This window comes from Deefgea rivuli DSM 18356 (genome assembly GCF_000620145.1).
Lineage (GTDB): Bacteria > Pseudomonadota > Gammaproteobacteria > Burkholderiales > Chitinibacteraceae > Deefgea > Deefgea rivuli.
Map to the genome: position 1 here is coordinate 288,011 of NZ_JHVM01000009.1, position 41,635 is coordinate 329,645.

At 49.4% G+C, this 41,635-nt stretch carries 28 protein-coding genes (1 of these 28 only partly in view); 12 read left to right on the forward strand and 16 right to left on the reverse strand.

Annotation, left to right across the window (positions count from 1 at the left end; translation table 11 throughout):
• Both Q320_RS0105525 and Q320_RS18605 read left to right on the forward strand, forming a co-directional pair.
• Window positions 1-1,825, forward strand: partial view of a non-ribosomal peptide synthetase gene (locus Q320_RS0105525; protein ID WP_027468179.1) — the final stretch only. The gene continues 5,987 nt to the left of window position 1, outside the view; only the last 1,825 of its 7,812 coding nucleotides appear in the window; its start codon lies off the left edge, out of view; the stop codon is at window positions 1,823-1,825.
• A gap of 1 nt (window position 1,826) precedes the next feature.
• Window positions 1,827-5,894, forward strand: a complete 4,068-nt coding sequence (locus Q320_RS18605; RefSeq protein WP_051534497.1) for a non-ribosomal peptide synthetase — start codon at window positions 1,827-1,829, stop codon at window positions 5,892-5,894.
• A 189-nt stretch (window positions 5,895-6,083) separates the two neighbouring features.
• Here the strand turns inward: Q320_RS18605 and Q320_RS0105535 are convergent, their stop codons facing one another.
• The 5 genes from Q320_RS0105535 to Q320_RS0105560 all read right to left on the reverse strand — a co-directional run bounded on the left by Q320_RS0105535 (window position 6,084) and on the right by Q320_RS0105560 (window position 12,547).
• Complete coding sequence (locus Q320_RS0105535) at window positions 6,084-7,970, reverse strand: TonB-dependent siderophore receptor (protein WP_169734433.1); 1,887 nt, start codon at window positions 7,968-7,970, stop codon at window positions 6,084-6,086.
• A gap of 576 nt (window positions 7,971-8,546) precedes the next feature.
• Window positions 8,547-9,779, reverse strand: coding sequence for a lysine N(6)-hydroxylase/L-ornithine N(5)-oxygenase family protein (locus Q320_RS18610; protein ID WP_051534498.1), 1,233 nt, complete (start codon window positions 9,777-9,779; stop codon window positions 8,547-8,549).
• A gap of 9 nt (window positions 9,780-9,788) precedes the next feature.
• A complete protein-coding gene (locus Q320_RS0105550) occupies window positions 9,789-10,730 on the reverse strand; it encodes a GNAT family N-acetyltransferase (RefSeq protein ID WP_084282379.1) in 942 nt (313 codons plus the stop codon).
• Window positions 10,731-10,850: 120 nt separating this feature from the next.
• Complete coding sequence (locus Q320_RS0105555) at window positions 10,851-11,603, reverse strand: transporter (protein ID WP_027468183.1); 753 nt, start codon at window positions 11,601-11,603, stop codon at window positions 10,851-10,853.
• Window positions 11,600-12,547: an alpha/beta hydrolase gene (locus tag Q320_RS0105560; RefSeq protein WP_027468184.1), complete on the reverse strand. Its 948-nt coding sequence runs from the start codon at window positions 12,545-12,547 to the stop codon at window positions 11,600-11,602. The genes Q320_RS0105555 and Q320_RS0105560 overlap by 4 nt, the downstream gene beginning before the upstream one ends.
• 119 nt (window positions 12,548-12,666) lie before the next feature.
• Between Q320_RS0105560 and Q320_RS18615 the strand changes: the two genes are divergently transcribed.
• The 3 genes from Q320_RS18615 (at window position 12,667) to Q320_RS0105575 (ending at window position 18,280) form a co-directional block, all read left to right on the forward strand.
• Window positions 12,667-15,036: a penicillin acylase family protein gene (locus Q320_RS18615; RefSeq protein WP_051534499.1), complete on the forward strand. Its 2,370-nt coding sequence runs from the start codon at window positions 12,667-12,669 to the stop codon at window positions 15,034-15,036.
• 110 nt (window positions 15,037-15,146) lie between these two features.
• A complete protein-coding gene (locus tag Q320_RS18620) occupies window positions 15,147-16,778 on the forward strand; it encodes a cyclic peptide export ABC transporter (protein WP_035852366.1) in 1,632 nt (543 codons plus the stop codon).
• Between the two features lie 287 nt (window positions 16,779-17,065).
• Complete coding sequence (locus Q320_RS0105575) at window positions 17,066-18,280, forward strand: PepSY-associated TM helix domain-containing protein (RefSeq protein WP_027468185.1); 1,215 nt, start codon at window positions 17,066-17,068, stop codon at window positions 18,278-18,280.
• 557 nt (window positions 18,281-18,837) lie between these two features.
• Here Q320_RS0105575 and Q320_RS0105585 read toward each other — a convergent pair.
• From Q320_RS0105585 to Q320_RS0105600, 6 genes are all read right to left on the reverse strand, one after another.
• Window positions 18,838-19,827 carry a hypothetical protein gene (locus Q320_RS0105585; RefSeq protein WP_027468187.1) on the reverse strand — a complete coding sequence of 330 codons (990 nt, stop codon included), beginning with the start codon at window positions 19,825-19,827 and terminating at the stop codon, window positions 18,838-18,840.
• 84 nt (window positions 19,828-19,911) lie between these two features.
• A complete protein-coding gene (locus Q320_RS0105590) occupies window positions 19,912-24,174 on the reverse strand; it encodes an NACHT domain-containing protein (protein WP_156938989.1) in 4,263 nt (1,420 codons plus the stop codon).
• Between the two features lie 63 nt (window positions 24,175-24,237).
• The gene (locus Q320_RS22200; protein ID WP_084282381.1) at window positions 24,238-24,378 is read right to left on the reverse strand and encodes a transposase domain-containing protein; all 141 of its coding nucleotides are present in this window, start codon (window positions 24,376-24,378) and stop codon (window positions 24,238-24,240) included.
• Between the two features lie 42 nt (window positions 24,379-24,420).
• Window positions 24,421-24,531 (reverse strand): IS66 family transposase, encoded by a 111-nt coding sequence (locus Q320_RS22205; protein ID WP_084282395.1) that lies wholly within the window; start codon window positions 24,529-24,531, stop codon window positions 24,421-24,423.
• Between the two features lie 70 nt (window positions 24,532-24,601).
• A complete protein-coding gene (locus tag Q320_RS22210; protein WP_156938993.1) occupies window positions 24,602-24,853 on the reverse strand; it encodes an IS66 family transposase in 252 nt (83 codons plus the stop codon).
• A 111-nt stretch (window positions 24,854-24,964) separates the two neighbouring features.
• Window positions 24,965-25,636 carry an FMN-dependent NADH-azoreductase gene (locus Q320_RS0105600; protein ID WP_027468190.1) on the reverse strand — a complete coding sequence of 224 codons (672 nt, stop codon included), beginning with the start codon at window positions 25,634-25,636 and terminating at the stop codon, window positions 24,965-24,967.
• Between the two features lie 129 nt (window positions 25,637-25,765).
• On the opposite strand from Q320_RS0105600, the gene Q320_RS0105605 reads away from it, so the two are divergent.
• Entirely contained in the window at window positions 25,766-26,650 is an 885-nt protein-coding gene (locus tag Q320_RS0105605) for a LysR substrate-binding domain-containing protein (RefSeq protein ID WP_027468191.1), read from the forward strand.
• Between the two features lie 388 nt (window positions 26,651-27,038).
• Here Q320_RS0105605 and Q320_RS18625 read toward each other — a convergent pair whose 3' ends face one another.
• The 4 genes from Q320_RS18625 to Q320_RS18630 form a co-directional block, all read right to left on the reverse strand.
• Window positions 27,039-27,986 (reverse strand): serine hydrolase domain-containing protein, encoded by a 948-nt coding sequence (locus tag Q320_RS18625; RefSeq protein WP_211251175.1) that lies wholly within the window; start codon window positions 27,984-27,986, stop codon window positions 27,039-27,041.
• 87 nt (window positions 27,987-28,073) lie between these two features.
• Entirely contained in the window at window positions 28,074-28,337 is a 264-nt protein-coding gene (locus Q320_RS21805) for a hypothetical protein (RefSeq protein ID WP_211251176.1), read from the reverse strand.
• Window positions 28,338-28,621: 284 nt separating this feature from the next.
• Window positions 28,622-29,725 (reverse strand): agmatine deiminase family protein, encoded by a 1,104-nt coding sequence (locus Q320_RS0105615; protein WP_027468192.1) that lies wholly within the window; start codon window positions 29,723-29,725, stop codon window positions 28,622-28,624.
• A gap of 19 nt (window positions 29,726-29,744) precedes the next feature.
• Entirely contained in the window at window positions 29,745-30,920 is a 1,176-nt protein-coding gene (locus Q320_RS18630; RefSeq protein WP_245590969.1) for an agmatine deiminase family protein, read from the reverse strand.
• A gap of 100 nt (window positions 30,921-31,020) precedes the next feature.
• Here Q320_RS18630 and Q320_RS0105625 point away from each other — a divergent pair, with 100 nt between their 5' ends.
• On the forward strand, window positions 31,021-31,926 hold the full coding sequence (locus Q320_RS0105625) for a LysR family transcriptional regulator (protein ID WP_027468193.1): 906 nt from the start codon (window positions 31,021-31,023) through the stop codon (window positions 31,924-31,926).
• Window positions 31,927-32,438: 512 nt separating this feature from the next.
• Complete coding sequence (locus Q320_RS0105630) at window positions 32,439-32,894, forward strand: glycine zipper 2TM domain-containing protein (RefSeq protein ID WP_051534500.1); 456 nt, start codon at window positions 32,439-32,441, stop codon at window positions 32,892-32,894.
• A 387-nt stretch (window positions 32,895-33,281) separates the two neighbouring features.
• Here the strand turns inward: Q320_RS0105630 and Q320_RS18635 are convergent, their stop codons facing one another.
• Window positions 33,282-34,745 (reverse strand): Na+/H+ antiporter NhaC family protein, encoded by a 1,464-nt coding sequence (locus Q320_RS18635; protein ID WP_035852370.1) that lies wholly within the window; start codon window positions 34,743-34,745, stop codon window positions 33,282-33,284.
• A gap of 390 nt (window positions 34,746-35,135) precedes the next feature.
• Between Q320_RS18635 and Q320_RS0105640 the strand changes: the two genes are divergently transcribed.
• The 4 genes from Q320_RS0105640 to Q320_RS0105655 all read left to right on the forward strand — a co-directional run.
• Entirely contained in the window at window positions 35,136-37,232 is a 2,097-nt protein-coding gene (locus Q320_RS0105640) for an alkyl/aryl-sulfatase (RefSeq protein ID WP_035852381.1), read from the forward strand.
• Between the two features lie 228 nt (window positions 37,233-37,460).
• The gene (locus tag Q320_RS18640) at window positions 37,461-38,768 is read left to right on the forward strand and encodes an OmpP1/FadL family transporter (RefSeq protein ID WP_084282383.1); all 1,308 of its coding nucleotides are present in this window, start codon (window positions 37,461-37,463) and stop codon (window positions 38,766-38,768) included.
• A 207-nt stretch (window positions 38,769-38,975) separates the two neighbouring features.
• Complete coding sequence (locus Q320_RS0105650) at window positions 38,976-39,464, forward strand: nucleoside deaminase (RefSeq protein ID WP_027468196.1); 489 nt, start codon at window positions 38,976-38,978, stop codon at window positions 39,462-39,464.
• Between the two features lie 429 nt (window positions 39,465-39,893).
• Window positions 39,894-41,635 (forward strand): type VI secretion system Vgr family protein (locus tag Q320_RS0105655; protein ID WP_035852384.1); only part of this gene is annotated, 1,742 nt, incomplete at its 3' end.

The following is a 41,635-nucleotide window of genomic DNA, read 5'->3' on the forward strand; positions in this document are numbered from 1 at the left end:
GCTGGGCACAAATCCGCAACGTTTCGATGCCAGTCAGCTCGTCCATCGCCTGATCGAAACCCAAGTCGCGCAGCGGCCTGGTGCGACGGCGTTGATCTTTGGTGAGGTTGAGCTGAACTATGCCGAGCTGAATCAACGTGCCAATCAACTTGCGCATTACTTGATCGCGAATGGTGTTGGCCTAGAAAGCAAAGTTGGCATCGCGCTGGAGCGCAGCGTCGAGATGGTCGTCGCCTTGCTGGCGGTGCTGAAAGCAGGTGGCGCTTACGTGCCGCTGGATCCTGAATATCCACAGGATAGACTTGGGTATATGGTTGCAGACAGCGGAATTAATGCACTAATGACACATACGTCGCTCATTCAGCGCATCCCAAGCGCCAACAGCCAAGTCATCACGCTGGATACATTAGATCTATCAACGCAATCGACGCAAAACCCTGACGTCGCCATCCACGGCAACAATCTGGCCTACGTGATTTACACCTCGGGCTCGACCGGCAAGCCGAAGGGCGCAGCCAATCGGCATTGCGCTTTGTATAACCGTTTGGCGTGGATGCAGGGGGCGTATCAACTCGATCGCAGCGATACCGTGCTGCAAAAGACACCGTTCAGCTTTGACGTGTCGGTATGGGAGTTCTTCTGGCCGCTGATGTTTGGCGCACGTTTGGTACTCGCCCAACCGGGCGATCACCGAGATCCGGCGCGGCTTAGCGCCTTGATTCAAGCCGTGCAAGTGACGACCTTGCACTTTGTGCCTTCGATGTTGCAAGCCTTCGTTGCGCATGCAGGCGTAAATGAATGCACCTCCATCCGCCGCGTGATTTGCAGCGGCGAAGCGCTGGCGGCCGAAGTGCAGGCCGAGTTGTTGACGCTGCTGCCGCACACGCAGCTATACAACTTGTACGGCCCGACGGAAGCGGCGATCGACGTGACGCACTTTACGTGCGACGGCGACTCCACGCGCAGCGTCGCGATTGGCCGACCGATTGCCGACACGCAAACGCACGTGCTCGACGCCGAATTCAATCTTGTCCCGCAAGGCACTGCGGGTGAGTTGTATCTGGGCGGAATCGGGCTAGCACGCGGTTATCTGAATCGCGCCGAGTTAACGTCGGAGCGTTTCGTCGCCGATCCATTCGATCAAAACGGCGGTCGCTTATATCGCACTGGTGACCTAGTGCGCTGGCGTGCCGATGGGCAACTGGAATATCTCGGCCGTCTCGATCATCAAGTGAAGATTCGTGGTTTTAGGATTGAACTCGGTGAAATCGAAGCACAATTGCTGGCGCAAGAGGCGGTACGCGAAGCGGTGGTTGTCGCGCAAGAAGGTTCTGGTGGTGTGCGCTTGGTCGGCTACGTCTCGCCGCAAGCAGGCGTCAAGCTAGACACCGCGCAACTCAAAGCGGCCATCGCGGCTGTACTGCCCGACTATATGGTGCCAAGCATCTTGGTAGCGCTGGAAGCCTTGCCACTGAACCCGAACGGCAAAGTTGACCGCAAAGCGCTGCCGAAGCCTGAGCTGGCGAGTCAGTCTTATGAGGCGCCGCAAGGTGAGATTGAAATGACCTTGGCGCAGATCTGGGCTGGGGTGTTGGGTATTGAGCAAGTCGGTCGTAGCGATAATTTCTTTGAACTGGGTGGGCATTCCTTACTGGCGATGCAGCTCACTGCGCGCGTGCAAAAAGAATTTAAAATTTCTGCCAATGTGCTTGATATTTTCCAAGCGTCAAACGTCATGTTATATGCACAGCGCGTTTTGGAGCGGCAGCCCGCTACACAATCGATGGATTCGCTGGAGGCGTTTATAGACTCTTTGGAAGTGTGAAATGCAAGGGACAATTGAGCAACGTATCGCAGAGAAATTTGCCGTTTTAAACAATGAACAGCGCATCGCGGTGTATCAGCATATGCAGCAGCAAGGCATTATTTTTGCGCAAATCCCAATTGTCCCCAGCAACAAGTCGCGGCAAACGCCACTGTCCTTCGCGCAATTGCGTCAATGGTTCCTATGGCATCTCGACCCATTGGGTACCGCTTACCATATTTCTGGCGCTTTGCAGTTGAGCGGAGCACTGGATGTTGTGGCGCTGCAGTCCAGTTTTGTGGCGCTATTGGCGCGGCATGAAGCGTTGCGGACTGTGTTTCAGGACGACGAGCAGGGCAATGCTTGGCAGCAGGTTTTGCCGGAAGGGCAGCTTGATTTCCGTCAGCTTGATCTGAGCGAACTGGCCGATGCCGAGCAGGACGCGGCTGTATTGGCGGCGGCTGATGCGATCAATCAGCAGCCGTTCGACTTGCGCGGCGGGCCGTTATTGCGCGTCGGCTTGCTGCGCCGCTCAGATGAGCAACATGTGTTGGTGGTGGTGATGCACCACATTATTTCCGACGGCTGGTCGATGAATGTGATCATCAACGAGTTTGTTGCGCTGTATCGGCAGCAGGTGCTGGGCGATGCTTTGCACTTACCCGAGCTGCCGATTCAGTACGCTGATTATGCACAGTGGCAGCGCAGTTGGCTGGCGGCGGGCGAGCAGGAACGGCAACTGGCGTATTGGCAGACACAGCTCGGCGGCGATCAGCCGGTGCTGCAATTAAACACCGACTTCCCGCGCCGCGCTGACGGCCAATATCGTGCGGCGCGCCTTAGTCTTGATTTGCCTGCACAGCTTGCGCAGTCGCTGAACCAAATCGCGCGCACACACAGCGCCACCCTGTTTATGGCGTTGCTGGCGAGTTGGCAAGTGCTGCTGCAACGTTATACCGGCCTCGGCGATATTCGCGTTGGCGTGCCGATTGCTAATCGACACCGCGCTGAAACCGCTAATTTGGTCGGCTTTTTTGTTAACACGCAAGTGCTGAATAACCGTCTGCATGGCGAACTGACTCTAGAACAAGCGCTGCTGCAAGCCAAAGCGGCTGCTTTGGGCGCGCAGGAACATCAGGACTTACCGTTCGAGCAACTAGTCGAGGCGCTGCAAATTGAGCGCAGCTTAGGCCAAAATCCGCTGTTTCAAGTGATGTTCAACCATCAACGCGCGGGTAATGACGCGCTACAACAGCTACCCAGTTTGCAGCTCAGTGACTACGCTTTGGGCGAAAAAACGGCGCAATTTGAACTGACGCTGGATACCATCGAGCAGCGCGACGGGCAAATCAGTTTCACACTGACTTACGCCGCTGAGCTATTTCACATTCAAACGATCGAACGCATGGCGCAGCATTACGTTAGCATCCTCGAGCAACTAGCCGCCACACCACAGCAAAGCCTCGCCAGCTTGAACTTCCTTTGCGCCGATGAAATCGCGCAACTCAACGCTTGGGGAACGAACCCGCAGCGCTGCGATGCCAGTCAGCCGGTACATCGCCTGATTGAAGCCCAAGTCGCGCAGCGGCCTGATGCGACGGCGTTGATCTTTGGTGAGGTCGAGCTGACTTATGCCGAGCTGAATCAGCGCGCCAATCAACTGGCGCATTATTTGATCGAGCAAGGCATCGGGCTAGAAAGCAAAGTCGGCATCGCGCTGGAGCGCAGTGTCGAGATGGTCGTCGCCTTGCTGGCGGTGCTGAAAGCCGGTGGCGCTTACGTGCCGCTGGACCCTGAGTATCCACAAGATAGACTTGGGTATATGGTTGCAGACAGCGGAATCAATGCTCTACTGACAAATACATCGCTCATTCATCGCATCCCAAGCGCCAGCAGCCAAGTCATCGTACTCGATACATTAGATCTATCCGTGCAATCAACACAAAACCCCGACGTGGCGATCCACGGTGACAATCTGGCGTATGTGATTTACACCTCGGGTTCGACCGGTAAGCCGAAGGGTGTGGCGGTGACGCATGCGCCGTTGGCGATGCATGTTCTGAGTATTGGTGAGCGCTATGGCATGACGCCGGCGGATCGAGAGCTGCAATTTGCTTCGATTAATTTTGATGGCGCGCACGAACGATGGCTGGTGCCGCTGGCCTTCGGTGCGGCCTTGCTGCCACGAGATAATGAGCTGTGGGATGTGCAACGCACTTGCGATGAAATTCAACGGCACGGCATTACAATTGCATGTTTCACACCGAGTTACCTGCATCAACTGGCCGAAATCGTCGGCGAAGCGGCCAGCCAGTTGCCGATTCGCTCGTATACCGTTGGCGGCGAAGCGATGTCGCGCGCGAGTTTTGATTTAGTGCAACGCGTTTTAAAACCGCCGCGCATGATTAATGGCTATGGTCCGACGGAAACGGTGATTACGCCGATGATCGCCACGATGTATCCAGGCGATACGTTTGATTCTGCGTATATGCCGATTGGTACTTTGGTCGGTGATCGCACTGGCTACGTGCTCGACGCTGAACTCAACCTAGTCCCGCAAGGTACGGCGGGGGAGTTGTATCTGGGTGGAATCGGGCTGGCGCGCGGCTATTTAAACCGCGCCGAACTCAGCGCGGAGCGCTTTGTCTCCGACCTATTTGATACAAACGGGGGGCGCTTATATCGCACTGGCGATCTGGTGCGCTGGCGTGCCGATGGTCAACTCGAATACCTCGGTCGCCTCGACCATCAAGTGAAGATTCGTGGTTTTAGGATTGAACTCGGTGAAATCGAAGCGCAATTGTTGGCGCAAGAATCGGTGCGCGAAGCGGTCGTGGTCGCGCAAGATGGCTCCGGTGGCGTGCGTCTGGTTGGCTACGTGTCGCCGCACTCAGGTATCACGCTCGACACTGCGCAACTCAAATCAGCTATTGCTACTGTGCTGCCCGATTATATGATGCCGAGCATTTTGGTGGCGCTGGAATTCTTGCCACTGAATCCGAACGGTAAAATCGATCGCAAAGCACTACCGAAACCCGAGCGGGCAAGCCAGTTCTACGAAGCACCACAAAACGAAGTCGAAACTACGCTGGCGCAGATTTGGGCAGAAGTCTTAGAATTAGAGCGAGTTGGGCGGAGTGATAATTTCTTTGAGTTGGGTGGAAATTCAATCTTGTCGCTTAAATGCATTGCAATAGCAAAAAATAGGCATAATTTATTGTTGACAGTAATGGACATGATGAAGGCACCAACTCCTTTTCAGCTTGCTTTGTTGTTGAGTAAGACCATTGATGCATTGATTGAGGATGGAAAACCCCCAGTGTTTTTGTTTCATGATGGATGGGGGGGGTTTACTGATTATAAGGAATTAATTAACGCACTAAGTAGTCAATATTCTGTAATTTGTGTTTCTACTGATTTTTCTAATTTGAGCAGTTCATCTGTCAATGATCTTATCGATATTTATTGTAAAAAAATCATTAAAACTCACTCTGCTGGTGGGTATAAACTGATTGGTTGGTCACTTGGTGGATTGATTTCAATTTTAGTTGCTGAGAAATTGGAAGAGCTTGGTTGTGATGTTTGTTTTGTTGGAATGGTTGACTCATTTCTGCCTATAAAAAATAAAGAGCCAACGACATGGGTAGAGGAGTTCCTTAATTTCATGTCGATAATAATACCAAAGAAATACCACCTGATATTGTTAAATAATGATGATTTTGCTGATTGTTTGCGAAGCAGTGACATCAATTTTAACAAAATTAGCTCGCTTGTCAATTTTGCAATAGATTTTGTTTCTCATGATTTAAACGATGAGTATATTGGTTTGGATTGCGACTCTATTGTTTATTTATTTGAATCATTGCTTTTATTGAAAAAAATTTTTTCTAAAGTTAAAACCATTCCTAAAGTTAACGCCAAAGTGAAGTGCTGGTGGTCTGTGGAGCGCAATGAGGATGAGTATATGTTTTTGTACGACGAAAAAATAGTTACTGGTTATGATTATGATGCTTGCACGGTTAATAAAAGTCATCTTGAAATTATTAAGGATTCAGAGTTGGTTATAGAGATTGTTAGCAAAGTAGGGTGACTTTTAAATTTTACGGTCTGTGAAATTAGTTGTTTTGTAGAATTTTTTTTGGGCATTTAGGAGCTTATTTACCCAGTAATGTTGGCATTTTCGGGTAAATAAGCTTTAATTATAAATTTAAATTTTTAGTGCGGATGGAAAGTAACTTCAGTCCTGTGTGTATTGTTATTTTGTTGTAGAGCGAATGATCTACCAAATGTAATTAATAGACGCTTTGATTGTTCTCGCCTGTCCAAAGAAATTACCACGGTTCGTTATGATTCTTTCATTTCCCAAGTTAGTGCCATTGATAACAAGATTGTACGAATTATATCGATAGCCAATTAAGCCATCAAAGATGGTGCTGCTTGGATTAAAGTATTCATTCGCATCATTGCCAGGTGTTTCTGCAATATATCGCACGCCAGCACCGAGATACCAACCTGCCAAACTAGCATTATCGAATCGATAGTTGGCCCATAAGGAAGCGGTTTGTTTTGCTGTGTGAACAGGTTGTTTGCCGAGCTCAGCCAGATTGTTTGTGGCCGTAATTTCAGGGTCGAGTAATGCCAAACTTGCAGTTAAATCTAGGCCTCGCATTAAGCTTGCAACAGCTTCAAATTCAAGGCCGCGTGTGCGAATCTCACCCGTTTGCACATTAAAGTTTGGATTTACAGGGTCGCTGGTCGTTACGTTCTGTTTGCGTAAATCAAACGCCGAAAAAGTTAACATTAGATTTTCAGTTAGTGGTTGCCACTTAACGCCCAACTCTATTTGACGACCAGTTTCTGGTACAAATGCTTGTTCATCTGCCCCGCGACCTAATACAGGCTTAAATGAGGTTGAGTAACTTAAGTAAGGATTGAATCCATTGTCAAAAGCGTAAAGAAGGCCTGCGCTATAGGTAGGTTCACTGTCTTTTTGCTCTGAAATACTTCCCCAGGATTCATCGTAAGTCTTTGTTTTATCAAATCGAGTACTCAAATTGAGCCGCCAATTTTCTAATCTAAGTTGATCTTGAGCATAAACACCCCATTGATCTAGTCGCTCTTTAGCAACTGACATTTCTGGATCGATGACCTCGCTACCATAAACAGGGTTAAATAAATCCAAGTCTGGTGCACCACCGCTGCCCATAAAGCCAGAACTGCGGAAGCGTTGATAATCAAGACCGAGCAAAAGCCGATGCTCTACATTACCGGTTTTAAATTTCGTTTCAGCTTGGGTATCCACGACTGCTGCTTGACTGGTGTTATCGACTGCCCAGGTCCAACGATCAACGGTACGTTGGTCTGTCATAAAGTCGCCGGTACCAATGCCGCGATAATCTAGGTCGACGCGCGAAACGCGTGCATTTTGGCGCAACGTCCAATGATCAAATTGATGTTCAAAGAAGTAGGCCAATGAAGCCATGTCTTTTTCGTATTTATCCCAATCCGGCTCTCCGGTAAAACGATTGATTGGGATTTCTCCATTTGGATTGTCTTGAGTTAGTGATTGCCATGGAAACCAACTTTTTTGTTTAGTCGATTGCCTAGCCACATCAGCCAGCACCGTTAAGCTTGTCCGTTCATCTAATTTCCAAGTCAGTGAAGGCGCAATCATCATTCGATCATCATTAATAAAATCGGTTTGTGTATCACTATTACGTGCCATTGCATTTAAACGAAATAACACTGATTTATCTTCATTGAGCGCTCGGCCAACGTCGATATTTGCTTGATAATGCTCAAAATTACCAAAGACTAATTCAGCTTCGCTAATAGGCTCGGCTACGGGCCGTTTAGATACTAAGTTGACTACGCCACCAGGCCCACCTCGACCATAAATACTCGCTGGACCTTTGAGTATTTCGACTCGCTCTAGCTCGGTAGTTTCTGGGCGATACTCAGCCCAACTACTGGCAATATTAATTAAACCATCTCGATAAACTGTACTTTCAAAACCACGAATATTAATAAATGACGCTCGTAAATCAGAACCAGTAACTTCCGTCATCGCGCCAGCGGTGTAACGCAAGGCTTGATCGAACGATTGCATTCCTTGGTTTTGCATTCTTTGATTAGTTACCACCGAAATCGACTGCGGTGTTTCCATAATCGGTGTGTCGGTCTTGGTTGCCGTCGCGCTGCGTGTTGCGACGAAACCTCGAACTGGGCTGGTCGCGGTTTCGGGAGATGTTTCTGCGGTGACTTCAATCGGGGCGAGGATGGTTTCGTTGGCGTGACTGTATGAGCTGAGCAGGGTGAGATGGATGGCGACGCTGAGCACCTTGGGACGGGAAAGCATATGTATACCTTAGAATAAGTAAAAAAAACGCAAAGCTACAGAAAAGCGTGCAGCAAATATGCGCCCATACTTTAGAAGACGAAATAGAATGATAATTGTTTATGTTTTTGCAAAATCCAAGGGCGTTAGTTCTGCATGCAATCCAAATTGACAGTGCTGATGGCTTAGGACCTTAGATATGGAGTTGCAAAGCACCAGGAAATGCATCGCTTCGCCATTCCGGCTACTCAGTCGTACCAACAGGCAAGACTGGAAATCTACGGCAATGGTGATACAACTGCTTTGGATACCGATTTATGCCGCTACGACGACCCTTTTGGAGGCTTTTCAACTTGCGCAGATAGTGCAGCCCGCTTCTGCGATGCAATACATCAATAGCCCGGATTAATTGCTTGAGGTGAGCGCTTGGCTGATTTCTTGGCTGCGGATTGCGGTGATAGAGAGTAGCGTGTCAGAGAGTCCGTGCGAGGCTTCGCAACTGCCTTGTAGGAAAATTTTCGGGGCAAAATCAGCGCTGCTGATGAGTTGATAATTGCGGTCGACTTCGTGCGTACCCAACCAAGGCGCGAGTGGGGCAAGCAATTGTTGGTGCGCTTGCCGCTGATAACCGGTGGCTAGTACAACGGCGTCATAGTGGGCGCCCAATTCGCTGCCCAGATCCAAATCCGCCAGTTGCAATTGAATGCCTTGCGCGGTGGCTTGCGCTGCGCGAATGTCGTGGCGACGCAAGAATTGATGGCGTTGATCGCCAACAACTTTTTGCTGATACAGCAACGCATAAATTTGTTCAATTAAGGCGCGGTCGGCGACGGCGTAATTGGTATTTAAAAATTCACCAATTAAGCTTGCTCTATCTTGTGGAGCGTGATTAAAAACGTAATCGGTATAATCGGCATTAAAAATTTCATTGATAAACGGGCTATCGTCGGCGGGTTTCATCGCTCTGGCGCGCGTAATTAAATCTACTTGGTAGCCTTTGCCGTGCAAATCGACAAAGATTTCCGCCGCGCTTTGGCCTGCGCCAATGATGGCAATGCGTTTGGCGTGTTTGACTTTCTCTAAACTGCTTAAATACGTACTCGAATGAAATACGCGCGCGTCATTTTTAAATTGCGCAAATGCATCTGGAATATTCGGGCTGCCGCCAACACTAACAATGATATTGCGGGCTAGGCGCTGTTGGACGCCTGCCTTTGAGGTTGAACTAATCCGTAAATGGCTGACTTTATCGTCAAGGATGACGGGTTCAATGGCTGTGACTTCTTCGCCGAAATGGCATTGCCCAGCAAATTGCCGCGCCGCCCACGTTAGATAATTGTTAAATTCGTAGCGGCTGGGGTAGAAGGTTTTTAAATTAATAAAATCTTGTAGCCTTTGTTGCTGGTGCAAATAATTCAAAAATGAAAATGCACTGCTGGGATTACGCAGCGTAACCAAATCTTTTAAGAACGAGATTTGCATCTGCGTGCCGTCGAGCAACATATTCGGATGCCAAGCAAATTGGCTTTGTTTTTCAAGATAAACAGCGTCCAGCGCTGAGTTTTGTTCTGTGAGCGCAATCGCGAGTGCAAGGTTCGATGGGCCAAAGCCGATGCCGATCAGGTCGTGGATATGCATACAATGTCCTTAAAGTGTGGGTAGCCAGAGCTGCTCGGCAAAAAAGCGCTCTCTGAGCAGCGAACCCAAGACGGCGCGTTTATGCGGAAAATCAAATTCTTTAATCAAGGCGTAGCCCGAGCGTTGCAGATTGCTGCGCATTTTTTGATTGTCGGTGCGTGGTTCAATTACGATGCGCTGCGTGCGGCAATCATCAAGAAACAGATAATGAGAAATCGAGGGTAGCCAAGCTGAAACAAAATCCTTGCCGCGATACGCCGCTTCGCCAATCAGAACATGCCAGCCGCGATCAAAATCGGCGACGTCATAAAACGGTGCTATGCGGTCTTCTTTGGCCCAATACACTTCGAAATAGCCAAATGGTACGTCGTCTAAGCAAGCAATTAGCGGAGTGCTATGCGCATCTAAAGTTACTTTTTCGAGGTAGCGGTGATGATCGTCTTCGCTGCCACTTTCTTGCCAAAACTCGGCGACGTGCGGGTCGTTCATCCAGCGATGGAAGTGCGGCAAGTCGATGTCGATGTCGGCCACACGAAAACTTAAAGATTGCTGTAGCCACGGGATATGGCGTTGATACACGACGCCATGGCCTTGTGCGCGCCGCAGCGGATGGCGGCGTCCATCGCTAATCTGATAGTGCAGCGGTAAGGGTGGTAAAGCTTGCGGGAGCCAGTTGTTTGGGTATTGCCAAAATAAATATGGTGGTATGTCAATGCAGGTATTATTAATGCTAATTTGTAGCGCTATACCTAAATTAGCGAGCGACTGTATGAAGGGTGCTGGCGCTTGTAATGTCAGCGGCGTGGCGTCGTTTTCAAATGCCATACTGAGCGCATGAAGTGCGCTGGCAAGGCTGGGCGAGCTCTCGGCCTGCCATTGTAAATATCGCGCAGAGCAGTGCCATTGCGGCGCGAGTGACATTAAATCAGCATGCAGTGGGTTGGTGGTCATGGGATCTTCATTATCGTGTTGTTGATAGCATGACGAGCCAGCGTGTCGAATGTTTAAGCGTCGTTGACATGTCGCGTGCTGTTTTTTACTCGCTTATGCTTTGCTGGCTAAGGCTCGAGCCTAAAAGTGCTTGCCCAGCGTGATGTAGCTACTGTAGTTTCGGCTGGCGGGCTCCATTTCATAGCCCAACTCGATGTCGTAAGACTCGCTTGGGCTGAACGTCAGTGATATTTCGGTTTGATCGATGGATTGGGTTGTCAGCCCTCTGGTGTAACTCAAGCTCAAATCAATCTGATCGATGAAGCTCGCATCAAGGCTGAAGATGAGCGCTTGTTCGTTCGGCGAGGATGCGCTTGAGTGTGTGTGGGCATATTCTGTAGTGACTGAAATCATTGGCGAGACTTCGTACTCTGCGGCCAAAATACCGCCCCAGCGCGACTCATTGTCTTGATACTCATAAGCTAGGTTCGCATAGAGACTGAGGGCGTTGAGGTCCCACTGGGCTGCGCCGCCCACGTCAGCCGATGTAATGTCTGGCCGTCGAGATTGGTTCGGTATATTGACGCCTGCCGCCAGCGCCAAACTCATGTCATCTTGTTGATAAAAGCGCCACTTGAACGCGGCTGCGATGTCGAGCCAGCCTGACGGCGCAGGGCTGAGCTGGTAAGGAAATTCGAGGTAGAGATCGAGCGTATCCAGCGCGCCGTAAGTGAGCTGAAGATCCGCCGTTGTTCGCTTGTCACCGTGATCGACTTGCCGCTCGGCGCTCATTTCAGCGTCGAGTTTGCCTTGCCCCAAGGTTTCTGTGTCTTCAAATGCGTGCGTTGGGGTAGCACTTAAGGCGAAGCAGAATGTCAACGCGTGCCACTTCATGCTTCGTTGAATGCGAGTCGCAATCGCAGTGCCAGTTCGTCGCGTAGCGTGTCGGCATCGGCGACGATATTTCCGAGGCGAGCGAAGTCATGCACCATGCCGGCGTAGATTTTGAGCGTGGTGGCGACGCCCGCTGCTTGCAGGCGCTCGGCGTAGGTGCGCCCTTCGTCGAGCAAAGGATCAAATTCGGCCAAGACCATATGCGCGGGCGCAAGCTGCCTGAGATCGTCACTCAATAGCGGGGCAAAGCGCCAGTCATTGCGCTCGAAATTGTGATTCAGATAATGCGCAAACATCCACTGCAAGGTTTGGCTTTCGAGTAAATAGCCCGTCGCCAAACGCTGATGCGAGGCGCTGTTTTGGATGCTACTGGTGCAAGGATAAAGCAGCAATTGTAGTAACGGCTGCGGCAAAGCGGCATCACGCAAGGCGAGGCACAACACCGTAGCCAGCGTGCCGCCCGCGCTATCGCCGCCCACGGCTATGCGTGCCGCGTCAATGCCGTAATCGGCAGCGTGTTGCTGGAGCCAATGCCAAGCGTCGTTGGCGTCATGCACCGCCGTTGGGAATTTAAACTCGGGCGCGAGTCGGTAATCGACCGCCAACACCTTGCACTCGGCGCGGTGCGCCAGATCGCGGCATAGCGCGTCGTGTGAATCGAGTCCGCCGATGCAGTAGCCACCACCGTGAAAAAATACCAGCGCTGGCAAGGCGGCAGCTGTGTTGATTGCTGGCGAATACAGCCGCGCTTTCAGTGGCGCGCCATCACGACTCGTGAAACTGATTTCTTGTGTAGTGACAGATTCTTCGCCGGGCGTATCCAGCAAGGGCGTTGCCGCGTCATAGCTGGCGCGCGCTGCGGCTGGCGTTTGTAAATGCATGGGCTGATGATCGCCCAAGGCAACTAATTCTAAAAAGGACTCAAGGTCTGGATGAAGTGGCATGGTTCGCAGTGTGCAATGTAATTCTAGTGTGACGATTTGGGCTGCGGCTTGTTTACTGGATTAAACAAATCTGGCCTGAATTCGTCATCAGTGCAATACGCGAACACTTTGGAAATACGATGCTGCTTAGTAAAAAAATACTGATTCTGCTGATGTCTTGTATCGGTATGGCTTATGCCGATGAGATTGAAATTCGCCGTACCAGTGATGGTATTCCACATATCAAAGCCAGTAATTGGCAGGACTTAGGGCAGGGTTATGGTTATGTGCAGGCGCAAGATGCGCTGTGCACTTTAAGCGAAGCTTTTCTGACTTTTGAGGGGCAACGCAGCCTACATTTTGGCGCCAAGCAGCGGCCCGAGCATGACTCGACTTTCGGTAAACCGAGCAATTTGGAGTTGGATATTTTCTTCAAAGCATTTGCGACACCCGAGATGGTTGCTGCTTATCACGCCGAGCAGCCCGCCGATTTACAGGCGATGATTAGTGGCTTTGCTGTGGGTTTTAATCGCTATCTGGCTGAGGCGAGAATCACGGGTAAGGAGGCGTGCTTAAAGCAAGCATGGGTCAGAAATATTAGCGCCGATGATATTTATCGCCGCATGTATGCGGCGAATATTGGTGCAGGCTATGCCAAATTCATCCCGCAAATTGTGAATGCGCAACCGCCTAAGGGGGCGAAAAAACGGGCCGCCACATCATCCAAATTGGCGCAGCCGCTTTCACAACTTTCACAACAGTTGGCGCAAACCATAGGTAGTCGCCCCGGGATTGGCAGTAATGCTTTGGCGCTGGGTGGTGAAGTCACCGGCAGTAAAGAGGCGGTATTGTTTGGCAATCCACATTGGTATTGGAGCGGGCCGGATCGGTTTTACCAAGCACATTTAACGATTCCGGGAAAAGTGAACGTCGCTGGCGTGTCTTTTCTGGGGATTCCGGTGACTATGATCGGCTTTAACGAGCAAGTGGCGTGGAGCCACACGGTGTCGGAGGCGCGGCGCTTTGGCCTGTTTGACTTAAAATTGGCGACACCGACTCAGTATCAAGTGGACGGCGCAAGCAAAAACATGCAGGCCAAAACGGTGCAAATACCATTGCGCGGCGGCAAAGTGGCAAGCCGCACGCTGTATCGCAGCGACTTAGGGCCGCTGCTTGATTTGGGCGCAGAGTCTCCGCTATTGGCGTGGGGCCAGCAAAAAGCTTTAGCAGTGAAAGACATTAATGCCGAGAATTTCAGGATTTTCCGTACTTTCTTTTATTGGAACCAAGCCCAGTCGCTGGACGATTTTGTCGCCATTCAAAAGCGTGAAGCGGCGGTGCCGTGGGTGAATACCATTGCGATAGGTCGCAACGACGATAGAGTCTGGTACGGCGATATTGGCGCGATGCCCAATGCGCCGGATGATTTACGCCAGCGCTGCACCACGCCCGTTGCGCAAGCATTTGCGACATTAGATGCGAAAACGCCGGTACTCGACGGTAGTCGAGCGGCGTGCCAATGGCAAAACGACGCGAGCGCGGTGCAGACTGGCGCAGTGCCCGCCGCGCAACAGCCGGGCTTATTTCGCCGCGATTATGTCGCCAATATGAACGACAGTTATTGGCTGAGTAATCCGCATCAGCCATTAGAGGGCTTCCCCGCGCTGATGGGCGGTGAGCGTGAAGTGGTATCTTGGCGCAGCAAATTAGGCAATAAAATTGCCGAGTCCTTGGTGCAGCAAGCGCCGTTGCCCGCCAGCCAAGTGCAGCTGGCCTTACAGCAACAGGTGCTGGATTCTCGCGTGTGGTCGGCCGAGCAATTTAAAGCGCCAGTGTTGGTAGCTGTTTGCCAGACAAAATCAGTAAAAGTGCAGGCAGATCCTCTGGGTGGTAAAAAAATAGCCCGTACGGTCTCGCTCCAGCAAGCGTGCCAAGTCTTAAGCGATTGGCGTAATACCGGCAATGCCGATGATAGGGGTGCGCATTTATGGGAGCAATTTTGGGCGCGCATTGAAAGCTTGCCGGTGCAAGAAATCTACGCCCAGCCATTCGATTATCAGCAGCCGCTGGTGACGCCGAATGCACTCCGCGTTGCCGATCCACGCATTGCGCAAAGTTTGGGTGCGGCCGTTTTGGCGGTGCAAGCAAGTGGTTTGGCGCTTGATGCGCCACGGCGTGCATATCTCTATGCGGGGCAAGGTGCATCGCGAGTGCCACTGTTTGGCGGCTGCCACGAGGCGGGTTATTTTACCGTTGCGTGCGGCGAGTTAGGGAAAAAGGGCGTCAATGGTGATTTCTTTGGCAATAGTTATTTACAATTGGTGCGCTTTACCCCTGAGGGGGTCGCTGCGTACACCCTACTGGCGCATGGGCAGCTAGATCATGGTCTGCTTAGCGTAGAGAGCAATACTGCCTTGTTACGCTATGCAAAAAAAGACTGGTTGACGTTTCCATTTAGCGATGCGGCAATTATGGCCGACCTGAAAAGCCAGCAACATTGGGCGCCTTAAACGTGGCGGCCAGATGGATGACTGCCCGCATCTCGCGGGCGGTTAGGCTAAACATTGAGCCAGCCATTTCGTCATTGCTATAAAGCCCCTCCAAAACTTGGAAACCATTCATGTTTAAATTTTTATTAAGCCAATCGCGCGGGTTGCTGTTTTTTACGGCTCTGGCGAGCGTGATTCACGGCGCTTGTAGTGTCTTGCTCGTCACGCAAATTAGCGGCGCGCTAACCGCTGATGCGCTTGCTCGCGATCGTATGGCGCTGACTTTTGGCCTTACCGCCTTGGTGGTGATGCTCAGCCAAATGGCTGCATCCATTTTATCCGAGCGCTTAAGTCATCACGCCGACGCCCAATTGCGGCTATACGTCAGCCAGCGCGTGATGGATACCGATTACCGCCATCTGGAAGCGATAGGAGCCGCCAAAGTGCAATCAGCCTTGGCCGAGCACACCGCCAAAGTGGCCGAGTTTTTTGTCAGTTTCCCCGCGATTTTGACCAATGCCGTCGTCGTGCTGGGCTGCTTGACTTATATGTTGATGCTATCGTGGCAAGTTTTTTTGTTTGCCGTGTTGGTATTAGCTTTAGGCTCCTTGGCGTATCACTTGGTGCATTTGCGTGCCATTGTGCATTTGGACGCCGCCGCCGATGAGCAAGACCGATTATTTGGTCATTTTCGCTCGCTGACTGATGGAGCAAAAGAGCTGCGCTTACATCGCAATAAACGTACGGTATTTGCCAATAAGGTCTTGGGTGAGTCGATTGAAATCGTACGTCGCGAGCGCACCAAGGGCATGTCGATTTTTCTGCTGTCGGCCAGCTGGAGCAATTTTCTGATTTACGCGTTTATTGGTCTGGTGTTGTTTGTGCTAATTCGTGATGTGCCCAATCAAGCCAAAATTATGACCGGCTTTGCGCTGGTGTTTGTGTATATGGTGACGCCACTGGAAGTGTTATTGCTTAATTTGCCGCGCGCCAACCTCGCCAAAGCATCGGCTGACCGCATTGATGACGTGACGCAAGGCATGCAAGTCAACGAAAACCCCGCGAATCCCTTACAACTGCCGGTGCTGAAATCGCTGGAGTTAGATGGCGTAGCGCATCGTTATTACCACGAACAGAGCGACGATTTTTTTGCTTTGGGACCCATGAGTTTGAGTTTTAAAGCCGGTGAAGTGGTGTTTTTGGTCGGCGGCAACGGCAGCGGCAAAACCACTTTAGCCAAATTATTGGTCGGTTTATATCCGCCGGAGCAGGGTAGTGTGAAACTCAATGGCGAATTGATTGACGACGCCAATCGCGATCAATACCGCCAAATATTCAGCACGGTATTTTCGGATTTCCATTTATTTGATCGCTTATTGCAGGTCGGCAATACCGACACCAGTGCACTCGACCAACGCGGCAATCAATTGCTGGCGCGTTTGCACTTACAGCACAAAGTACAAGTAAAAAACGGCGCGTTTACCACGCAAGCCTTGTCACAAGGGCAGCGAAAACGACTGGCTTTGGTCGTCGCCTATTTAGAAGATCGTCCATTTATGGTGTTTGACGAGTGGGCCGCCGATCAAGATCCGGTATTTAAAAATGTGTTCTATCACGACGTGCTCAGCGAACTGAAAGCGCAAGGCAAAACCATTTTGGTGATTTCACACGACGACCGTTATTTCCATTTGGCCGATCGAATGCTGCGAATGGAGAACGGTCAGCTACAAATCGTCGAGCAGCAAGAACTCATCCCCGCCTAAATAGGCTGATGACGTTGACTATTAGATGTTTTTATTCAGAACTCATGTGACTTTAAAAATAAAATTAGATTTAAATCAATGGTTTATTAAATAATAACTCTGCGAGTACTGTGATTTTTCGTCGCAAGATCGTCATATCACTGAACAATGAGTTAAGCGTTTTGAGCTTCCCCGTAAAGGGCGCGTGAGACATTGTTTGATTTATGTATTTGCTACTCGCATGGCGAACGCATTGATACAGCCCTTCGGGGCTGTTTTTTCATCTGGTGGCTGTGGAGTTTGCTGTAATGCGTTTCTTTAATCGTCAGTCGGTCGTTGTGTTGCATCGCTGGATCGGCTTGACGATGACTTTATTTTTACTAAGCGCGGGTTTGACGGGGGCGCTGCTGGCCTTTAATGAAGAGCTGGATCAGTGGCTGGCGAGCGATTTGTATCAGATTCGCATTCCGCATGCGGCACAGCCGCTGTCGGCATTGGTACTGCATCAGCACGTCAACGCACAATTAGCACCACGTGCCGAGCTGAATGTCTTGCAACTGGCGATCCCAAGCGAGCATGCGCTGGCGTTATGGGTGACGGCCAAAACCAATCCCGCGACCAAGCTGCCTTACGAGCTGGGCTTCAGTCAAATTTTTATCGATCCGTACAGCGGGCGCATCCAAGGGCAGCGAGAATGGGGCGAGTTTCGCTGGTCATCCCATGCGCTGATGCCATTTTTGTATCGCTTGCATTACACCTTTGCGATACCGGATTGGGGAGTGGTCATTATGGGGATTGTGGCTTTATTGTGGGTGATCGATTGCTTTGCGGGCGCGTATTTGACCTTCCCCAAAGGTCGTCCTTTTGTCGAAAAATGGCGACCGGCGTGGAAAATCAAAACGGGCGCGAGTTTTCACCGCATCAACCTTGATCTGCATCGGGCGAGTGGCTTGTGGTTGTGGGCGGTGCTGCTGATTTTTGCGTGGTCGAGCGTGGCGTTTAATTTGCGCGAGCAAGTGTATTATCCCGTGATGAAAAGCCTATTGGTCTTTCAAAAAGACTTATGGAACTTCCCCGCACAGCCGTTGGCAAAAGGCCAAGTGATTCTAAATTGGGGGCAGGCCTTAGGTCACTCAGAGCAAGCAATGCAAGGCTTGGCACAAGAGAGAGGCTTTACTGTCGGCCAAGCCGAGCGCTTGTTTTATCTTAAAGAGCAAAATATGTACGCTTACAGCGTAAAAACCAGCTTGGATGTGGGCGAGATGGGAATGAGCTATGTCGGGATTAACGCCGTGAGCGGCGCGCGCATTGGCTACAATTTGCCCAGCAGCATTGCCGCAGGCGATACGATCACCAGTTGGCTTTACGCGCTGCATATGGGCAAAGTTTGGGGCTTGCTGTATCGAATTTTTGTCTGTTTTTTTGGACTGACTATTGCGGGGCTCACCATCACCGGATTTATTCTGTGGTGGAAAAAACGTCAGGCACGAAATTTTTTAGCCAAGGGACGTAAGGTGAATTGAGCTGCTTGCTTTCAAGCGCATTGAACTTGATTTAAGGGCGCAGGTACTCTCAGGCACAGAAGGAGACAGCGATTGAGCATTACCTCCAACATGGTCGATGCATTGCTGCCGCCATCAGCGCGCTGTGTTAACCAAGGCGGTAGACTAGATCGATGACCGCTTAGGCCGAACTGCCGTCATAAAGGTGGAGTAGCTGAACATACGTTCGCCAAAATAATAAGCTCCCCAGCATTTTTAGCTAAGGAGCTTTGTTTCAAAATGCTTTTTGTTCAATATCAGGAAAGTTACCCACAGAAACTGTGGATTAACCGAAACGATAAAGCATGCCCCCTGATCATTAAAGGCCGCAACCTGAAGGTTAGCGGCCTCTCATTTTTTACTTTCGGCATCGACACTTCGGCCTTAGCAGTCATTCGCGCTAACAGATCGAAGCGAAGGGGATGGATGAGGGCTTTAGTTTTTTAGCCTTGGGCATTGACAGATCGGCCAAAGCCAACGCTCGCTAAAAAGTCTATTTACGGAATGTCTGAATTGGAACTCGCCCCCCAATGGAATATCTAATCGGAAAATTCTGCGCCCAACAGCACGAATAGTCGATCCAATTCAATTCGACTTTTCTCGTCTTTGGGTTCGCGATCTGCCCCAAAGAGAACAGGGTAAAGACTTGGAGCATCGACGGATACCGTAAAATTGTGAGTTGCCCCATCTGACATCTCAGTTGTGCTCACAGATTGCACGGTGAAATAGCGCAACATATTGTGAAGCGGAGAGTCTCCAGTCTTGAATTTGCAGTTCTTGAACGCTCCGCCAGCACGTTGGATGAAGTTCGTCATTGTACCTGCGACACGAGATATCGACTGAATATCACCCAAGGCATTGCCGGGATTAAAATTCTCAGGCTTCCCTGCGAATTTCATCACCAGTCGGGCGTCCTCGCACCCATACACGACCGCGACCGGCACCAGCACCACTGGGTGACTCGTACTGATCCCGAGCTCTTGCGCTTTGGCGCAAAGTATTTCAGCCATCTTGAGGCGTTGTTTCCCTCCGGTGATCTTGTTGTGTAGTCCTTGGGCGCTCGCGAACTGAAGGAATGCTAGATACTCTGGCATTGACTGCTCAGGATGGGCTCCAAACAGTTCGGTCGAATAGGCTTTGACGAAGTCCCAAGGCTCTAGGACAAGTGCGTTTTTAAAGAAGGCGCCCATGGCATCCCAGTCCCGTTGTGCCTCGAGGACAAAATCCTCAGCAGAAAACTTGCTGCGCAGGTCACTGGCTTTCTCCATCAGAGCAGGGAGGTAGGACACGCTGTTATGGCGGAGGTCGATATCGCGAAGCGCATGGATCGATTCCTTATGCTTCTCGTCCTTGAAGCTCTTGGACTCACGGTAAGTCTTGATATGTGCGATTGCACAAATGTCCAGAAAGTAGATTGTGGGCACCATCTGCTCCCATTGCAACATAGTGGCAATGAATTCATCGTCTTGACCCTGAGAGATTTTGACGTTAATTGTAATCTGACTGTGCTGCGACGCAAGCGAAACCATTGAATCCTCCCCTATTTATTGAGCGCCCCTTACAGATTGCTCTTGTGCGGTTGGTTTAATCAGAAATCCGGACATGTTCATACATCAGATCGTACAACGGATGCTGAAAACGAGCAGTTCGGCGACTGATGGCATATTTTCCTTGATCTTGTTAGCTTCTAATTGAACGTGCTTAACCAATTCATCGAAGCTCTGTTTCATTGCGCCCGGGAGATCCCACCCCTTTTTTTCGAGTTCCATCAATACGAGAATCCCGTGTGAGCTGTTTCGACCAATCAGGTACTGACCAACTATTTGCCGCGTGAGTGTGTCGTCGACGAGGGATTTCGCTGAATAATTTCTAGTGCTGTCGAGAGGTTTGATCTCGATGCATACATTTCCTCTAGCACAGGCACATTGGATATCTGTGCGCTTGTCGTCATCAACCTCTTCTTCTCGATGAATACTGAAGCGCAGGTTCTGCGTGTCTTGGAGTTTCGCTGCTAGCCAGAGCTGTAGATGTTTCTCGGGCATTCCTTGTTTGAACAACGGGCGTTCGCTGAACGGTCCTTCCTCGAGCGACGTACGGATCTCCTCCAGCCTTGCCAGCACCTGCTCGTAGAGTTGCGCTTCGCTTGCGGGCGCCGAGTCGAAGACTTTGTGAAGATCGCGCAACTGATCTGGACGCCAACGCGCGCCCACCTCGGCCTCGCGTTCGGCGTGTTCGACTAAGCAGGCTTTCAAGTGCCTCTGGAGTCCAGCATCAAGCACGACACTAACCAGCCGCTGGAGCGCTTGGCGTCCGGCCTTCCCACGTATGCCAATCAACTGCTGAGTGATATCAGAATACATGCGCTCGGTCATCCCACCCCCGGACGCGCTAGACGGGCTGTCCAAGGAAGTCCCGCTAAGCTCAGAGCCAAACAAAACCTCGCAGATATCAGTTAACAGATCGGCAGCTGTCGAGGTCCAAGATTCCCAAACCCACTTCGAGTCCCACATAGCGGTAGCAAATTCGTCGATCTGCCGAGCTCGTTGGTGGCCAGGCGCAAGCGTAGCAAGATGCTGGGAGAACCAATTCCAAGCGGAACAGTTGCTGGCAGCCATCCACAGCCGGAGCCACGTCAAGTCCGAAATGTAACCCGACGCATCTTTATACCGTTCGAGTGCATCCCGGCACAGGGAGTCGAACTCCTCTTGCTGGATAAGTTGTGCCTCATTTAGGAGTACCACCAACTGTTTCAAGGTTGCTTCGTCGCCTACTCTGCCACCATGTACCAGTGGAATCAGCGTCATCAGTAATTTGTGCCGGACGCTGCATGGGCTCTGCAAAACCATCGCCAACGTGGCTTGTCGGATGCCATCGGAACGCAGCGAGCCGACATCCTCTAGCAACCATGGCGTCAATGCGGCGATGACATCGCTGGATCTCATTTGGCACAAAGTGTGGAACCATTCTGGCAGCTTGGCGTTTGACCACACTGCTACCTGAGCGGCCACCGCCACCTCGGCTCCAGACAATCCCACGCAATCTACCCCGTCGGTGATCCATAAGTTGATACTCGCCTCTGCAATCCTAACTGGCATGGGCTTTTGCGGCCTGCCTGACTGATAATGAAAAAGCGGGCTGCTCAACACGGCCTTGCCTCGGTAGGCCAATAAGCCCAGGCGAAATGCAGTCGCGATGTGCTCCCCGAACTCCATATCGACGGCACCAAGATCGATGACGCGACCATTCGAAATAAGCTCACCAGGGTTGGTGAAGTTTACAAGACGAAGCAGGCTGGGTAGGTCCTCGCCGTCGGCAATCTGTGCGCGTCGGGCGTCTAATTCGGATTTGATCTGTTCCCATTTTGCGTATGGGGCTGACGTTATGGTTGGCGTCGCCAGCTTTGCCGCCTTAGCAGGCTTATTGACCGTGATAGCACGAAGACTCCTTAGTTGTCGGTATCTGTCGCAGACCAGTGCTGCACGCTGATCCGATCGAGGGAACAGCCCTCGCAAGGCACATTTTCGTTCGAATCGGCTGCGCAGCCTTAGAACGGTTTCGACACACAACTCGAACCAGATCGCCTGCTCAGTGGGCTGCGTCGTCACATCATGTGCCCATTTAATGAGTTCAGGTATATCCGCTGGCTCCAGAGTGACGATGCAAGGTGCCCCTCCAGCCAAGCGTCCCTTGGAAAAACCAATCGGCTCTGAGCAGGCAATAGCCAGCGTAACCTGCCAGCGAAACGCCGGCATGGTCTTGATAGTTGCACATAGCCTAGTGACCTCGTCTCGGTGGATTAGGCCAGCGAGACGCAAATCGTCGATCAACACAGCGGCGTCGACACAGGCTTGAGGTAGCGGACTGTCGTTCTGCCGAGCCAGATAGAAAACCTGCTCGAGACAGCCGACCAGCGCATAGATGCGCCAATCCCGTTCGGATTGGAATGGGGCAGAAGGCTGTATGAGGGGCATTCCTGATACCTTGGAAGCGCAACTGTCGTGAACAGCCTTCAGCAAAAGTTCGGCATCCACAAGAGTGGCGTTTGATAGCAGCATTTCCTTGAGCGTCATGGCCATAAAGCCGCAGCCCTCATCTTCCGCTTCGCTCTCTGTCTGATTGAATATGGTTGTAAGGGTCAAAGAAGAAAGCTCGTGCCAATTGATGACCACTAGGGCCTCAGATACCGCGCGATTGCCGAGAAATTTATGCAACTCAAGGTCGTAAAGCACTTTGGCACGGTGCTCTGGGGCACCAACTGCCCCTAGGGCACTCAATGCCGCAGTCCTCTCCCATAGCGTGCAGTCAATCTTCCCGTAGTTGGCGAATGCCGGGTCGGCACAGGACTTCAGTTTGCCGCATCGCACTAGCCTGTAAGCAAAGGCTCTGGCTTCATGTGATGCCTCGTTATCCTTCAGAATGGCGGCGACACTGGCCGGTGCAACGACGCGTGCAACCCTAGTGCAGGTATTGTCGCTAACATACCATCTGGCCTTGCTTGCGAACTTGCTTGCGTCCGCGAAAATTTTCAAAGCCTCGTTGGTCGAACGCTTGTCCCACGACTCAATGTCTCCGCCGTAAAACAATAGCTCAGAAAAGTTGTACACGACCCAACTTCGCACCTTGATATTGATTGCGGCAAGCCAGCTCAACGCCGCACGCCGAGCGGGAATGAGCACAAGTTCATCGAATGGCTGACTAGTAAACAAGGGGCGGATCCGGTGCAGCGGTACACCCTTGTGCAATTCATGATCTACCCAGCACGCCGACAAATACTCGCGCAGCGAGCGATGATGAAACCTGAGTCTGCCGAAGCTGGCCTCGTCGAAAATTCCGCTGGACAGCAACAATTGCACGTCGGTCGATACCCAGTCGTGTAGCACCAAATGGGCCTGAAGCCCCTCTTCTGCAAGAACCGATGGTTGGACGGCGATAAACGCGTGGCGACCGAACTCGGCCGCAGCCGCAAGCCGGGTGGCGCCAATCCGTAACTGATCCTTAGAAAGAACCTTGCCTGCTTGCTGGTAGGAGGGGTTGACCTCATTGAGTCGAGCATCAATATGTACTTCGAGCATCTCGATATAGGTGCCCAGGCGCCCTTGTGCATTCCACAAGTCGACCATCCAGCGCAAGTCGAGGGGGCGATTGGTCATAAAATCGTAGCCGCTACTGTCAACCACATCCCAGAATGCAGCATCGTTGCGCAGCCCAAAGTGCAGAGCACACCGCTGGGCTTCCGCCCGAGCGAGGGGTTCCAACGTTACAACCAGCAAGGGGTCGGACTCATCCTGCGAAGTCGTTCGCGTGCAAGCTTCACTTACATCCAGCGATGCAAACTTAACCTTCGAGTTAGCTTCTATGATCGGGGCGACGAGTTCGGCCGCGACCGCGGCGGCAACCTCAGGGACCATCCAGTCCGTTACCCTAGATGAAAGCACGAACTGGATACGGGTCATGTACGCAGAGAGTGTCGCTTGTACGATCCGCAGTGCCCGAATGAAATCACTGTGTGACAGCAATCGAGCCTCATCGATCGCATCTAGGAAAAAGAAACCTTTTTCGCGACTTCCTTCCCATGCAGAGAATGCCCCAAACTCACTGCCGAGTGCTAGTTTCCAGTCGTCAATAGTCTTGAGCAGGTTTAGGGGAATGAAAAATGTCGAGTGCCCTGAGCCCTTCAGCCGTTTTACTTCGAGCTGGAATGCGACCGTCTTCCCGATACCGGCTTCGCCAAGAACAACGGCAACTTGCTTGCAATGAATATCGGGCCACTTCAGGTATGCCTGCATCGGTTGATTGCCATCGTCCAAGTGACCTTCGATACCGGTTGATCGAGACGACGAATAATGAATAAAAGTACGCTGTAGTTCGATATGCATAATGACATATTACTACAAACATCGAATCACTGTAAGCACCCAGCCACTCCATTACCGCAGCGCTTATTTTTCTGCTAGTGTGCGCAGCAGCAGGAGTTCGTCGATTCGACTGTTGGGCCAGGTAGGCAGTTTTTCTAGTGTGTTGCTCAACCAGGCTTGTGGGTCGAGGCCGTTCAGTTTGACAGTCCCAAGTAGCGCTTGAATCGCCGCAGCGCGCTGGCCTGCGCGCTCGCTGCCTGTAAATAACTAGTTCTTCTTTCCTATCGCAATCGGCCGAACGCAGTTTTCGACTGGATTGTTGTCAATAGGTGCGATGCTGCTGTCGGCGTAGCGTTCAAGCGCATCCCAGCACCGCAGGCTGACATGATCGCTTTCGCGATCGCGCCATTGGGGGCGGCTCTCGGTAGCGTTTCATTGAGCCAAATTTTTAACTCGACCAATTTGGGCTTGGCTTCTTTTTGCCGCAGCACATGCCGTTCTTCAACGCGACCGGACTTTGGCTGGGTTTGTGTAGATCAACGAATTTGCGCCACGCATGCGCCCAGCATGCCAGCTCGGTGACTCCCACTTTGAGCAGCGCCTTGTAACCGCAGTTTGTAGTGGCCCACTGATTTTGTCCGTCGATAAAGGGGTTTAAACTGTCAGCTAAGGCCGAGGTGTTGATGCAGAAGCTGGAAATATGAAAGGCCGCAAACCATCAGGTTGCGGCCTTCATTATTTTGGGTCAAGCAAGTTCTGCTCGGCCCAAGCAAAATTTGAAATAAAATCAGAGGCGATTCAATTCAAACGTTCACTGACCTGCCATTTGTGCCACCAAACGATCCACTTCGATCTCTGCATGCAAAATAGACTGAGCTAAGCGATCTCCCGCAAATTCATCGTACTCAACTGCAATCTGCCAGGTTTGAGTGATGCCAATGTAGGCAAATGCAGTAAAAACTGAAGATTCAACATGATTACTCGCCGCCATATGTCCATCTGCGTCATAGCCAAAATCACCTCTGGATGACAATAGTACTAGCTGCTTGCCGAGCTGACTTAATAATGGCCAATAAGGGGCTCCACTGCGGGTACGATCAAAACCGAAGGTCATTCCTACTCGTACGATATTATCGATATACGCCTTAAATTGCGCGGGTGGGCCAAAGTTATACATCGGCACACCCGCAATAATCAGATCGGCCTCTAGCAATTCATGAATAAGCAAGTCACTTTCAGCGAGGACTTCATTCATCCACAGTTCACGTGCTGCTGCCGGAGTAAATGCTGCATGCACCCATTTCCCCGTAATATGAGACGGCGGTGTGACACCAACGTCTCGATATATCACTTTGCCAGTTGGATTTTTATCCAGCCAGTTTTTCACAAAACGCGCGCTGAGACGGCGAGTGTGTGAACCATAAGGATCGGTTCCAGAAATTCCAGTTCGAGCACTCGAATCAAGATGTAATAAAGTAGCCATATTTAAAACTCCAATCATGATGGTAGTGAATTAAATTCATTCATGAGTCAGTTTGTTTTAATTTAAACTTAATTACAAACGAGAACTTCTACTGCTATAGATGAGTAAAATTCAGGTATATTTAATCAAATGAGACCTAAACTTGCCTCCCTTTCTGCTTTGCGTGCTTTTGAAGCCGCTGCGCGCTTAAGCAGTTTTAAACTCGCAGCAAATGAATTATCTGTTAGCCCCACAGCGGTTAGTCATCAAATTCGAGCATTAGAAGAAAGCTTGTCTTGTTTGCTGTTTGTGCGCAAAACGCGCGGTGTTGACTTAAGCGTCGAGGGCAAGTTGCTCTACACTGCAACACGGCAAGGTTTTGACTGTATTGCGGAGGGCATTGAGCGCATAAGAACAAGAAAACGTAGCACAGTCGTTCTTTCTGCTACGCCCGCGTTTACTGCAAAATGGTTGGTGCCGCGCATGGCGGCATTTCAAGAAGTTCATCCTGAAATTGATCTGCATATTCACGCATCGAATCAATTAGCCGATTTGCAATCAGGTACAATTGATTTAGCTATTCGTTATGGTCATGGAAGCTACAGTGATCTACATTCGGCATGGTTACTTCAAGCTCACTTCGCCCCTGTAGCCAGCCCACAACTTAAAGTCCGAAAACATTCAGACTTGATTCAACATCCATTGATTCACTTTGATTGGCATAAAGCGCCTCCGGAATGCTTAACGTGGGCAGGATGGGCGCGTAATGCAGGGATTTCCGAGCTGGATAGTAGCGCGGGAATTCGCTATTCAGATGAAAGCCACGCCATTCAAGCCACTATTGCTGGTCAGGGTATTGCACTGCTTAGTCTGGAACTGATCAAAGATGAAATAGCGATGGGTTTATTGGAGGCTAACGTAACGCCAATTATTGAAGGATTGAGCTACTACCTTGTACGCTCAGCACTGAAACCTACTTCTGCCGCTGTGGCGGCAGTTGAAGTATGGCTCATTCAGGCAGCCAGTCACGATTAGATATTCGTTTATATGCAGCCTAAAACTGAGTACACCATAAATAGTATGGGCACTAAACGTCGAGTGACCGCTTGGGCCGAGCAGCACAAGCATGCTCCCCCAATACTTAAGGCCGCAACCTGATGGTTAGCGGCCTCTCAATTTGCAACTGTCGGCATCGACACATCGGCCAAAGCGGTCGGACAATAATTACTCGGCTCACGTAAATCAGATGATGATCATCCGCAGCAATGGATCCTGTTCTAGTTAATAGAATTGAAAGACGAGGAGCCACCAGAAACCTGCATGTTGGCGAGTATTTTGACTTCGCTGTGAAGCGAATACTGCCAGCCGATCTGCAACTGATCGGCTGCGTTGATAATGCCAATGATTCCGCTGTGATTTACACCTACGGTTTTAGATATTTGGCGATTTCACGCGCAAAAGTCTCTTCTTTGTTTTTTCCTGTGCCAGTACTAAACCAAACGATGACCGTATCGCGAGCTGGTGAAACATACAAGCCCTGACCGCCAACACCGCCCTTGAACATATCCCCATCTTCAAAGATGGCATCCCATTGATAAGCATTACGCAGTTTTTCTACTGGAAATGATTCATTCATCAATTTGCCAAGATAAGCCTGAGCAAAAATCTCTGGCTTGCCTGCGGTTTGTATTTTGGTCACCACTTTTTTCGGCACGAGGTAGCCACCACTAGGGGTAAACGCCATTCCGAAGCGCGCCATATCCTGCAAATTTGAGTTGGTCGAGAAAAAATGCAGCGCATAACCCTGTGGCGAGGTCGCTACATAGCCATCGGCTTGTGCGCCCATCTTGCGCCAAATGCGTTGAGAGAAATATTCATTTAATGGCAGGCTCGTGATTTGCTCAACAATCCGATTAATCACAAACGTATTCATCGAGTTATATTCAAATGATTGATTACCCGGCTGCTTGCGCTGCATCGTACGCAGCACCTCCAGCGGCGTAGCATCACTCCCTCCGGGAGCCAGTCCCAAGCTGGCAGCCCACTTGTACCAAGCCTGATCTGGATTGGTGCGCGAATCATGATTGGGTTCATCATGCTCAGTTGAATTAAGCCCAGTCGCCATATCAACCGTTTGCTGCACGGTCACCGTATCCCAGACCGAGTCTTTCAATTCTTCAAGATAAAAGCTCTCCGGCCGACTCAACTCAACTTGCCCCTCCGCTTCCAGCATCGCCAGCAACGTAGCACCAATGACTTTTCCGCTAGAAAACCAATTGTGTTTATCGATGGGGCGCATGGTGTTATAGCGTTCAAACACCACTTTACCCCGCTGAACTACCATAAATGCATCGACTGGGTATTGATCCAAATGCTGATTCAGCGTTAACGTTTCACCGTTAACCGGCGCAGAAACGTCACCAATTGTAGGTTTGATCGACCGAGGCAGTGGTTTGATTTATCCATCGCGCAAGATCGGCGCGGTGGTATAAAAACGCGACATATTCTGCCAAACATAACGCGTTTCATTGCTAGGAAACTGGATTTTGACTTTATTTTCCGCTTTCGAAAAAAAGTCGCTAATAGAGTTCACCGTATTCATCGGCGTTTGTGCAACCAGCTTCGGAACTACATATGGCGGTGATGCTGACTCGCTTGCCAAGACTGGTTGAATTGAAGCGAGCAGCAAAGCAAATAGTGTGTAATTAGTAAATTTACTCATTGGATTTCCTTCATTAAACGGTCATAAGCTAATGGTGTGCGGCCTTTTTTTAAGCCTCAGAATCAACATTTTGATCATTATAATAGAGCTGGTCGGCCGATTAGCCTGCAACAGGCGAATGTCTACTTGGTGCGATGTGTCAGCTTGAAAAATGAAAGTCCGCAAACCATCAGGTCGCGGCCTTCATTATTTCGAGCCCAGGCCATGACTGTTCGGCCAAAACAGACCTTGTCAGCTTATTTATTTGGCTTGATTCTGCAATGATAGAATCACAAATTTAGCACCTAAGCCGAAGCAGGCTGTTGCTGGGCCGTGCAGTGAATTCCACCGCCACCTGCCGCAATGCCATCAATATTCAGCTGAATGATTTCTCGTTTAGGAAATAAATCACGCAATTTGTCTCGGGTATCACGATCAGTTTTACGGTCGCCAAATTCAGGGCTTAACACCGCGCCATTGCAGGCATAGAAATTGATATAACCAGCTGCAAATTCTTTCGTCTCATATTTAGAGCGCACGGTTTTCGGAGTAGTCAGGGTCATGATTTCTAATGGTCTCCCTTTCGCATCGGTCGCTCTTTTCAAAATCGCGAGGTGGCGGCGAGTGACATAGTATTCCTCTGAATTGCTATCATTATCCAGACCTGCAACAACAACCCCTGGGCTAGTAAAACGGGCATAAAAATCGGTATGCCCATCAGTAATATCTCGCCCAGCAATTCCAGGTAACCAGATGATTTTTTCTAAGCCGAGCAGGCGCTTTAGCTCACTTTCGCATTGCGCTTTGCTCAGATTAGGATTTCGATTGGGATTGAGTACGCAACTTTCGGTAATAATGGCAGTGCCTTCACCATCGACCTCAATTCCACCACCTTCAAGAATCAACCGAGTATGAAGCACATTTGCGCCGGTTTTATTGCCAACGAATTCTGCAATCAGGCGATCATTGTCATGCTCTTGTTTGTTGCCCCAGCCATTGAAATTAAAGTTAACCGCTCCTAACGCTCCTGAATTACTGCGAACAAATACAGGCCCTGTATCGCGCATCCATAAATCGTCAATTTCTTTGGCGAGCAGTTTAATGTTAGGGCTTACTTTTTTACTCAATTGATCATATTCATGCGGTCGAACCAACATCTGTACTGGTTCATAAGCCGCGATTGCGGTTGCGATATTGAGCAAATTGTCTTGCGCCACACGCATTAAGCGAGTCCCCCATACGTCTTCTGTTGCTCCGTATGCCATCCAAGTGCCTGAGTGTGGGTTAGCTTCATCTGGCATGCGCCACTGCTCGGTTGGCGCTGCCGACACAGATCGATTCAGCAAGCCGCCAATGCTGCCGACTAAAGCCGCTGCCACACTCGTTTTAATAAAATCGCGTCGTTGCATATTGCGCTCCTGCCCAAGTTCAAATGCGCGGTTCTTGCTGAGTGGTGCAGTGAATCCCACCACCACCAGCGGCAATCGGATCGATATCAAGCTGGATAATGGCGCGACCAGGGAATAATTCGCCCAAGCGTGCTTTGGCATTTGCATCGGCAACCGCATCGCCAAATTGAGGCGCAATCACCGCGCCATTAACGACATAAAAGTTAATATAGCCCGCAGCAAAATCTTTGTCGGAATACGTTTTTCTGATTATTGTCGGCGCTTCAAGCACGATGACTTGCAGTGGCCGGTTATCCGCATCCCTCGCTGCGCGCAAAATTTCTAAGTGTTTTCTCGTGACGGCGTAATCATAGGAGTCGGGGTCAGAATCTAAGTGTGCCACGACGACGCCAGGGCGCACAAAGCGGGCATAAAAATCAACATGGCCATCGGTGATGTCCTGTCCTGCGATACCTGGCAGCCAAATAATTTTGCGTAGCCCTAATTTAGTTTTCAATTCAGCTTCGATCTCGGATTTACTCATGCCTGGATTACGATTGGCATTGATCACGCTACTTTCAGTCAGGATTGCAGTTCCTTTGCCATCGACCTCGATACTACCGCCTTCAAGTACCAGTTTGGATTGAATCAGTTTTACATTCGCTCGCTGGGCAATTGCGGCCGCGATTTTGGCATCGTTACTGTAAGACTGCTTTTTACCCCAGCCATTAAAGTTAAAATTGACGGCGGCTTTTTGCCCCTTTTGATCGATGACAAATACAGGCCCCGTATCACGCAGCCATAGATCATCGAGCTCCTGCACGATCAAGTTGACTCGTGGATCTAGTTTTTGGCGTGCGATTGCAAAATCTTGCTCACGCACCAGCATATTGACCGGTTCATAAGCCACTATCGTATTCGCAATCCGCGCCAGCGTATCTTGGACAGGCGTCGACAAGGTACGACCCCAGATTTCCTCTTTGGCAACAAAAGCCATCCAAGTTGCGGCATGAGGATTTTGCTCATCAGGCATTTTCCACTGCAACTCGCTACTCGCAGGGCTGGGCTCAATGCTGGGTGATGGGATTGGCGTAGTCATAATGGGATTGCTAGTCGAGTCGCTACCCCCACCACCACAGGCGCATAAACTGAGGCTCATCGCCAACATACAAGCTGTTTTTAGATCGAATGGAAGAGAGAATGCAGAATGATTCATGACGCTGACCTTTAATAATTAAACCGAGATGGCTATTGTGCTGTAGGCCAGACTTGATGAATACTGATGTTTATTGCATGAATTGATTAGGTTTTCTCACATGTCTGCCACTCGAATACCTTCGCTGAAACTACTCACTGGATTTGAAGCTGCTGCACGATTGGGCAGTTTTGCCAGAGCTGCGGATGAATTATTTTTATCCCAATCTGCGATTAGCCATCAGATTAATGAGTTGGAAACACAAATTGGTCAGCCCCTATTTCATCGGGTGGGACGTGGTGTCGAGCTAACGGTAGCAGGTGAAGTGCTACAGCGGAGTGTGCGCCTATCCATAGAAACATTACGCAATGGTCTAGGCAGCATTGCCACCTATTTGGATCCGGGCTTGGTGTCTATTGTTTGTCCAGCGCCGGTGTTACATGGCTGGTTGCAACCGCGCCTCAATCTCTTACTTGAACACATCCCGAGCCTGTGCCCAGTGCTGTCGACCGATGAATCGGCACGTTTCATTGACGAACTGGATGTGGATATTGCGATTTTTGAGCGACCATTACAGCAGCCTGGCTTGCTCGAAGTGCCATTACTACAAGATCAATGGTTGACCGTTGCTCGCACAGATGTTGCAAATCAACTCGCCCAATACCCGAAAGCGCAACATCACTTGCATACTGCACTCATTTGTTTGGAGGAAAATTTGAGCAACATCAATACTGCTCGGTTTTTTCGCGAAGATTTGCAGCACTTCCGTAAGCGGGGTATTTATGATGATCCGCGTTTATTGCTTGATGCGGCCTTACGGGGTCAAGGCATTGCGTGCATTTCATATCTAACGGCGCAAGAGGATATTGAGAATGGGCGTTTGCAAGTGCTACCTGAATATCCGACGCTATCAGGCAACATTTGGTGGATTTCACGCACAGCAGAAACGCCACGTGCAAAAATAGTGACCGAGATTTTTGACTGGTTATTATCACAAAGTAGCCGCAATCAACTTGATTCTGCATGATGTGGCGTGATGCATGTTTGATTTAGCAGTTATCCACATCGGACGATGCGTCAATTCGAAAACCGTAACAACGAAAGGCAGCTAACCATCAGGTTGTAGCCTCCATCATTTTGTTTTTGCACCTGAGCTACTCGGCCTTAGCGGACGTTCATTGCTGCATGAACGATGAAATTATCTAGCCAGATTTTTCAGTGCTAGGGAGGGCGGGGCCTCCTGTTGATGTTTTACCATCTGCATCTTTACCCATATCCCCAATGCCAATGCTGATGGTAATCACGGCGCCTCTCAGATCAGTATTACCTTTCACCTTAAATATTAACCATCACCCGCGTTCAAGCCGCTTTGCTCGTTAAGGGGGGCGTAAACCAGAAAAAACACTACTCGCAAACAAAAAGTCAACAGACCCCGGCGTAAATCGTCAATTGAAAATCAGTTGACTTACGATATAATTCTTTCGTACTTGCAGTTTTGCGAAGGTTTTTTGGAAGATTGACTAAAAGGTGACTTTAATTATGCAAAATAATATGACGATGGGCGCGCGCTTAAAATCTAGCGTTGTGATTGCTTCTTTAGTTCTGTTTGCAGGCTGTGCGACGAACAACGAATCGCTGCAAATCCAAGCGGGTAAAATCGAACAAATCTCTGATGTACAAATCACAAGCGGCCGCCAATTGGGTGTGGGTGCAATCGTTGGTGCGGGTGCAGGTGGTCTATTGGGGTCATTGGTGGGCGGTGGTACTGGCCGTGATGTTGCAATTGTAGCGGGTGCGGTTGGCGGTGCAGTTGCTGGTAGCACGATTGAAAGAAATTTCAACGACAAAGAGCCAACGCAGCAAGTGGTTGTGCGCGTTGAAAGTGGCGTGCTGGTAGTGGTGGATCAGCAGCCTGCTGATCGTAGCTTGCGCGTTGGTCAGCAAGTCTTTATTGAAGGACGAGGCAACAACGCACGGATTGCACCACGCCAATAATTGCAATGTATATGTAAAAAAGGCACGAATGATTTCGTGCCTTTTTTAATGGACATTTGAATATGGGCGTTACATTTAAATACCTAGGGTCTGTTGATGTTTCACATCGGCAACGGCTTTGTTGCACAAATCGGTATGAGCACCAGTTTCCCCAAAACCCCAGACGGATTCATCCTATCCCGCTCGCACCCTAATGGGTGTCCGCCACAGCTTCGCGCGCGGCAATGACGTTATGAAGACCGAATTGGGTCATAAATAATTAAATAATGAAGGCCGCAACCTGGTGGATTGCGGCCTTTCGATTTTCAGACTTCGGTATCGATAGATCGGGCTAAGCAGACCTTCTAAAAAATAAGTATCTGTTTAAACTTTTGTCTCAAGCGTTGGCTATATTTTTTGATGACTTTTAATGTTTGGCTCGATGTCGATTCGCTTCATCCGAATACCTGCATATGCAATAGCGACAGTGAGCAGCGGACTGATAAAGCAGAAGAAAGCAAATGGCGCGTAGCTCCACGTTGCCACACCTAAAGTCGCGGCCATATAGGCACCGCAGCTATTCCATGGAATCAAGGCTGATGTTGGTGTGGCGGTATCACCCACGGCGCGTGACAAAACCACAGGCGCAAGCCCACGCTTGGCAAATGCGTTTTTGAACATACGCCCTGGTAGCACAATCGCAATGTATTGATCGGCAGTAATGACATTGGTGGCAAAAATTGATCCTGCGAGCGAAGCCACCAGTGCGCCATTGGTTTTGGCCTTTTCGATAATTGGCGTGATTAAGCGATCCAGTACACCCGCTTTTTCAACCACGCCACCGAATGCCAATGCCGTGACAATTAACCAGATGGTATTGAGCATGCTGTCCATACCACCGCGCGTTGCCAGTAAATCCATTGGGGCAAAACCAGTGGTAGAGGTATAGCCACTCGCTAAAGCCAACCAAACACCTTTGAATAAAGCTAGCGCAGCGGGTAAGTTGCCAGCATCAGCAAAGGCAATGACCCGTTCGGGTGCAACAAAAACTGCAAGTACACCACCAGCAATCGCGCCGATGAAAATCGCCGTAAATGCGGATACGCGAAAAGCGGCAAGTACAATCACAACGACCAAGGGAATGAACAGCACTGGCGTAATATGAAAGGCACTACTGATTGCAAGCATTTTTTCGGTAGCATCAAAGTCACCTGGTTTGCCTAAAAAGAAAAATAAACTCAGCGTGAGTGTCAGCGCGACGAGCGAAGTTAGAAAAGTTTCACGGACATGCTCGTACAACGGAACACCTGCCGCAGCGGCTGATAAATTAGCTGAGTCAGAAAGTGGCGATGATTTATCGCCAAAATATGCGCCCGAAATCACCGCACCGGCGGCAATCGCGGGATTTAGCCCCATGCTGATCGCAATTCCCATAAAGCCTACACCAATCGTGCCAACCACTGTCCAGGAGCTACCGATACTAAGCGACAAAATCGCAGTGACTGCACAGGCGGTAACAAAGAAATAGTTCGGGCTGAGTAGCTGTAAGCCATAGTAAACCATCGCAACCAAGGTGCCGCTCATCGCCCAAGTGCCAATCAAAGCGCCAACAGCAAACAGGATAAAAATCGCTCCGATACCGGTCGATACACTATCGGTTGCCGCCTTGCCCAGTGAATCTAATGTGTGGCCGCGACGTTTACCAATCAACACTGCAATCATTGTTGCGACGACCAGTGCCACTTGATTAGGACCCATTGCGCCAGCATCACCAAATAAAAAATACGACAAGCCAACTAATAAAATCAGTGCAGCGACGGGGATGATTGCTTCGGTCAATGTGAGGGGCTGAATAGAATCTGGCTGTTTCATAATGAACTCATTTTGGGGTGTGTATTTAATGTTAAATAAAATTTAAATAATTACAAATTTCTTCCGGCTTTTGTTGTTGCACAGTAAATTCTAGACTATGTTTCTTGCGCCTCTGTTATTTTTAGTAATCTTGTCTCTCTATTGCACCAGCTAATCGGCGCAAATTTTCCAGTAAATTAGCAGTTAAGCAATAGGCAACATAAATTTTATACAAACGACACTTTATTGATGCAGATCAACAAAGTGAGCAAGTCTTGACTGTTACATAACTGACTAGGCGATTTTTAGAATTTAAAATATGGATTTATATATTTTCTAGACTAGTCTTTACTGGCGGAAAGAGAAGAAATTTTTAAATCAATAAAATTTAATACTTGGAGCGATTTACAAATGAGAATCAGTTCACTTGCATTGGCCATTTCAGTTCTTGGCATTAGTAATCTTTATGCGGCAGGCGGTAGTGCCGTACAACCACAATCTACGCACAATGTAGTCGATGAACACTTTCACCCGCAGGGTAAATTGCCATCTAAATTTACGCTTGAATTGCGCTACGGTATTAAAAAATTACTGCCATTTGAAGATCAGCGCGATTTTGCTGAAGCAAAAAAAGGGTTTATTGCTGCACCGCCGTTTACCAAAATCATGGCAGATGCAGGCCACGTAGCTTGGGATATGGGTAGCTATGAGTGGCTACTGAATGGGAAAGAATTTGACAGTATTCACCCATCGTTACAGCGCCAAGCTATTCTAAATATGGCTTACGGCCTTTATGAAGTATTACCTGGAAAAATATATCAGGTACGCGGTTTTGACCTAGCAAATATTACTTTTATTAAAGGTGAAACGGGTTGGATTGTTTTTGATCCGCTAACCGCCAAAGAAACCGCCCGTGCTGCTTTAGATTTTATCAATCAAAAGCTGGGTGAGCGTCCTGTTCTTGGCGTGGTTTATTCTCATTCACACGTAGACCATTTTGGTGGAGTACGCGGGATTGTCGATGAAGCGGATGTGATTAGTGGCAAAGTAAAAATCATTGCGCCCGAAGGATTTTTAGAAGCGGCAATTTCTGAAAATGTATTTACTGGCAATGCAATGTCAAGACGAACGCAGTATCAATACGCGGTATTACTCGCTCGCAGCCCATTTGGGCACGTTGACCAATCGATTGGTAAAAACGTGGCAGCAGGGAATGTTGGCTTAATTCCACCTAATGTGTTGATTAGTAAAGATTTTGAAGAGATTACGCTTGACGGCGTAAAAATGGTGTTCCAAAACACCCCTGATACAGAAGCGCCAGTTGAAATGAACACTTACTTTCCGCAGTTCAAAGCATTTTGGGCCGCAGAAAACATAACAGGCACAATTCACAATATTTATACTTTACGGGGCGCTCCGGTTCGTAATGCGTTGAATTGGTCTAAGCAAATTAATAATGCGCTCTATAAATTTGGCCAAGAAGCCGAAATTATGTTTGCTTCACACAGTTGGCCACGCTGGGGTAATGATCGAGTTCAAGAAGTGATGCGCACGCAGCGAGACACCTATGCTAATTTGAATAATCAATCACTACACTATGCAAATACGGGTGTTACGATTAACCAGATTCAAAATGTATATAAACTCCCAGACAGTTTATTTAAACAATGGTCTGCGCATAGCTATCATGGCTCAGAACAGCATAATAGCCGTGGTGTTATTAATCGTTTCCTTGGTTATTGGGATGGTAACCCAGCAACACTCGTTCCACTTTCGCCAGAAGTGTCTGCACCCCTCTATGTAAAAATGATGGGTGGATCAGCTAAAATTTTAAGTGAAAGTAAGGCGCTTTATAAACAAGGCAAGTATTTGGAAGCCTCTGAAATTCTAAATAAACTTACCTTGGCTGAGCCAAGCAATACTACGGCTAAAAACCTGCTTGCTGATGTTTATGAGCAGCTTGGCTATCAAAAAGAAAGCCCAAGCCTACGTAATAGTTTCCTGCAAGGTGCCTATGAATTGCGTTCGGGATTACCTGGTGGCGTTCCAGTTCAATCATCTGGGCCTGATGTGGTCCGCGCGATGTCAACAGAAAATTGGCTTGATTTCTTGGCAATCAGTGTCGATCCACGGAAAGCGGATGGTTTGAATTTCACAATTAATTTAGTCACCCCAGACAACGGAGAGAAATATTTAATTGAGATGAGTAATGCAACATTAACAAGTATTAAATCGGTGCAATCTAAAACGCCCAACCTAACGATCACACTGAATCGTACGGCATTAAATGAAGTCATGATGGGGGTTAGTTCTTTTGACGATTTAATTAGTGCTGGCAAAGCTAAATTTGAAGGTGACCGCAAACCGTTTGATCAACTTCGCGGGCTTATGGTTAGTTTCACGCCCAACTTTGAAATTGTACCTGGTAGCGCAGCAAGAAATAAACAAGCTCAGAAGAAACAGAAACCATTTGAATTGCCAGATATGATTCCAGCGCAAGACGAATAAAATTACTATTTGTTTTTTTGGAAAGCTATATCCATAAAAGGTGCGTGACGTTTACTTTGATGAAGTCACTTGATTTACGGTAAATTTCACGCTCAATTTATTTTATAGCTACGTAATAAGAATACGATAATAATTTCTATACTTCATATGCTTGCGGGAAATTGATATGAATAAAACTAATCGTTGAATACGCGGGAGCAATTTACTTAATTCCTTAAAGATTGCACAATGAAAAAAAATATCCGAGGCATAAAACGCATCATGACTTTAGCGGGTTGCAGCTTATGTGCAATTTCGAGTCCATTTGTGCAAGCTGGTGGTTTACTACTTTATGAAATCGGTACTGCAGATACTGGCTTGGCATCGGCAGGTTACACTGCTCGCGCCCAAGATGCAGCGACAGTTTTCACCAATCCGGCAGGTATGACTCGTCTAGATGGCGATCAAGTCACTGTCGGATTGCAAGCACTCTATGGCCGAAGCAGCTTTGAAGTAGATCCGTCGGGAACCTCGCCTCGATTAGGCATGAATGGCGGCGGCAATGCCATAGGCTGGCTTCCGGGTGGAGGGGTATTTTACTCACACAGTATTTCGCCCGATTTGAAAATAGGCGTGGCTGCGACGGGTAACTTTGGACTTGCTGTGAAATACGATAACGATTGGGCTGGCCGCTACCGCACTCAAGAAGCAACACTAATGGGGATTTCTTTAGTGCCTGCAGCAGCCTACCGCATCAATGAAAACCTATCGATTGGCGCATCAATGAACATTATGCGCGGCATCTTTAAAACCAAAGTCGGCATCAATAATCTGATTGGCTCTGATGGTCAACTAGAGCTGAGCGATAACGTTTGGGGATTGGGCGGCAATCTGGGCTTACTCTACGAATTCGACCCCAGTACGCGAGTCGGCCTAAACTATAATTCACAAATCAAACTCGATTACAGCGCACAGCCAAAGTGGAATGGTATTGGTAGAGGATTAAATACATTACTCGGTGCTACTGGGCTTAATAACGCAAGGGTCGACCTTGGTGTCACCGTTCCTCAGGGTGTTAACGTAGGTCTCTACCATGATATTTCACCACAAATGGCTATTCTAGCTAGCGTTGGCTGGCAACAGTGGTCGAAATTTGGAGAGGTCGATGTTGGGGTCGACTCAAACAATCCGATTTCCTTAACCACTAACCGAGACTTTAAAGATACTTATCATGCAGCTCTTGGCGGTCAGTATCGCCTTAATCAGCGTTTGATGCTAATGAGCGGGATTGCATATGACAGCGAATTCCAAGATAGCAACAACATCGGCCCAGCTATACCAACCAATGACACATGGCGCTTTGGTGTCGGAGCGCAGATTGAAGAATCTAAAGTAATGAATTGGGGCATCAATGTTGAATATATGTACGCTGGTTCACTTAAAACCAATTTATCTGGTGTTTCACCGATAGTAGGCGCTAGAGGAAATCTAAAAGGGGAATACAAGCAACCAGCAGGAATTCTTTTTTTAGGACTGAATCTGAATTACAAACTTTAAATTAATCCAACGGCATATTGTTATGTGGAATCGTGGGGAGTAATTGAAACTAATAACCACTTTACCATGCCTGGTGAGCTATCGATCAATGCCTTCCAAGCCAAACACCAAATTCACTTCATTCTATATAATTAATCGAAATAAAATGACTTCATACCTTCTAAGGAACACCAAACTTAATCCGCCATTCCAGGAGTTCATTGATCGATGACAACAGATGCACATACACACCACGAGTATATGCTTGAGGCTCTTGCGCAAGCCAAGCTCGCACTTGACGCGGGGAATTTGCCGATTGGTGCGGTGATTGTCCACGAAGGTCGAATTATTGCTGCAGGGCACAATAGAATTGATACGCCAGCGAATGACACGCAGCACGCCGAACTAACTGCGATTCAAAGCATTGCGCCATTCTTAGCAGAACATAAACATCAATGCACAATTTACACGACGTTAGAGCCTTGCATGATGTGCTTGGGTGCGATTATCAATGTTGGCATTGATAATATTGTGGTCGGTGTCGCAGATCGCTTAGTCGGCGCTATCGGGCTGTTACCGCATGGTGAGTATTATCAGTACAAGCTCAACAACATGCATGTTGTTAGGGAAATTCTAGAGAAGGAGTCCCAAGCTCTACTTAATGAATACGTGCGCAACAAGGGAGTTCGGCAGCATTTGGCGATAGAAATCGAATAAATACTGGAAAAAGCCCACCAAAGCCGATAAACCCAACCGGTATACAAACTAAAGAACAATGAAATAAGGATTCATAGGGTCGGCTCAAGTCTAATCCGGCGCGTGGAGTGTAATCGCTCAAAAATTCCGGCCATCGAAGAGGAAATTTTGACCGTCCACTGGGGCCGAACAGCTTTGGTAGAAACCTGAAGTGATTCAGGCCGCAACCTGATGGTTCGCGGCCATTCATTTTTCAACCTTCTGCATCGACACATCGGCCAAAGCGGACTTTTAGATGTGTATTGAAATCAGTTCAGGCTCCCTGATTTCTTGGGGGTTGCTTGATGCGAGTTTTACTTTATGGATTGTGAAATAAATCACAGCCAATTAAACAAGTAATTCGTCATTTTGCCGTAATATGCTGCATTTATCGTAAGCTATTGATTCAAAATGAACCTCAGCGATCTGCTTGCCTCCTTTGCTTCTGCTTTCAATCAAGAAACGCGTTTAATTTCACTGCAACTCGGCGACGGTGCGGCTTGGGGTGAGCAGCTTTTGCCGCAATCGGTAACGGGGCGCGAAGGGGTGAATCAGGCTTATCGCTACCAAATCGATTGTCTGTCGCCCGCCAACGACATCGAGTTGAAATCCTTGCTCGGCCTGCCAGTTGTGCTGAGCGTGGCGGATGCCAATGGTGACGCGATTGAGCGTTGCGGCGTCGTTTCGCAAGCGCAGATGCTCGGCTCGGATGGTGGTTTCGCGAAGTATCAACTGATCGTCGAACCGCCGTTCGCACTGCTGCGCCATCGGCGAACTTCGCGCGTGTTTCAGGATTTGTCGGTTCCCGATATCGTCAAGCAAGTGCTGGGCGAGCATCAAGCGAATAATTCGGTGTTTGCTGCGGTGCAAACGCTGGATTTCAAACTCAGCGGCGAGCATTTACAGCGCTCTTATTGCTTGCAATACCGTGAATCGGATTACGATTTTTTAGTGCGTTTGATGCACGAAGAAGGCCTCGCTTGGCGCTTTGAACATTTACCCGCAGATTCCCCGCAAGTGCAATTAGTCGTGTTTGACGACGCGTTTGCCATACCCGAAGCCTTGGATAGCCAAGTGCGTTTTCATCGCGCCGATGCGACTGAAGAAACCGATGCACTGACGCAATGGACCAGCCAGCGCCAAGTCGGCAGCAATCGCGTGTCGCTGGCTAGTTTTGATTACAAAGCAGTCAATACGCAACACAGCGGCGATGACAGCGCGGTGGATCAAGGCGACGGCGGGCAGCAAATCCAAAGCAGCTTTGAAGATTACGACCCGCAAAGCCTGTATTACGCGGGCGACACCGAGCAACTCAGCCGCTACGCGCAACTGCGCCAGCAAGCACACGATGGTCAAAAGAAATCTTTCAGCGGCAGCGGTACATTGCGCAGCTTGCAAGCAGGGCAATGGTTCCGGCTGGAAGATCATCCCGCGCATGAATGGGATAGCGCCGAGCAACGCGAGTTTGCGATTACCGAGCTGAACTTTGTTGCGAATAACAATCTGCCGCATGATTTAACACAGCAACTCTTGCAAGTGGCACCAAGTTTATTGAATTCCGTAGGAGCGGGCTCGCCCGCGAATGCCTCGCCAATGAATGGCGCCGTTGTTAACAATAAAAATAATACGCCTCTGCCGTATCAGGCGGAATTCACCGCACAGCGACGTGGCCAGCCCATTACCCCTGCTTTTAATTTAAACGGTACCGATAGCGAACAACTCGCCAAGCCCAAATCACGCGGCGTACAAACGGCGACGGTGGTCGGCACAGGCGGCGATGCCGATGAAGTTCACACCGACGAACTCGGTCGCATTAAAGTGCAGTTCCACTGGCAGCGCCAAAGCGAACATGCCAGCTTCGGCGCAAATCTTGACGATAAATCTTCCTGCTGGATCCGCGTCGCCTATCCAAGCGCAGGCGCAGGCTGGGGTCATCAATTCATTCCGCGCGTTGGCCAAGAAGTGCTGGTCGACTTCATCGAAGGCGATATTGACCGCCCGATTGTTACGGGCGTCGTCTACAACGGCAGCCACCCGACGCCAACGTTTAGCGGCGCAGGCGCGCTGCCAGCGAACAAAGCACTGTCGGGCATCAAAACCAAAGAACATGCCGGCGGCCAATATGGCGAACTGTTGTTCGACGACAGCACTGG

Excerpts from the sequence above, each read along its gene's own strand:
- Q320_RS18605 (WP_051534497.1), top strand. The coding sequence starts at position 1,827 with ATGCAAGGGACAATTGAGCAACGTATCGCAGAGAAATTTGCCGTTTTA.
- Q320_RS0105535 (WP_169734433.1), bottom strand. The coding sequence starts at position 7,970 with ATGGAAACACCGCAGTCGATTTCGGTGGTAACTAATCAAAGAATGCAA.
- Q320_RS18610 (WP_051534498.1), bottom strand. The coding sequence starts at position 9,779 with ATGCATATCCACGACCTGATCGGCATCGGCTTTGGCCCATCGAACCTT.
- Q320_RS0105550 (WP_084282379.1), bottom strand. The coding sequence starts at position 10,730 with ATGACCACCAACCCACTGCATGCTGATTTAATGTCACTCGCGCCGCAA.
- Q320_RS0105555 (WP_027468183.1), bottom strand. The coding sequence starts at position 11,603 with ATGAAGTGGCACGCGTTGACATTCTGCTTCGCCTTAAGTGCTACCCCA.
- Q320_RS0105560 (WP_027468184.1), bottom strand. The coding sequence starts at position 12,547 with ATGCCACTTCATCCAGACCTTGAGTCCTTTTTAGAATTAGTTGCCTTG.
- Q320_RS18615 (WP_051534499.1), top strand. The coding sequence starts at position 12,667 with ATGCTGCTTAGTAAAAAAATACTGATTCTGCTGATGTCTTGTATCGGT.
- Q320_RS18620 (WP_035852366.1), top strand. The coding sequence starts at position 15,147 with ATGTTTAAATTTTTATTAAGCCAATCGCGCGGGTTGCTGTTTTTTACG.
- Q320_RS0105575 (WP_027468185.1), top strand. The coding sequence starts at position 17,066 with ATGCGTTTCTTTAATCGTCAGTCGGTCGTTGTGTTGCATCGCTGGATC.
- Q320_RS0105585 (WP_027468187.1), bottom strand. The coding sequence starts at position 19,827 with ATGGTTTCGCTTGCGTCGCAGCACAGTCAGATTACAATTAACGTCAAA.
- Q320_RS0105590 (WP_156938989.1), bottom strand. The coding sequence starts at position 24,174 with ATGCATATCGAACTACAGCGTACTTTTATTCATTATTCGTCGTCTCGA.
- Q320_RS0105600 (WP_027468190.1), bottom strand. The coding sequence starts at position 25,636 with ATGGCTACTTTATTACATCTTGATTCGAGTGCTCGAACTGGAATTTCT.
- Q320_RS0105605 (WP_027468191.1), top strand. The coding sequence starts at position 25,766 with ATGAGACCTAAACTTGCCTCCCTTTCTGCTTTGCGTGCTTTTGAAGCC.
- Q320_RS21805 (WP_211251176.1), bottom strand. The coding sequence starts at position 28,337 with ATGAGTAAATTTACTAATTACACACTATTTGCTTTGCTGCTCGCTTCA.
- Q320_RS0105615 (WP_027468192.1), bottom strand. The coding sequence starts at position 29,725 with ATGCAACGACGCGATTTTATTAAAACGAGTGTGGCAGCGGCTTTAGTC.
- Q320_RS18630 (WP_245590969.1), bottom strand. The coding sequence starts at position 30,920 with ATGAATCATTCTGCATTCTCTCTTCCATTCGATCTAAAAACAGCTTGT.
- Q320_RS0105625 (WP_027468193.1), top strand. The coding sequence starts at position 31,021 with ATGTCTGCCACTCGAATACCTTCGCTGAAACTACTCACTGGATTTGAA.
- Q320_RS0105630 (WP_051534500.1), top strand. The coding sequence starts at position 32,439 with ATGCAAAATAATATGACGATGGGCGCGCGCTTAAAATCTAGCGTTGTG.
- Q320_RS18635 (WP_035852370.1), bottom strand. The coding sequence starts at position 34,745 with ATGAAACAGCCAGATTCTATTCAGCCCCTCACATTGACCGAAGCAATC.
- Q320_RS0105640 (WP_035852381.1), top strand. The coding sequence starts at position 35,136 with ATGAGAATCAGTTCACTTGCATTGGCCATTTCAGTTCTTGGCATTAGT.
- Q320_RS18640 (WP_084282383.1), top strand. The coding sequence starts at position 37,461 with ATGAAAAAAAATATCCGAGGCATAAAACGCATCATGACTTTAGCGGGT.
- Q320_RS0105650 (WP_027468196.1), top strand. The coding sequence starts at position 38,976 with ATGACAACAGATGCACATACACACCACGAGTATATGCTTGAGGCTCTT.